Raw genomic sequence first — 57,671 nt, forward strand, 5'->3', positions numbered from 1 at the left:
CCTCACCGGGCTATTGGAAAACTTCCGCCTTTGCGCTACTATTTGGATAACTTTGTCACTAACCCCCAAAAATCCAATATGTACTGGACTCTTACAATAGCTTGAAGCCAGCACCGTTCTCGGCTATAATTAGCGTTTAGTGTATTTCTTCGAGGTGCACCGTGCTTAGAACCCATAGCTCCCCCGAACTGAACGCGCGTCTTGTCGGCCAGAAAGTGACCGTGGCCGGCTGGGTTGACCGCCGCCGCGACCACGGCGGGCTCATCTTTATTGATGTGCGCGACCGCTCCGGCCTGGTGCAGGTGGTCTTCAATCCGGAAATCAACTCCGACTGCCATAAACTGGCAGGAGACCTGCGCAGCGAATTCGTGGTGCAGGTGACGGGACAGGTCTCGCGCCGCCCGCCGGGCACCGAGAACTCAAAGCTCGCTACGGGAGAAATAGAAATCGTGGCCGAGGGCCTCAAAATACTCAACACCTCGGAAACACCGCCCTTCTATATCAACGAGGACGTGGAGGTTGACGAAAACCTGCGCCTCAAGTACCGCTACCTGGACATGCGCCGCCCGCGCGTGCGCGATATACTCATGCTGCGCCATCAGGTGGTGCGCTTCATACGCGGCTACTTCGACGAGCTGGGCTTCGTCGAGGTGGAGACGCCCATATTGGGCAAGAGTACGCCAGAGGGAGCGCGGGACTACCTGGTGCCCTCGCGCGTGCATCCGGGCAAATTTTATGCCCTGCCGCAATCGCCCCAGCAGATGAAACAGCTCCTCATGGTGGGAGGCCTGGAAAAATATTACCAGATAGCCAAGTGCTTCCGCGACGAAGATACGCGCGCCGATAGACAGCCGGAGTTCACCCAGCTCGACGTGGAGATGAGCTTCGTCACCGAAGAGGACGTCATGCGCGTCACCGAGGAGATGTTCACGCAGATGATGCGGAAGATGTGCCCTGAAAAGCGCGTACCGGTTCCCTTTCCCCGCATTACCTTCACCGAGGCCATGGAGCGCTACGGCTCGGATAAGCCTGACCTGCGCTTCGACATGCATATCGGCGACGTGTCGGACGTTGTGGCGCATACCGAGTTTGGCGTTTTCAAGAACACCGTTGAATCAGGCGGCAAGGTCAAGGCCATCGCCCTGCCCGGCTGCGGCGGCTATTCGCGCCAGGAGCTGGCGCACCTGACTGAGCTGGCGCAGAGTTTTGGGGCCAAAGGTCTTTTGAGCCTGGCGCTGTCCGGCGAACGTCCATCGATTGAAAACTTAACCATGGAAATGGTGAAGAGCGTGGCTGCTAAATACCTCAATCTGGAACAGGTGAAGCAGATCGCTGTCAAAACCGGAGCCAGACCCGGAGATCTGATTGTTTTTGTGGCTGATACCGAAGCGGTCGTCTCCAGTGCGCTGGGCAAGCTGCGCCAGGAGATGGGGCTCAGGCTCGGCCTGGCCGCTCCCGACCTGTTTGCTTTCGCCTGGGTGGTGGACTTCCCGCTGCTGGAATGGAACAAGGACATGGGACGCTGGCAGGCGACGCACCATCCTTTTACCGCGCCTCTCGAAGCCGACATTCCGCTGCTGGATACCGAACCCTCCAGGGCGGGCTCGCGCGCCTACGACATCGTGCTCAATGGCTACGAAGTGGGCGGAGGCAGCATCCGCATCCACCAGGCCTGGCTACAGCGCAAGATATTCCAGGTGATGAAGTACACAGAAGCCGAGATCGACGAGCGCTTCGGCCACCTGCTGGAGGCCTTCTCTTACGGCGCGCCGCCCCACGGCGGTATCGCGGTGGGCATCGACAGGCTGGTGATGCTGCTCTCGAATGCGGGCAACATCCGCGAGGTAATACCCTTCCCCAAGAACCAGAATGCGGCGGATATGCTGTTCAACGCCCCTGCCCCGGTAACCGAGGAGCAGTTGAAAGAGTTGCATATCCGGCTGCGTGATGAATAAGAATCAGGAGTAAAGGCAACATGAAGGTACTGGACCGCAAGAACGAGAACCACCAGGAGATTTTCAAGGTCGAGCTGGATGAAGCCGAGACCGATGCCGCTATGGAAGCGGCCTACGAGCACCTGGTGAAAGAGGTTAATATCGACGGCTTTCGCAAGGGCAAGGTGCCCCGCGATGTGCTGGAACACCGTGTCGGCAAGGACGCCATCTTCGATGAGGCTATGAAGCGTGCGCTACCCGACCTCATCGACGGCATGCTGGTGGAAAACAAGGTACGCGCCTATGCCACACCTATGGTGCGCGTCACCACCCGAGAGCCGGTTATTTTCGAAGCCACCGTGCCGCTGCCGCCTGACATTACTCTGGGCGATTACAACGCCATCAAAATGAAGCCCAACCCGGTTGTCATCGAGGACAAGGCGGTCGAAGATATTCTGGAGCGCGCCCAGCACCAGACGGCCGACTGGGAACCCACCGGCGCCCCCGCCGAGCTCAAGGATATGGCTGTTCTGGACATCGAGAGCGATGTTGAAGGGACGCCTTACGTCGTGGAGAAGGAGGCCGACTTCCAGTTATTGCCGGGCTGGCGCTTCCCCGTGCCCGGTTTCGCCGAGGAACTGGTGGGAATGAAGGCCGGCGATGAGCGCGAGTTCAGTCTCAAGATGCCGGACACTTATCCCGACAAGGCCAAGGCTGGCAAGGACGTACATTTCAAAGTGAAAGTAAGCGATATCCGCCGCGAGAAGATGCCAGAGCTTAACGATGAGTTCGCACAGAAGGTAGCCCCCGGCTGCGGGGGCATCGAGAAGCTGCGCGAGGCGCTCAAGGCCGACCTTCAGCACCGGGCGCAGGACACCGAGGACAAGGCCTTCGAGGAAAAGGTCATTGACACCCTGGTGGAAAAGAGCCAGATAGAATTTCCTCCTCTGCTGACGGAAAACGAAGCCGGGCGCATGGTGCAGGAGTATGTGGACCGCGTGCGGAGTACGACGCAGAACGAGGAGGAATTCAAGTCCGTGCTCAAAATGACCTCCGAGGAAAAGCTGCTCGAGACCTACCGCCCGCAGGCGGAGCAGCGCGTCAAGCGCAACCTGGTAATCTCCAAGCTCATCGAGTCTGAGAAACTGGAAGTCGACGATGCGGACGTGGACCTGCAGATTGCCGCCCTCACTGCTGAGGCGGGGGACAAGGTGCAGGAGCAGACCACCTACCTCAACAAGCCGGAGAACCGCGATACACTGCGCTGGTGGCTCAAGACGGGCAAGGCCAAAAAGCTGCTTGTGGAGAAAGCCCAGGCGGACTAAAATATTACCTACAGGAGGTTGCTGAATATGGATTTCAAGAATGTTGTTCCCATGGTTATCGAGAGCGGGGCGCGCGGGGAGCGGGCTTACGACATCTACTCGCTGCTGCTTAAGGAGCGCATTATAATACTGGGCACGCCCATCAACGACCAGGTGGCCAACAGCATCGTAGCCCAGTTGCTATTCCTCGACCGCGAGGACCCGGACAAGGACATCAACCTGTACATCAACTCGCCGGGCGGCGTCATCAACTCTGGACTCGCCATCTACGATACCATGCAGCTCATCCGCCCGCCTGTATCGACCATCTGCATGGGTCTGGCTGCCAGCATGGCCACCGTGCTGCTGTGCTCCGGGGCCAAGGGCAAGCGCTTCGCGCTGCCCAACTCCACCATCCATATGCACCAGGCCATCGGCGGGGCGCAGGGACAGGCGACCGATATCGAGATAGCCGCCCGCGAAATACTGCGCGTGCAGGAAATCATACGCAATATCCTAGCCAAGAATACCGGCCAGACGATGGAGAGGATAGTCCACGACACGGACCGTGACTTTTATCTGAATCCGGTATCGGCGGTGGAGTACGGCCTGATAGACGAGATTTTGACCAAGCCGGAGCCCAAAGAGGTCAAGGGCAAGAAGTAGCCGAAAGCCTGGAAATTCAATTATCAAATCTCTCTCCCCTTGCGGGAGAGATGTAAGTGAGGGGGAAAGTCTTGAATCCAAAGTCTCACCCTCACCTTAATCCTCTCCCATCAAGGGAGAGGGAATTAGGAAAAAACTCCTCTCCATTAATGGAGAGGAGTTTTTAATTTCATTGTCGAGCTCGACCTGGCAGACTCAGGTCTAAAGATTCATCGGGGCAAATGCGGGAGAGGTAAGTGAAAGGGCGTTTGGTGTTACTCGCTCTTTCCGTAGAGCTTTAAGAAATGTTGTTCGAGCTGGCGCCGGGTGGGGAGTCCCCCCCTGGCGCCGCTGCATTTAAGGCTGAGACGCGCCGCGCAGTGGCCCAGCCTGCCGCAGGTCTCATGAGGCTTGCCCTCAAGCAGGCCGAAGAGGAATCCGGCGGCAAAGGCATCACCCGCCCCCGTAGTGTCGACTACTTTTGCACGTGACGGCTTTCCCGCGTCGATGAACCATTCGTTCCGGTTATCGCGTATGTAGGCCACAACCGTCCGGCCATCGAGTTTCACACCCCTGCCAAGGGTCACAGCCACCGCCTTGCACCCGGCCTTGAGGCATGCGCCGGCAGCCTTCTGATAATCTAATCCGGTAAGCTTTTCTATTTCATCTCGATTGATGAAGATGATGTGGGTGCGCATAAAGAACGGTTTAAGGGCCTTCATGCCTCTCGCTACGTAAAGCGCGCCTGGAGAGAAACTCAATTTGACCTTCGGCGACAGCCTCTCCACAATCTTTTGAGAGAGGCCAAACTGGGCGTCGTCCACAAATGACGAGAGATGCAGATATTCAGCGTGATTGATATAGGCCAGGTCGATGTCTTGCAGGCTGAGCGAGCCATTGGCTCCGGCGAGGACATACAGGGAGCGCTTGCGAGGGGCGCTCAGACAGAAAACGGTGCCGCTGGAAACTCCTGGCAATGTTATGATGTGGCTTGTATCGGCGCCGACTTTTTTGAAGTCGGCGAGGAGCAGCCTGCCATTTGAGTCATCGCCAACCGCACCGCAGACACCCGTCGTAACGCCGAGCCTTGATAGTCCATAGATGGTATTGGCGGCGGAACCTCCGGCAAATGAGCCGCCGTCCTCGATAGCGCTTTCCCCATCGGCCAGCAGGCGCTCCACACGGAAAATGCGGTCAACGTTGAGCGCACCCAGACCGACCACGCGTGGAAATGTGTTTTTAACCATCAGCCCAGCTCTCCGGCTTTTTCGCGCACTATTTTCCTCAATCTGCGGTGCAGTGAAATGATGTCGTAGATGTCGCTACCCTTTTCCGCCAGCCAGTGGAAGTTGCGACGGTTGGAGTCGGCTTCAATCACCGTCTCCTTGACCAGCTTCTCCACCTCGCCGCGCCCGCAGCTCCTCCAGGTTCCCAGGATGGGAGCCAGGTCGCTCAGGTGTGTGGAAGCCAGCGACATGGTAGCATACGGTAAGGCATACTGGTTGGCGTTGAAGCCTATAGCCAAACCTCCCGCCTGATTCACGGCCTTGAGCATCTTGAAATCAGTGATGCTGTCGGCCACCACCACCCATCCTTCGAACGGTTGCGAGTTTTCCAGTGAGAAACGTGTCAGCGCCTCTACCTTGCGCTGGCCGCCCACGGGTTTGACGGAGCGAATGAGCTTGCCCATAGGGGTTTGCGGCAGCCTGCCCCAGAAGAAATCATCCAGCTTGCTCTTGATGAGATGATCGTCGGTGGACTGGCTGAGCTTGAGGAATTCCTCTTCAGCCCGTTGTAACAGAACTATATCCTCTTTGGAAAGTTCCTGGTTGAACTTGTCCAGCGGGAAGGGTGTGGACGCCACGTGTTCGATGGATATGCCGAGACCGCCGGCGATATGGTGGGCGTATTGTTCGTAGGTTGTAGAGATGCAGAATATCTGCCATCCCTGAGTTTTGAGGTCTCGGATAAGCTCTCCGGCGCCCTGCGTGCGGCTGGCATGGTGGGCCAGAGTAGAGATATCTGCCTCCTGGATTTTGTGCAACAGCAGGAAAGGCACGATGAGGGCCAGCGTATCGCCGGGCTCGTAGTCTTCCCGGGCATCCATAGTGAGCAGGTCGTCATAGCGGCTGATGAGCTCGAAAAGGCTGCCGCCCTGCGGGATGAGCTTCATCAGGTCGTAGGCGTTGTCCTGGGGCGAGAGCGGGCCTTCCAGGTCGAAACAGATAAAGTTGTTGATGTTCAACTCCTCGTCAGGCTTTAGAAACCAGCCTGTCAATCTCGCGCGTCAGGTCGTAACCCGGGATAATTTTACCATGAGAGTCTATCACTTTGCCTGCCTCCACTCGGACCCGGCGTTCGCTGAAGGCCTTGATGGTGGCGATTATCAGCGGGAATTCGCGCTTGAGCCCCTCGGCGCGAATAAGCCTGAAGAGAGGGTTACACTCGCCGTCCGTCTTCTTGATATCGGAGACGCTTTTGCCTTTCATCTGACTCCAGAGTGTATCGAATTCCCCGCCGCGTATCGAGAAGCGGCAGTAACTCGCCACAGGGCCGCGGTCGAGCTCCGGCGTGACCAGGTGCATCATGACGCCTGTTTCGGATGCCTTCTGCTCGATGAGCTGCCAGACAACCTCCTGCCAGGTGCCGGTGGGACCGGAGGGTAAAGCGGGGTGCAGGTTTATCATAGTATAGCGCGTGCACATCTCCGGGCCGACGATGAGCATGTAGCCCGCCAGCACGCACAGGTCGGGGCATAAATCACCGAGGCGCGACATGACCTCGCGGTCATAGGTCAGCCGCCATGATGGAAATGAGCCAGACGGCGGCGTGTCCGCTGGCGTTCTGGCTTTAAATCTCTGGTAAGAGTAGCAAACCAGAGGCAGACCATAACGCTCTACCTGTTCTATAAAAGCGTCGCTCTCGGGGGACTCGCCGGGCTCGCGGCTGCAAAAGACGAATTCAATAACAGCCTTGACCTCGCCGTTTTTAATAGCTTCGACAGCCGCTGCCAGCAGGTTGCGGGCGGCCTCGTCCCGTCCAGTAGAAAACCAGCCTATACGATACATGCTAACGCCTGCTCCGGAACAGCTTTTTGATGCGCCGTGACAGGCTCCTCACGTAAATGAAAGGACTGTGGTGTTGGGCATGGATTTGCGCCTGCGCCATGGCCTTGAGGAAATCGTCGCGCCCCTCGAAATCCGGGATAGTGACATAGGCCCGCCCGACCTCCGCCGCCGAATGCGAATCGCTGCCAGCGCCTTTAAGCAGTTTGTGGGACTCTGCAAACTTGCCCGGCAGCGAGAGGTCTTGCGCCGGTATGCTGCGGGCGTTGAAGACCTCTACAATATCTATCTGTCCGGCGATGCGCTCCAGCGTGGCTGCCTGCATGGCTGACGAGCGGTAGCGGTCGAACGGATGGGGTACGCACACCAGACCGCCCTGCTGGCGGATGCGCTTGATAGTCTCCTCCGGCGACAGGCCGCCGGGGATGCTCTCCTTGAGAAATAGCCCGATTATCTCGCCTTCTGTGGAGGCCACTTCCTCTCCCACGATGACCTTGAAGGGTAAGACCTGTCTGGCGAGCGCCAGCGCACCCTCGGCGGTGTCGTGGTCGGTTACGGCGATGGCGCCCAGTCCCATCGTTTTGCAGCGCTCCACCAGTTTTTCGAATGTAGTGTCGGAATCCCCTGAGTAACGCGTGTGGACGTGGAGGTCGGCTTTAATCAATAATCTGGTTTCCTTTCGATGCAGGGATGCCCGCTACTTTCGCGACTTGGACAGCACTCTTATTTTACCATGTTTGAGCACGACCGTATCCTCAATGCGCACGCCGCCCCATTCGGGCAGGTAGATGCCGGGCTCGACGGTGAAGACCATGCCGTCAGCCAGCACATCTTTGGAGGTGACTCCCACGTACGGCTTTTCATGTATCACCAGCCCGAGCCCGTGTCCCAGGCCGTGGCCGTACTTGTCGCCGTAGCCGGCGCTTTCGATGATGTTGCGGGCGATGGCATCGGCCTCGCTCCCGCTCATGCCTGAGCGTATTTGCTCCTCAGCCGTCGTTTGGGCTTCCAAAACGATTCCATGAATCCGGCGGAACTGTTTGTCTTCTTTTCCAAGGCCGATGGTGCGCGTCAGGTCGCTGACGTAACCTTCGCACTTTGCGCCAATGTCGATAATAATGGGTTCTCCCGCCTGGACGACATAGTAGGACGGGCGGTGGTGGGGTAAAGCGGCGTTTTTACCCGCGGCCACGATGACCTCGAAGGGCACGGTCTGGCTGCCGTGCTCGCGCATGTATTTTTCTATTTTCCAGGCCATCTGAATCTCGGTCATGCCGGGGCGGGCGGCCCGGCGTATGTGCTCGATGGCGGCGTCGCTGACGGCCACCGCCTGCTCGATGAGGGCTATTTCGCCCGGCTCTTTGACGGCGCGCATGGCCCCCACCAGGCCGCTGGAGGGCTTGAGTTTGATACCCAGAGGGGCGATTATCTTCTTGAGTTTGCTGTACCTGTCGAAGGTGATGTCCTCGGATTCGAAAAACAACTCTTTTAGACCGAGCCCGGAGATGAACGCAGGAAACCAGGCGGACATCTCGCCTTTTATCTCGAAAAGGCTGAAACCGGGCGACTGCCGCTTCACCTGCTCAATATAACGGAAATCGGTAGCCAGAATCTGTTTCTCCTGCGTGATAAGCAGATAACCGGCCGAGCCGCTGAAGCAGGAGAGATAGTAGCGGTTTTCTGGCTGCGAAATCAGTATGGCCGGAATGTTTTTTTCAGATAGAGTAGTCCTCAGTTTTTGCAGGCGCTTCTGCGTCGTTTTCATTTTCTTTATCCTTCAACCCGGCCATGGGGTGCGAGCCCATATAGACCCGGCGGGCCTGTGTCTGCGTTACATGGGTATAAATCTGAGTGGTGGATAAACTGGCGTGCCCTAAAAGGTCCTGCACCACTCTAAGGTCGGCCCCGCCGTCCAGCAGGTGCGTGGCGAAGGTGTGGCGCAGGATGTGGGGATGCACCTTTTTCAGCAGCCCGGCGTTATGCGCATATTTGATCAGCAACTTCTGCAGCCAGCGTTCGGTGAGCCGCCCGCCTTTATAATTAAGGAATACGGCGCTGCCCGACCCTTTGATGGCAAGCTTAGGCCGGGTCTGCCGCAGGTACGTCTCCAGCGCCTGCGCCGCCGGAAGTCCTATGATGACCACGCGCTCTTTATTGCCCTTGCCCACCACGCGTATCTCGCGCGAGTCCATGTCCATCTGTCTAATGTTGAGCCCAGCCATCTCGCTGACGCGCATACCCGCCGCGTAAAACAGCTCCAGGATGGCCCGGTCTCGAATGCCCAGGGGGGTACTCACATCCGGCATTCTGAGCAGTCGGTCCATCTCGTCTATTGTGAGAAACTCCGGCAGGTGGTGGTCCAGTTTGGGGGAAACCGTGAGCGCGGTAGGGTTGCGTTCTATAATGTGCTCGCGCAGCAGGTAGCGGTAGAAGGAGCGTATGGCCGAGAGCTTGCGCGCCAGGCTCACCTTGGCCACGCGCTGGTCCACCAGGTAGCCCAGGTATTCGCGCATGACGCGCTTGTCCACTGCTTCCAGCGAGGTGATGCCGCGCTGGTCGAGGAACTGGAAGAAGCCCTTTTGCGAGCCGTGCTGCAGGTTGCCCACCAGGTCGCTCTTATAGTTGCGCACAGTATAGGGCGAGGCGTGTTTTTCGGCCTCGAGGTAGTCCACGAAGCGGTCCACGTAGCTTAAAACAGCTTGCTGCATGCGGTCTACTCCGCTTTTTTGCCCCGGTATTTGCAGCTGGTGCAGCGCACTCCTTTGCCCGCTTCAATCAGCAGCTTGCCACACTCCGGGCAGGGTTCCTTCAAAGGCCTGGCATTGATGGCGAATTTGTGCTTGGGATAGGCGCTGCAGCCGTAAAAAATCTTGCCTTTTTTGTTGAAGCGGCCCACCATCTCGCCCCCCTCCGGGCAATCCGGACAGGGAACGCCGGTCTTGATGCGGAAGTTGGTGTGGTACTTGCACTCGGGATAGTTGGAGCAGGCGATGAACTTGCCGAAGCGCCCCATCTTGATGACCAGCGGCTTGCCGCAGTCGGGGCAGGATTCCCCGGTCTTCTCATCCTCGAGCTTGACCTTTTCGATGCCTTCAGAGGCTTTCTCGAGGTCCTTTTCGAGCGGGCCGTAAAAGTCTCGCACTACGCCGACCCACTCCATCTCATTGTTAGCGATTTTATCGAGCTCATCCTCCATGCGGGCGGTGTACTCCACGTTGATAATGTTGCCGAAGTTTTCCACCAGCATGTCGGTCACCACGAAGCCCAGCTCGGTGGGCTGGAAGGCCCCGGCCGTCTTGTGGACGTATTCGCGGTCCTGTATAGTGGCCAGGATGGGGGCATAGGTGGACGGGCGCCCGATGCCGTTCTGTTCCAGCATCTTGATTAGGGTGGCCTCGGTAAAACGCGGCGGCGGCTTGGTGAACTGCTGTTCGGTCTGGATGGGAGGCAGCAGCTTGAGAGCGTCGCCCTTTTCCAGCTTCGGCAGGGCAGAGGCTTTTTTCTCCTCCTCGTCCTCTTCGTCCTTCTGCTCGGTATATAAAGTGATGAAGCCGGGGAAGATGTTCACCGAGGTTTGCGTGCGCAAAAGGTAATTGGTTTTTGCGGCTTTGCTTTTAGCCTCCACGTCCAGTGTGGTGTTATCGAAAACAGCCTCGGCCATTTGTGAGGCCACCATGCGCTGCCAGATGAGCTGGTAGAGTCTGTTCTGGTCGAGGCTCAGGAATGATTTAATTGCCTGCGGCTCGCGTTTGACGGACGTGGGGCGGATGGCCTCGTGGGCCTCCTGCGCCCCCTTCACCTTGCCGGCGAAGACGCGGGGTTTGGCCGGCAGATAGTCCGCGCCGTACTTGCCGCTTATGTACTCGCGCGCCTCGGCGATGGCCTGTGTGGCCACATGCGTCGAGTCGGTGCGCATGTAGGTGATGAGGCCGACGCTGCCCTCGTCGCCCACGGAAAGCCCTTCGTAGAGCTGCTGCGCCAGCGCCATGGTCTTCTTGGCGGAATAGTGAAAGCGCCGCCAGGCCTCCTGCTGCAGCGTGCTAGTGATGAAGGGCGGGGCGGGGGCTCGTTTGACTTGCTTGGTGGCTATCTTGAAAACTGAGTACTCGGCCTTTTCCAGCTCGCCCTTGACGGCTTCTGCCGTCTTCTTGTCCGATACGGGCAGTTTCTTGCCATCCGCCAGCCCCACCAGCGTCGCCCGGAACTGGGGTTTTGTTGTGCCGTGCTTTAAAAGCTCGGCGGCGATGGTCCAATATTCCACGGGCACGAACTTTTCTATCTCGCGCTCGCGGTCCACCACGATCTTGACCGCCACCGACTGCACCCGTCCCGCCGAGAGCCCGCGGCGCACCTTACTCCACAGCAGGGGCGAGAGCTTGTAGCCCAAAAGCCGGTCGACGATGCGCCGCGCCTGCTGGGCGTCCACCAGGTGCATGTCAATGTCGCGCGGGTGTTTGAAAGCCTCCTCGATGGCATCCGAAGTAATTTCGTGGAAGACGACGCGGCGGAAGTTGGTTTTATCGACGCGCGTAGCCTCCGCCAGGTGCCAGGCGATGGCTTCTCCTTCGCGGTCGGGGTCGGTTGCCAGATAGACGGTGGAAGCGTCTTTCACCGCTTCTTTAAGCTCTTTGACCGTCTTGCTCTTGTCGCGCGACACGACGTACTTGGGTTCGAAGTCGTGCTCGATATCCACCCCGATGCGGCTCTTGGGCAGGTCGCGCACATGCCCCAGCGAGGCCTTGATGATATAGCTTTTTCCCAGCATGCGGGCCAGCGTTTTGGCCTTGGCCGGGGATTCCACGATAACCAGACTGTGTTTTGCCATAAAACTTTCTTCCTACTCTATCGTCACCGCGTAGTTCTCGCGTGATTCTCGCACTAAAGCATAATTCATGGCGCCCACCTGCTTCACCATGCCTTTGAGCTCCATCATGGCCAGCGTGCCGCTGACGGTGTGGGCGGGCAGGCAGCTCACCTGGCAAATCTCATCTATATGAATCGGGGCAGCACCCAGGTATTTAAGCAGCGCCGCCTCCGTGTCGCTGGCCGGCAATACCACTTTCATTTCCATCTGGTGGGCCGCCGCCGTCAGGTTCAACTCCTCCAGTATATCACTCACCCGCAGGACGCACTTAGCCCCGGCCTGGATGAGCTTGTTGGTGCCGCTCGAGGCGTTAGACAATATGCTGCCCGGGATGGCGAACACCTCGCGGTTCTGTTCGAGAGCCAGTTGCGCCGTGATTAGAGCGCCGCTGCCCTCGGCTGCCTCCACCACCAGCACCCCCAGGCACAGCCCCGAAAGTATGCGGTTGCGCCGTGGGAAATTCTCCGGGCGCGGGCGCGTGCCGGGCGGGTACTCGCTTATTATAGCCCCGTGCTCTATGATGCGCTTCGCCAGCTCCGTATTCTCTGACGGATAGACGCTGTCGAGACCCCCTCCCACCACTGCCAGCGTGCGCCCCCCGGCTTCGAGCGCCGCTTTGTGGCTGATGGCGTCGATGCCTTTGGCCAGGCCGCTGACTACGGTAATACGGCTGGCGGCCAGCCCGGCGGATATTTCCTCGGCCACCTGCCGCCCGTAGATGGTGGGCTGCCGGGTGCCGACGATGGACACGCACCACTCGTCCTCAGTCTTTATCTCACCTTTTATAAAGAGGAGCGCCGGCCTGTTGTATATTTCCTTAAGCCGCGCCGGATAGGCCTTGTCGTGATGGGTTATCAGGCGTATATCCAGCTTCTCCAGTTTACCCCACTCGGCGTCGAGGTCGAGCTTGGGTCTAGTCTGATTGATGCTCTTTACGGCGTTATCGTCCAGCCCCGCCTGTTTGAGTTCGGGGGGTCCGGCTTGCCAGGCAGCTTCGAGCGTCTTGAAGGCAGCCTCAAGCTGGCCGAACCTGACCGGGCCGATGCCGGGGGTCAGGCTGAAACCGAGCCAGTATTTGAGGTCGCGCTTGTCCATCGAGTTGAATATTCTAACACGGGGTGAGCATAGTGGCAATTTGAGAGTGATGAAGGGTATGATTAACCCATTATCCGACAAAAACACATTTAATGCAGTGTTATAATTCCACTAATAATTAATTCCCGTCTGAAGTTTTAGTTGAAACTGAAGTAATATGACTGAGTTTAAGTCTTGGAATGAGCCAAATTTGAGCTTTACTGAGGTTAGGCGTCAGCATTATGTGCCCCAACTCTTACTACGTGAATTTGTAGTAGATAACAAGATTCGTGTATTTGATCTTGACGAAAATACCGAATTTAGAACATCCACAGTAAATGCGGCAGTTGCGAATCAATTTTATGATGAGCATATCGCAGACTATCATCTTTCCACTGAAACTTGGCTTGCAAACCTAGAAAATGAAGCAGCACCAATTATTAAAAAGTTGTTGGACAACCCAGACACCTTATCGTCTCTATCTACTGAAAACGAAGTTTCTTTCTCTAGGTTTCTTGCCGCGCTTCGATTTCGTACCCCGGCATTTAGAGAAAGAATGGAAAAAACATTTGCTGATATGCTAACAGAAATAAAGAAGATGGGTAAAAGGCAAATTTATGCTCAATTTGATAAAGCAGAGGCAGACTATCACTGGGCGGATATTGAAAATAAACCAGATTCATGGTGGTTTCAAGAAACAGAACCTCACCAGCAGACTAACATTACTAATCATATGCTTGGGGAAATTCAAGGATATGCGAATCTTCTCCGAGCCGCTCCCTGGCGAATTGGGCGTGTACCAGATTCTTGTCGTCTCTATTCGTCAGACAATCCAATTTCGGGTTATCTTCAACCAGTTCGTCTAGTTGGTGAAGGCGGTGCTTTTTCTTCGTTTACTTATTATGTTCCTTTATCTCCTAAATTACTCTTAGAAATAATGCGTAGACCAGACAATAATGATAAAGAGAGCTTACAGCCTCGTGGTGGAAGAAAATGTAAAAATTTTTCGGAATGGGAAATAGCATTCGCAAGAAACGTAATCACGAACGACGCTCGTAGGTATCTGTTTGGAGATGGGACAATAGTGCTCAAGAATGAGGCTAATGACTTTTTGGAGAGGATAGGTAAAGTCCAAATAGAGTTCTCCATTCGGTATTTCGGCTACAACCCTTCCTCCTTTCACCAGATGGGGAACAATATTATGCGCCTATAATGCTCCTCACATTGGGCATAGAAAATCGGCTAGAAAACGCGTTTCCGTGTTATAATTCCATGAGATAGACTATTTCAACAAAAAATGAACCGTTACGATTTTCTGGTGGTGGGCGGTGGCCCTATCGGCTGCCGGGCGGCGTATAAACTGTCCAAAGCCGGGTACCAGGTGGCTGTCCTGGAGAAGAACCCCTCCGTGGGAGGTCCCGTCTGCTGCACGGGCATCGTCAGCCGCGAGTGCCTCAGGCGTTTCAGCATACCACCTGAACTGGTCTTGAAAGAGCTTAACAGTGCCTCTGTATTCTCTCCATCCGGTAAATCGCTCAGGCTCGAACGTTCCGAAGTACAGGCCGCCGTCATCGACCGCGGCGCATTTAACGCCTGGATGGCGCGTCAGGCTCAGGACGAGGGGGTTGATTATAAACTGGCACATAACGTCACGGATGTCATGATTAATCCCGATGGAGTGATGCTTAAGGCCGACCGCCGAGGCAAAGAGGAGCATTTCGAAGCTCACGCGCTGGTGTTAGCCTGTGGCTTCGGCTCGCGGCTCCCCGAGAAACTGGGCTTTGACCGGGCGCGGGACTGGACGGTCGGCGCGCAGGCGGAGGTGGAGGCCCCTGACCTCGCTGAGGTCGAGGGGTATCTCGGCCGGGATGTCGCGCCGGGTTTCTTCGGCTGGCTGGTGCCGTCGGGCGGCTCCACGGCGCTGGCCGGGCTGATGGCTGGAAAAGAGGCCGGCACCCGCCTGGAAGCCTTCCTGGCTTTGCTCAAAAAGCAAGGGAGGATAAAGGCCGTCACGGGAAAACCAGCGTATCGTGGTATAACGCTCACGACTCCCCGACAGACATATGCCAATCGGATACTCCTCGCGGGCGACGCCGCCGGGCAGGTCAAGCCTCTGACGGGCGGGGGCCTTTTCTTCGGCCTGCTGTGCGCCGACATAGCCGCCGACACGCTGCACTCCGCACTGGAAAAAGGGGACTTCTCCGCTTCACGTTTATCCTCGTACCAGAAAGAGTGGAAACGTCTGCTGGGGTGGGAACTGCGCCTGGGTGGCTGGGCGCACCGGCTCTACGGGAGGCTATCGGATGCGCGCCTGGAATGGCTCGTGGCTCTGGCCGAGCGCAAAGGGCTGGCCGCCCGGCTGTCCGCATCAAGCGGGATTGGCTTCGACTGGCATGGAAGTGCTATGCTTCATATCGTGAAACAGGTGGTGTGGCCGTCCGCTAGAAGGCCCTCCCCGGGCACTCCCGCTAATAATCCGCAAGAAGAGAGGTCTCATGTCTGAAAATACCCCGGGGATGACTTTGAATGACGCCGCCGGCAAGTTTTTGAGAGGACTGCCGCCCGATATCGCCAGGGCTTCCGCGCCTGAAGTGAGGCACTTCGTGAGCTGGTTTCGCGGCGAGAAGCTTATTGAAAGCCTGACGCCACTGGACGTCGCCGGATATTCGGAACGCTTTTCCGCCTCCGATACCGACCACGCGCGCAAGCTCGAGATACTGCGCAAGTTTCTGACCTGCGCCAAAAAAGAGGGCTGGACGGAGAGCAACCTGTCGGTACATCTCAAGGCCAGAAAAGATAAGACGCTGCCCGCAGCCCGCACGCCACAGACGCAAACCGATATGGGCGTGGTGACTCAGCAGGGATACGACGACATTCAAAAAGAACTGATTTTGCTCAGGAGCCAGCGCCCGACGGTGCTGGAGGACATCCGCCGCGCCGCCGCCGATAAAGACTTCCGCGAGAACGCTCCGCTGCATGCCGCGCGCGAACAGCTGGGGCACATCGACGGGCGTATCAAGGAACTCGAAGCCATCGTTAAAACGGCCACTATCATCGACCAGTCCGACAAATCCAGGTCGCGTGTGGCAGTGGGCAATACGGTGGTGCTGGTGGCGATGAACACGGGCAAGACGCAGACATACAAAATCGTCGGCCCCAAAGAGTCCGACCCGTCTAAGGGAAAAATTTCCCACGTTTCACCCATCGGCAAGGCCATCATCGGGAAGAAACAGGGCGAGACCGTCGAGGTGGTCGTGCCTTCTGGCAAAATCCATTACCGCATAGACAAAGTGGAAAATTAACCCCTTCTTAACGCAAAATCTATTGACACGCGCTTGCGGTGGGTATATCTTAAGCAATATCTTAAGAGGAGGGAATATTTGATGGCCGACAATTCTAATGGTCTGCAAGAAAACGTAGCGGGTTTATTATGCTATTTGTTTAGCTGGGTTTCAGGCCTTATCTTCTTCCTTATCGATAAGAGACCTACCGTACGATTCAACGCCATGCAATCGATCATACTGGGCGCGGCGTACTTTATCATTATTCTTATTTTAACTTTCACAGGTGTTGGGCTATTCGTAATACCGATATTCTGGATTCTGTTTATAGTTCTATCGATAATATTGATGGTAAGGGCTTACCAAGGAAATTCATGGAAATTACCCTTGCTTGGCAATCTCGCGGAGAAATGGGCCAAGTAAGCAGACACTCAATATTCTGACTGGTAAACTGATAAACAGAGCACCCAGCGTCCGCCCAAAATGGCGTGACGCTGGGTGCTCTGTTTTAGTCAGGAATACTTTAGACCCCTGGAGGCATGTCAGCTATGTGGGATTGCATCCGGCATCAACGATAGAGATATTTCGCTACAGCCGCTCGTGAAGCGCAAGAAATCTTTAGCTGAACCAACCACTGTAAGAGGCTGGCCAAACTCATCGAAATGCACCTGTAACGAAGGGTGTTAGACAGTGCGGTAGTGGATATTCCACTTGAGGCATAGCATATCCACGTAGTGTTTGACATCCGGGTTTGGTGCCTTGTACAGGTCGGATAGGAACCCGTGAAGCAGTTCGCCTCCGGTCATGCCGGGCGAGGGTTCATCTGGCCCGGGAAGGTTGACGAACACTATCTCCGTGAGGACTTTTTCGTAATCAATAGCAACGCCCATTAAATCCCTCCCTCTAAGTTTTTAACGGATTCTTCTTTATTCAAATATACTCGCATCAGAGGATATTGTCTACGGAGGAAGCGGATTTCAGACAGTGTATTACGTTTCTATCGTTCCAGGCTAAAAGAGTTTGCCCGCCCTCTTGCTGTGTCTTCTCCTGCGAACAGTTCCAAAGTTGGTTCTCAAAAGATTTCCAGGCACAGGCTCTTGCCCCGTGGTGTATCAGAAGTTATACTCCTGCTAGCATCAAAGGCAGCCGAGCATGTAATGAAAAAAATCAGAAAGCTTTTCCTTAAGATGGCTAAGGATATAACCGAGGAACTCAAGGAGATTGAAAAGTAAGCTTTGAGCTCCTGCCAGGCTTCTACAAAGAGACAGACACCCGGATAATCTAAAGCCTTGGTAATGAGTAAAGCCGTTCCTGTCTTTGACAAGAGCTATAAGTATTAGCCAACAATATCCCAATGTTCGTTCAATGGCAATGAGCGTAACTGAGATGGTTCATCGTACCTGTAAACGATAAAACCTGCCAATAAGCGGGTATTGACATTGGTGATAAAATACTATAGGGGTAGTATTCGTATTCGACTATCAACTGGCAGGTAATAGTCAAGTAAATAAGGAGAAATAATGAACATAACAATCGACCTGGTTCTGCTAATCTGTGGGTTTATCTGTTTTCTCCTGGCCACTTTTGGTGTAGGTGCCAAAATCAAAAATATCAACCTTGTTGCCTTAGGGCTAGCATTCTGGATTTTGACAGCCATAATTTAAGGTATCAACTGGCGGGTAAAAAGGCTTTCATGTGCCGTAGCCACTGATGAGAAATTAGTTCCTTTTTCATATATTCAGAGGCCATGTTATTTATCGGCTAGCGTACGCGTGGAATGGCAAATATCCCGACGTTTGCCCAATGGTATGACCATAGACCCCGCTTTCGCCCGAATGACACTCTGTAGGAAGTCAGGGGTGGCATCGGGATGACCGTGAGGGCCTTTACCGGATAGGGCGCTTTCAAACCCTCTCCCCCACCATCATTATTCATCGCTAAATAGTCTTGACTATCGTTTAATCAATCCGTTATACTATTAACCTAACCTGACCTCCTGATAACCTCAAAACCGGGTTAGCCAGTTTTCCAAGCTCTGATTTCAGTTAGCGGGAGAACTATTTTTATGCTCCCGTCGGTGAGGAACTTATTGAAGCTGGCAATTAGCGGCAAAGGCGGGGTAGGCAAAACTCTTCTCTCAGCCATGCTGGCCAAAACAATGGCGCAGGCAGGCTACTCCGTCACGGCTATAGACGCCGACCCCGACGCCAATCTGGCCCTCGCCCTGGGCTTCCCCGACGCGGATAAAATCACCCCTATTTCCGAGATGAAAGAACTCATCCAGGAGCGCACCGGCACGCAGCCCGGCGCAAGCTCCCCCTACTTCAAGATTAATCCCCGCGTGGACGACATCCCCGAGAAGTATTCCGTCAAGCATCAGGGCATCCGCCTGCTGGTGATGGGGCGTCCCAAGGCCGGCGGTGCCGGCTGCTACTGCCCGGAGAACGCCGTGCTGGCCGCTCTCATGGCACACCTGCTGCTGGCGCGTAACGAGATGGTGGTCATGGACATGGCGGCAGGCATAGAGCACCTCAGCCGGGGCACGGCCAGAGCAGTGGATAAGCTGATTATCGTGGTAGAGCCGGGACGCGCCAGCATAGACACCGCCGGGCGCATAGCTCAGCTCGCTAAGGACCTGGGTATCACGAGCCTCGCCGTGGTGGGCAACAAGGTGCATAACGCCGCCGAGAGAGATTTCATCGCCTCATCCCTGCCCGGTTTCGACATTCTGGGCTTCATCCCTTACGACGCTTCCATAATTCAAGCCGACCTGCAGAATAGCCCCGGGTTAGATGCGAGCCCGCAGATGATGCTGGCCGTCAAAGAAATTTTCAACAGGCTGACGCGGCAATCTATCCCTCACAGGGCGTAGATAATAAAGAATCGAGAAGGAGAAAGCCAAGCATGCCCAAATTCGACATCACCACCCTCGATCCCACCAAGCTGGCCGACTGGCAGGTAGCCGAAGAAGTCGAAAAGCACATGACGCCGGTTACGGAACTGGCCGATAAATGGGGCATCCTCAAAGAGGAACTGCTGCCCTACGGCCACTACATCGGCAAAATAGACTTCGCCGCCGTGCTCAAAAGGCTTGAGAAGCGGCCCAACGGTAAATACATAGACGTCACCGCCATCACCCCCACGCCCCTGGGCGAGGGCAAGAGCACCACCACCATGGGGCTGGTGCAGGGGTTGGGCAAACTGGGCAAGAACGTCTCCGGTGCTATCCGCCAGCCTTCAGGCGGACCTACTTTCAACATCAAGGGCAGCGCCGCCGGGGGCGGTCTCTCGCAATGCATCCCGCTGACTCCTTTCTCACTCGGCCTTACAGGAGACATAGATAACGTCACCAACGCCCATAACCTGGCCATGGTGGCCCTCACCGCCAGAATCCAGCACGAGTTCATCAATACCGACGAGTTTCTGGCCAAACGCAAGCTTAAGCGGCTCGACATCGACCCGCGCAACGTGCAGATGAAGTGGATAATGGACTTCTGCGCCCAGGCGCTGCGCGACATGGTCATAGGCCTCGGCGGCGAGATGGACGGCTTCATGATGCGCTCGGGATTCGCCATCTCGGTGAGTTCCGAAGTGATGGCCATACTGGCCGTCTTCAAAGACCTCAAGGATATGCGGGCGCGCATGGGCCGCATCGTGGTGGCCTACGACAAGCAGGGCAATCCCGTCACCACGCGCGACCTCGAGGTGGATGGAGCCATGACCGCCTGGATGGTGCGCGCCGCCAACCCCAACCTGATGCAGTCGCTGGAAGGCCAGCCTGTAATGGTGCACGCCGGGCCTTTCGCCAACATCGCCGTAGGGCAGTCCTCTATCGTGGCCGACCAGGTGGCCCTCAAGCTCTCGGACTACCACGTTACGGAGAGCGGTTTCGGCGCCGATATCGGCTTCGAGAAGTTCTGGGACATCAAGAGCCGCCTTTCCGGCCTGACACCCAACTGCGCCGTGGTGGTAGCCACCGTACGCGCCCTCAAAATGCACGGCGGCGGGCCGAAAGTGGTGCCCGGCAAACCGCTGGACGATGCCTATACCAAGCCCAATCCCGGCCTTGTCGAGAAAGGCGTGGCGAACCTGGTGGCGCACATCGAGACGGTCAAAAAGAGCGGCATCAAGCCGGTGGTGTGCATCAACAGCTTCTATACCGACGGCAAGGACGAGACCGAGGTCATCCGCCGTGCCGCCGAGACAGCCGGCGCGCGCGTGGCTGTATCTCAACACTGGCTGAAGGGAGGGGCGGGAGCCACCGAGCTCGCCGAGGCCGTCATGGATGCCTGCAAGGAGAAGGTGGACTTCAAGCTGCTTTACCCCAACACCATGCCGCTCAGGCAGCGCATCGAAACCATTGCCAGAGAGGTTTACGGCGCCGACGGCGTGAGTTATTCATCCGAAGCGCTGGCCAAGGCCGAGAGACTGGAAAAAGAACCCAACGCCAACGATATGTGCACCTGCATGGTAAAGACGCATTTAAGCCTGTCACACGACCCCACGTTAAAGAACCGTCCGAAAGGCTGGACGCTGCCCATCCGCGATATCCTCACCTATGCCGGTGCCGGCTTTGTCGTACCGGTGGCCGGAGACATCAAGCTCATGCCGGGAACGTCTTCCGACCCGGCTTTCAGGCGAGTTGACGTGGACACTGAGACAGGTAAAGTCAAAGGATTGTTCTAAGGATGGGAAATACTAAATTCTAATATCTAAATACTAAATAAGTTCAAATCAACAACATCAAAAAATCGTTTCGAATTTGGGATTTAGTGCTTATTTAGTATTTGGTGCTTGGTGCTTAGGATTTATATGTCTGCTGATTGCAAATTGAAATATAAGGTGCATTTTGAGCCCGACAACGTGGATGTTGTTGTGGATGAGGGCGCGAATTTGATGCAGTCCGCCATTGCGGCGGGCGTGCATATCAACGCCAATTGCGGTGGAACCGGCACCTGCGGCACGTGCAACGTACTGGTGAAAGAGGGGCATGTCGAAAGTCACCAGACCAGCAAAGTCTCCGCCGCCGACTATAAGAGAGGCATGAGACAATCCTGTCAAACTAAAGTAATGTCGGACATGGTGGTTGAAGTACCTGTTGAGTCGCGCCTTGAAACTTCGGTGTTGACCCAGGAGAAACTGACCACCGCCGCCATAGGGCAGACGCTGGCTACGGGATGGCGCTTTGCCCCGCCCGTTGAAAAACGACTGCTTGAGCTCACGCCGCCCAGTCTGGAAGACAACGCCAGCGACCTCAGCCGCCTTTTACGCTGCATAGAAAAAAGCTGCGGCCCGACAAACATCGAGGTTGATTTTGGAGCAGTCAACAAGCTTGCCAAGGTTGTGCGGGCCGCTGACTGGAAAGTGACCGCCACTTTCCTGGATAACAACGGCCTGCGCAGGCTCATAAATATCGAACCGGGGGATACCCGCGGAACCAATTATTCTCTGGCTTTCGATATCGGCACCACCGCCGTGCGCGGGCAATTGCTCGACCTTGCGCGCGGAAGCGTGCTGGCGCAGGCCATCGACTATAACGGACAGATAAGCTACGGGGCGGACGTCATTTCCCGTATCGCCCAGCGCGGCAAACCCGGCGGCCGGGAGAAGCTGCAGAAGGCCGTGGTGGAAACCCTTAACAAGCTGATTAAGGAGATGGTCGGGCAGGCTGAAGTCGGCATCGATAACGTCAACCACGTGGTGGTGGCTGCCAATACGGTCATGGTGCACCTGCTGCTCGGGCTCGACCCGCAGTATCTCAGGCTCTCGCCCTACGTGCCGACGGTCAGCAATCCGCCGCTGGTCAAGGCACAAGAGTTGGGAATTGATGTCGCGCAGCATGTTTATCTCTATGCCGTGCCTTCTGTAGCCAGCTATGTGGGCGGCGATATCGTGGCCGGCATACTCGGCAGCGGCATCTACCAGCGTCCCAAAGTTACCCTGTACATAGACATCGGCACCAACGGTGAGATAGTCGTGGGCAACCGCGACTGGATGGTCACTTCAGCCGCCTCCGCCGGGCCAACCTTCGAGGGGGGTGGCATAAAATGCGGCATGCTGGCCACCACCGGCGCTATTGAAGATTTCGAGCTGAAGGCCAAAAACGGAGAGCCGGGACTGAGCGTCATCGGCGGGGGAAAGCCGAAAGGCATCTGCGGCTCAGGCATAATCAACATGGCTGCCGTTATGCTGAGGACCGGGCTGGTAAGCCAGGACGGCAAGTTCAACACCGCCGCGACCCATCGTATCAGACAGGGCGACGACGGCTACGAGTACCTGCTTGTGCCTGCCGGAGAGAGCGCTACCGGCAAGGACATAGTTTTTACCGAGATAGACATGACCAACCTCATCCGCGCCAAGGCGGCCCTCTACGCCGGTTATCAAACACTGGTGAAGAGCGTGGGGAGCAGGATGGACAGCATCGACGAGGTAGTCATCGCCGGCACCTTCGGCAGCCGCCTCAATATCGAAAACGCTATCACCATCGGGCTGTTGCCGGACATGCCGCGAGATAAATTTATCTTCATCGGCAACGGCTCGCTGCTGGGGGCGCGGCTAATCTCGTACTCCGCCGACCTGCTGCGCGAAAGCCGCCGGGTGGCCGCCATGATGACCAACCTGGAGCTTTCCGAGAGAGCCGACTTCATGACCAATTACACCGCCGCCATGTTCCTGCCACACACCGAGGCCGGCCTCTTCCCGTCTGTAAAAATAGGGGGCGTCAGATGACGTTTTCCATCGCCATCGCCGGCAAAGGTGGCAGCGGGAAGACCACCACCTGCAGCCTGATGATTCGAGAGCTGAAAAACCGCGGCCTTACCCCTATCCTGGCCGTGGACGCCGACGGCAACGCCAATCTTCACGAGAGTCTGGGGCTCAAACTGGGGACCACCATCGGTTCCATACTGGCCGAATTTAATTCGGATAAGGTCAGCATCCCCTCGGGCATGAACAAGGGGGCCTTCCTGCAGGTGCGCCTTAACCAGGCAATCGTCGAAAGCAGGGGCATTGACCTGATACCCATGGGGAGGGGAGAGGGTACCGGCTGTTACTGCTACCCCAACAGCGTTCTCAAGGAATTCATAGACAGGCTCAAGGGCAACTATAAGTACATGGTGATGGACAACGAGGCCGGCATGGAACACCTCAGCCGCCGCACCACCGAAAACATCGACGAGCTTCTGATTGCCTCGGACTATTCGGTAAAAGGTATCCGCACGGCGGACCGCATCCGTGAACTCGTAAACGAATTGAAGTTAGACGTCAAGCGTGTTTCTTTCATCCTCACTCGCGTTCCCGGCAAATTAGATGAACGTATCACTGGAGAGCTCGCAGAACTCCACATCGAGCCCATAGCGCTCATCCCGCTGGATGCCGAAATCCAGCGCTTCGACCTGGAGCAGCGCTCTCTACTGGACCTGCCCGATACATCACCGGCAGTCCATGCGGTAAAAAAGCTGATGGACGAAGTATTAAAACCAAATCCGGTTGGGGGTGCGAGATGACAGCCAGAATTATCAGCGGCACCGAGATTGCCCGTCAGATTATGGAGGAGGTACGCCAGGAGGTAGCCGAACTCAAGGCAAAACACGGCCTGACACCCGGCCTGGCAACAGTACTGGTGGGTTTGGACCCTGCCTCGCAGGTGTATGTCGGCAGCAAAGTTAAAATGTGCCAGAGTCTGGGTATATATTCCGAGAGGCATGATATGCCGGCCGACACTCCGGAAGCCAAGCTGCTGGAGCTTGTTGACAAACTCAACCGCGACCCGCGCATTCACGGCATACTGGTTCAGGTGCCCCTCCCCAAACATATCAACGAGGGGAAAATTATCTTCGCCATCGACCCGGCCAAAGACGTGGACGGCTTCCACCCTGTAAGCGTGGGGCGCATGGTAATAGGCGAGCCGGGATTCCTGCCCTGCACCCCGCACGGCATACAGGTGCTGCTGGAGCGCAGCGGCGTCAAGACCGATGGAGTCGAGGTGGTGGTCGTAGGCCGCAGCAACATCGTGGGCAAGCCCATCGCCAATATCATGCTTCAGAAAGCCAGAGGCGCTAACGCCACGGTCACCATCTGCCACAGCGCCACGAGGGATATCGCCAGCCACACGCGGCGGGCGGATATACTAATCGCCGCTATCGGCAAGCCCAGATTTATCACCGCCGACATGGTCAAAGAAGGAGTGGTGGTCATAGACGTGGGCACTAACGAGGTCGGCAAAACAGCCGAGGGTAAGCGCATCCTGGCCGGCGATGTGGATTTCGAGGCGGTCAAGGAAAAGGCTGGCGCCATCACCCCGGTGCCGGGCGGCGTAGGCCCCATGACTATTATTATGCTTATGTCAAACACAGTCAAAGCCGCCAGGATGGCTTGCGGACTGGATTGAAGGTAGAGGTAATTATGAGCGATACATCCGAAACAAAATGCGCCGCGAACGGCGCGCCTGTGCTGGGCGAAACATTTGAGCCGGGCAAACCGGAGGGGAAGGACGACGGTCGCTGGCGACAAAAGCTAGGCACGCGCGCCGAGGAATTGAAATACCTGGAAACCGGCGAACGTTACTGGTACGGCAAGGACTGGCATGGAAGCGAGAAGCGCAAAATACCAGCTTAATAACAAAAATCCTAAATTCTAATATCTAAATCCTAAAGGATTTTGTGCTTAGGATTCTATTTAGTATTTGATGCTTAGTGCTTGGAATTTTCCATCAATAGGAGGCAGATGTGGCTCTGGAACTACCCAAACAAAACTATAGCGGACAGATAAAAACAGTCACGTTAGGTACAGGTACAAAAGCCGCCATCGTAGGCGGCGAGACCTGTTACCCTTTCTTTACATTTGAAGGTTCTATGCCCAACCTGCCGAAAATCGCCATGGAGGTCTACGACATTCAGCCTGATGACTGGCCGCCGGCAGCGTTGGAACCATTCTCCGGCGTGACGCACGACCCGCTGGCCTGGGCGCAGAAATGCGTGGCGGACTACGGCGCCGAGATGCTGTGCCTTCAACTTGCCAGCACCGACCCCAACGGAGCCAACGCCGGGGCGGAGGCGGCAGCGGCAACAGTCAAAAGAGTGGCAGACGGCGTAAACGTACCCCTGATTGTCTGGGGCACAGCCAACCACGAAAAAGATACCGAGGTGCTGAAGCGCGTCTGCGAGGTATGCCAGGACAAGAAGCTCATCGTCGGCCCCGTGGAAGAGGGGGACTATAAAAAAATCGCCGCCGTAGCGCTGGGCTACGGTCATACTATTGCCGCCTCTTCGCCTATCGACATCAACCTGGCCAAGCAGCTTAACATTCTATTGGGAAACCTGGGCGTGCCCGACAGCCAGATTGTGCTCGACCCCACAGTTTCCAGCATCGGCTACGGCATCGAGTACTGTTATTCGGTGATAGAGCGCATCCGCATGGCGGCGCTCACCCAGCAGGACGAAAAGCTGGCCTCACCCATCATCGTGAACATTGCCCGCGAGACCTGGAAAAGCAAAGAGGCCAAGCTGCCGACAGAGCAGGACCCGAAACTGGGCGACGTCCGTGGGCGCGGCATCCTGCTGGAGGCCATGTCCGCCTGGGTGCTGCTTCTAGCCGGTGGCGATGTAGCCGTCATGCGCCATCCGGAGGCCATCAGGCTGGTCAAAGGCATGATAGCCGAAATATCTCAGGCCTAAAAAGGACCATCGTATTTGACTATGTATAAATATTTATAATATAATCAGTAACTATTATCATTAAAGAAAAGCTATGAGCAGCCGCAACACCAAACAGAAAGAGGCCATCCTCAGAGTACTGAGGAAAACGCCGGACCACGCAGACGCGCGCTGGATACACCTGCAGGTGCGCCGCTCGCTGCCTCACATCAGTCTGGGAACGGTTTATCGTAATCTCAAGGCACTGACGGAGGAAGGACACATATCCGCCCTTGACATGGGCAGCGGCAGCCGTTTCGACGGCAAACCGGGCAATCATGCCCACTTTCACTGCCAGAAATGCGGCGCGATTATCAACCTGGAGGAGACTTCAGACGCATCCATGGATAAAAATGTCTCGGATAAACACCGCCTGTCGGTGGCATTCCACCGGCTGGATTTTTTCGGTTTATGCCCCGCCTGCCAGCGGGCTTCCACACCCCCCGTGAATAAAAAGAGTGGAGTACAACATGGCTGAAGAAGAACGCCAGCATAGCATTGACCCTGCGACTGTCGAGATGATAGCCAAAGCCAAAGCCGATGGCGCGTCTATCGTCTTCGAGCGCGCCGACAAGATGAAACCCTGCCCCATCGGACAGGAAGGCAGTTGCTGCCGCCAGTGCAGCATGGGGCCTTGCCGCGTGCCCATGGGTAAAAATAAAGAGGAAACAGCGGAGGAAAAAGCCAAACGCAAGGGTGTTTGCGGTGCCACCGCCGAGACCATCGCCGCGCGCCATTTCGCGCGTATGGTAGCCGCCGGTTCCGCCGCCCATAGCGACCATGCCCGCAAGTCGGTCGAGGCGTTTCTGCTGACAGCTGAAGGCAAAGCCCCCGGTTTCAGTATTAAAGACGAGCAGAAGTTGCTGGCGCTGGCCCTCGATTTCGGTGTTGAGATAGGCGAGCGCACCAATGAGGCCATCGCCGCTGACATCGGGAAGCTGGCTTTGCAGGAATTCGGGCAGCAAAACGGAGAACTGCGGCTGATGCGCAGAGCGCCGCTCAAGCGCCAGGAGTTGTGGCGCAAGCAGGAAGTAGCTCCGCGCGGCATAGACCGCGAAGTGGTGGAGAGCATGCACCGCACCCACATGGGCGTGGACCAGGACTATCACAGCCTGCTGGCCCAGAGCATGCGGACGGCTCTGGCCGACGGCTGGGGCGGCAGCATGATAGCCACCGAGCTGCAGGACGTCATGTTCGGCACGCCCGCGCCCGTGTTCAGCCAGATTAACCTGGGCGTACTAAAAGCGGATGAGGTCAATATCATCATCCACGGCCACGAGCCGCAGCTGGCCGAAATACTGGCGGTGATGGCCCAGGACCCCGAGCTGATTGCTTACGCCAGAAGCAAGGGTGCTAACGGCATCAACCTGGCGGGCATGTGCTGCACCGCCAACGAGATACTGATGCGCCACGGAATGCCAATAGCGGGCAACTTCCTGCAGCAGGAGCTGGCTATCGTGACTGGAGCGCTGGAAGCCCTGGTTGTTGATGTGCAGTGCATCATGCAGGGCATCCAGGGCGTGGCCCAGTGCTACCACACCAAGATTATCACCACTGACCCGCGCGCCCACATCGCGGAGGCCATGCACATCGAGTTCGACGAGCATAATGCCATCGAGACGGCTAAGAACATCTTGCGCACAGCCATCGACAACTTCCCCAATAGAGGAAAGAATATACATATCCCACAGGAGAAGACCGACCTCATCGCCGGTTTCAGCCACGAGACCATCAACTACCTGCAGGGAGGCTTGTTCCGCGCTTCTTACCGCCCGCTAAATGAGAATATCATCAACGGGCGTATACGCGGCGTTGCCGGGGTGGTAGGCTGCAACAACGCCCGTGTCACCCACGACGACATGCACGTGCGGCTGGTTAAAGAACTTATCAAGAACGATGTGCTGGTGCTGCAGACGGGCTGCGCCGCCATGGCCTGCGCCAAGGTCGGGCTGATGCTGCCCGAAGCCGCCGCCGAAGCCGGACCGGGGTTACGTTCGGTATGTGAGGCGCTGGGCATCCCACCGGTGCTGCACCTGGGCTCCTGCGTGGACAACGCGCGTATCCTCATCGCCGCCACCGCCATGGTCAAGGACGGCGGCCTGGGCGACGACCTCTCCGACCTGCCGGTGGCCGGCGCCGCCCCCGAGTGGATGAGCGAGAAGGCACTCTCCATCGGGCAGTACTTCGTGGGTTCCGGCATCTTCACCGTCTTCGGCGTCAACTGGCCCACTATCGGCAGCAAAGAGGTGACCGATTTCCTCTTCAAAGACTATGAAAATTTGTACGGCGGTATGTGGGCCTTTGAGGCCGACCCCATTCAGATGGCGAAGCTGATGATCGACCACATCGATAAAAAACGCAAAGCCCTGGGTATCGACAAGGCCCGCGAGCGCGTCCTCTTCGACATGGATATGCGCCGCTCTATGGAGGCAGTCTAGATGTCTAAAATCATCGCTTCCGCCGCCATCCGGGGGGCCTATAAAATCATCGAGCGCGCCGAGGGCAAATATCAGGAAGCTCTAAAAAAATGGGGGCCGGACCAGGGGGTGGGTTTCCCCAACACGGCCTACTATCTCCCTATCATTTACGCCATTCTCGGTCTAAAGGTGGAGAAACTGGGGGACATGAAAGCCGTTCTCGAGCGCTGTCGCCGCTTGCTGCCTCCACTGGTGCGCGAGATTCATCCGCTGCCCTACCTGGCCCCGGCGCTGGATGCCGGCATGGCGACCCTGTTCGCCGAGGAGATTATCGAGGCCATCCGTTATCTTGAGACGCCTGACTTTTATACCAAAATGGAGGACCCCTCGGACGACAACCTCTGGCTGGGCGCCGCTGATGATGTCATCCTGCGCAAACGCGGCGTGGAGTTTGTGGACGGAACCGCGCCAGGATTCGCCGCCATACTGGGAGCAGCGCCCACCAAAGAAATCGCCGCCAAAATCGCCGGCGAACTTCAGCAAAAAAACCTCTACGTCTTTATGTGCGCCGAAAACTGCGGCCAGCGTTTCTCCGAGCAACTGGTAAGCGCAGGCGTGCAGATAGGATGGCCGACGCGGCTCGTTCCGTTCGGGCCGGATGTGTCGGCCACCGTTTTCGCCATTGGTTTCGCCGCCCGCGTGGCCATGTCTTTCGGTAGTGTCAAGCCCGGCGATTACAGGGCCAACCTGATATACAACAAGGACCGCACCTTCGCCTTCGCCATGCCCCTGGGCTATGTCAGCGACGAGTGGTACGCCAATGCCGCCGGGGCTATTAATTTCGGCTTCCCCACTATCGCCGACACTCCTATTCCCGAGGTGCTTCCCAGCGGTATCTGCAGCTACGAGCATGTGGTATCCAATGTTCCGCATGACAAAATAGTGACGCGGGCGCTGGAAGTACGCGGCCTCAAGGTTAACGTGGCCGAGGTGCCCGTCCCGGTGGCTTACGGCCCGGCTTATGAAGGAGAGCGCGTCAGGGGAGACGACATTTACCTGGAATGCGGCGGAGGCCGCACCCAGATGGTTGAATGGATCACCTCCAGGCGCATGGACGAGGTGGAAGACGGCCGGATTGAGGTCATAGGCCCGGAAATCACCGACGTGCCGGCAGGCTCCAAGCTGCCGATGGCTATCGCAGTGGAGGTGGCCGGACGACAGATGCAGGAGGACTACGAACCCATACTGGAGCGTCAGGTGCATCACCTGATCAATTACGCCCAGGGCGTGATGCACATCGGCCAACGCGACATCGCCTGGATCAGGATAAGCAAGTCCGCCGTAGAAAAGGGCTTCCGCCTGCGTGACATCGGGGTCATACTGCACTCCAAGCTGCACCAGGATTTCGGGCGCATCTTCGACAAGCTTCAGGTAAAAATCTACACCACCGATGACAAAGTCAAAGAGGTCGCGGCCACGGCCAAGGCCATTTATGCAGTGCGCGACGCCCGCATCGAGGGCATGACAGACGAGACCACCGATACTTATTATTCTTGCCTGCTGTGCCAGTCCTTCGCCCCCAGCCACGTGTGCGTGGTCTCGCCGGAGCGCACCGGCTTGTGCGGCTCCTACAACTGGATGGACTGCAAGGCCTCTTTCGAAATCAATCCCACCGGCCCCAACCAGCCCGTTCCCAAGGGCGAGCCTATCGATGCCCGCCTGGGGCAGTGGAAGGGGGTCAACGAGTTTATCTTCAAAGCCTCGCGCGGCAAGATGCCCTCATATAACTTCTACAGCATCATCGTCGACCCGGCCACCGCCTGCGGCTGCATGGAGTGCATCGCCGCCATACTGCCCATGTGCAACGGCGTCATGACGGTCAACCGCGAGTTCGCCGGCATGACCCCATCGGGCATGAAATTCACCACCCTGGCAGGTACGGTAGGCGGGGGCATCAGTACGCCGGGCTTCGTGGGCCACAGCAAATACAATATCGCCCAGCGCAAGTTCCTGGCTGCCGAAGGCGGTATCAAGCGCCTGGTGTGGATGCCGAAGATGCTCAAGGAGGAATTAAGGGACAGATTTAACGCCCGGGCTCAGGAGATAGGCATACCCAACCTGCTGGACATGATAGCCGACGAATCGGTAGGCGACACCGAAGAGGCTATCCTGACATTCCTCACGGAAAAAGGCCATCCCGCGCTGACTATGGAACCAATAATGTAGAAGGAGATAAAATCCTAAATTCTAATATCTAAATACTAAACGGATTTTGGATTTGTATTTTTGGTATTATTTAGGATTTAGTACTTAGTGCTTAGTATTTGGTGCTCAGGATTTATCATTAAGGGAGATATACCATGCCATTATCCGGGATAGAGATATTCAAGCTGCTGCCCAAGACCAACTGCGGCAAGTGCGGCGTGCCCACCTGCCTGGCTTTCGCCATGAGCCTGGCTGCCGGCAAGGCTGAGCTGGCTGCCTGCCCGTTCGTGACCGCCGAAGCCAAGACAAAACTGGAGGAAGCCTCGGCTCCTCCCATCCGCCCCATCGTTATTGGCAGCGGCGAGCGCATGCTCAAGGTCGGCGGCGAAACAGTGCTCTTCCGCCACGAGAAGCGCTTCGAGAATCCGCCCGGTTTGGCCATCCTCATCAGCGACAATATGGAAGATGCCGAGGTCGGGGCAAGGCTGAAGCGCTTCAAAGAGCTTTCGTACGTCAGGGTCGGCCTCAAGCTGAGACCGGAGCTGATAGCGCTAAGGTGCGATTCAAACGACGCCGCGAAGTTCACCGCCCTGGTATCGAGAGTCAAAGCGGGGAGCGACGGCGGCATTATCCTCATGACATTAAACCCTGATGTTATGGCATCGGCGCTGAAGGTTTGCGCAGAACGAAAGCCGCTACTCTATGCGGCCAACATGGACAATGCGGATAAGATGGCCAACCTGGCGAAAGAAGCCGGTTGCCCCCTTGTAGCCAAGTCGTCCGGACTGGATGAACTGGCTGCCCTCACTGAAAAGCTGACACAACTCGGAGTAAAGGACATCGTTATCGACTCCGGCGCGCGCAAGATCAAACAGGCCTTGCAGGACCAGGTGATGATACGCCGTCTGGCGCTCAATAAAAAATTCCGCCCGCTGGGCTTCCCCACCATCATACTGGCAAACGAGATGACGAACGACCCCATGCAGGAGGCGCTGGTGGCCGCCACCTTCATCGCCAAGTACGGCGGCATCATCGTGCTGTCGGATTTCCAGGGCGAGACTCTTTTCCCGCTGCTCGTGCTGCGCATGAACCTGTATTCCGACCCGCAGCGCCCGCTGGCCACCACCGAGGGCATATACGACATCGGCGGGCCCGGCGAAAATTCACCGGTGCTGGTCACCTCCAACTTTTCGCTGACCTATTTCATCGTTTCCGGCGAGATTGAAAACTCGCGCGTGCCCACATACCTTATAGTCAAAGATACCGAAGGCCTTTCAGTCATGACCGCCTGGGCCGCCGGCAAGTTCGCCGCCGACAACATCGCGGCGCTGGTGAAAAAGAGCGGCATCGCCGACAAGGTCAAGCACCGCAAGATAGTAATCCCCGGCTACATCGCTTCCGAGAGCGGCGGCCTGGAAGAAGAATTGCCCGGTTGGCAGGTGCTGGTAGGTCCACGCGAGGGGGCGCACATACCTCCATATCTAAAGAATTGGAAAGTATAGGAGGATACAAAATCCTAAGCACTAAATGCTAAATACTAAACAAGCACGAATTTCAAAGCACTAATGCTCAAAACATTTGGTTCATTGACATTTGGATTTTGGTATTTTTTAGGATTTAGATATTAGAATTTAGGATTTGCTTAGAGTTTAAATAGTCGAATTTTGAATCTTGTTCCAGGAGAAGATGATGATACTGCTTGGCGAAAACATTAATATTATGTCCCAGACTATCGGCCCGGCCATGAAGGAGCGCCAGGGAGAGCCTATCCTCAAGATGGCCGCCGAAGAAAATAAGGCCGACATAGACTATCTGGAGCTCAACATAGGCCCGGCTAAAAAGACGGGGGCTGAACTTATGCCCTGGCTGGTCCAGACAGTACAGGCGGTTACGGACAAACCCCTGTCGCTGGATACCACCAATCCCGAGGCTATCGAAGCCGGGCTTAAATTGTGCAAAAAACGCGCTCTTATCAATTCCATATCGTTACAGCCGGAACGGCTGGAGAAAACCCTGCCGCTGGTAACCAGATATCACGCCGAGATGATAGGCCTGCTGTGGGGCGTGGAGGGCATGCCGCGCGACGTCAACGAACGCTGCATGCACACCGTAGACCTGGTGTACAAAGCCAGCGAGTGCGGCATCCCCAACGAGGACATCTGGATCGACCCCATCGCCACTCCTGTAAGCGGCGAAATCAGCCAGGTAAAGGCCTGTCTGGAGTTTTTGCAGATGCTGCCGGAGATTGCCCCGGGCTGCAAGTCAATCGTCGGCCTGTCCAATGTCTCTAACGGGACGCCGTCCCACCTCAGGCCATACCTCAACCGCACCTACCTGACGATGCTGGCGCGCTACGGCCTGTATTCAGCCATAGTCGATGCCCTGGATGCCGAACTGATTCAGATGGCGCGCGGTCGGAAGCCGGAAATAGTCTCTCTAATCTACAAGGCCATGGACGGAGAGCCGATAGACATGGCTGCCCTCGGCGCGGAGGAAGCCAAATACGTCAAGACTGTGCGCGTGCTCACGGGAGAGGCGCTGTATTCCAACGCATGGCTTGAAGCGTAAAGCACAAAATATTAAACAATATCAAAAGTTCTAAATTTTTTGTAAGGAGGCTCAAATGAAAGGGATAACTTTTCTTTTAGCCCTCTGTGCGGTATTTTTATTCTCTTGTTCGGTTCCACAGACTGTCACCATATCCAAGGTTATGACGACTACGGCTGTAAATACCGCCAAGCCACCAAAAACTTATAGTAGCTTCCTGCTTGAAAGCAGTTTAACATTCACGGCGGCTTCGGGCGATAGAGTGGTTTGCGAGATACAGGATAGTCAAATCAATAAAACAGCCTTATTTTTCATAAAAGACCCGTACGGGAATACAGTGGTTGAATCTGCTAGGAAAACAGTCAAATATTATTATTCTAATGACATGATGACCACCAGTACTCAGCAATACCCTTGGACTTATTCCTTTTTTGCTACAAGCGATGGACAATACACATTGGGAATATCTAATTCGGAGAATGGGTGGAGATTCACGAGCGTCACAATTACGGTGTACCCAAAATGAGCCATCGCCAAATTTTTGTATTTTTAAATTTGGAATTATTTAGGATTTAGATATTAGAATTTTGAATTTGTTTCGTTTTTCGATATTCGAATTTCGAGTTTATATCGTATGGATAGACAAGAATCTCCCCAACCAGCCAGGCGCGGTTTCGATGAGGCTTACCAGCAAGCCTACCAACTGGCAAGCCGAAGGCTGAAGGACACCGCCGACCTCCATGCCCTGTGCCGCCGGAGCGACGCCACGCTGGCAGAAGAAGCGGGAGAAAAGATTATCTCGTTGGATTACCTTGGCCGGTCCTGCCGTGTCATTCTGCCGGATGTAGAGGCCTCCGTTACGAACGGAGAGCCGCTCTCTCCCCGCGACAAGCTCATAATCCTGCATTACCTCAACACGGCTGACGGCAGCCCCCTTACGGACAGGCTTATCACCTTCAAGGAATTGCCGGAGGGCGCTGTTTATTACCCGACTTATGTCAAGCGCACCATCAAGCCGCTGCTGGATAAATTCGCCGACAGGCCGGAAGCTCTGATGGTCGCCGCCGGGGATATTGGCGGGATTAAGGCCGAAACGGGCGATTTCTCTTTCCGCCTGAATCCCCTGCCCCGCGTGCCGCTTACCTTCACCTTGTGGCTGGGCGACGAGGAACTGCCTCCCGAAGGGAATATCCTTTTCGACAGCTCCATCACGGGCTACCTGCCTACCGAAGACATCACCGTCCTGTGCGAAATACTGGCCTGGAAGCTGGTCAGATTGGGTTGACGCGCGTCATTAAGCCTTGCGAGGTTGCGGCTTTGGTCGGAAACATTCGTAGTTGATAGTGATAATTTTAAGCACAAAAGTTGACACCCAAAATGCAATTCTATACCATAGAATCAAAGACGGATTAAAGGAGAAGACAAGTGTTAATAGACGTTACCGACCAGAGTTTCGACGCTGAAGTATTAAAGGCCAACCTGCCTGTTTTGATAGATATGTGGGCGCCGTGGTGCGGCCCTTGCCGCATGGTCGAGCCCATTCTAAAAAAGCTTTCCGACAAGTACCAGGGCAAGGTCAAGTTCTGCCGCATGAACGTGGACGAGAACCAGAAAACACCCTCCCAGTACCGCGTCATGTCCATCCCCAATATGCTGTTCATCAAGAGCGGCAAGGTGATAGATACCGCCGTAGGCGCCATGCCGGAAGCCGCCTTGCAGAGCAAAGTGGATGCCCTGCTGGCCGCCAAGTAAAACCATACCTCATAATATCAAACGAGGAGGAGACCGCGGTCTCCTCCTCGTTTTAGTTTCCCCAGATTGATTGCAGATTCTCAATGAGCGTTCAGGCTGGCGCCAGCCCTGGGCAGGATGGCCGGCAGGCCGTCGATGCTGTAAACAGCGCTCCCCGCCCCGTACACCTCGCTGATGTTCTCCTGGGTGACCACCTGCGCCGGTGTCCCTTCGGCCTTGATGACGCCGTCATGCAGCAGGATAAGCCGGTCGCAGTACTGCACCGCCAGGTTGAGGTCGTGCAGCGCCACACCCACCGTCAGACCCTGTTTGCGGCACATCTCTTTCATCAGGTCGAGCACCTCTATCTGCCGCCCGATGTCCAAGTTGGAAGTGGGCTCATCCAGCAGTATGCCCTCGGTCTGCTGCGCCAGCACACGCGCTATGACGACGCTCTGTATCTCACCACCGGAAAGCTCACCTATCCTGCGATTTGAAAGATGATGCGTGCGCGTCTTCTCCATGGCCTGCCGCGCGATTTCCATATCGCGCCCACCCTCGTACTGAAAAAGACCCAGGTGCGGGTTGCGCCCCATCAGCACCACCTCGAAGGCGGTGAAATTGCTGGGCAGCAGCGGTATCTGCGGCACCACACCCACCAGGCGCGCCATCTCCATGTGCGGGATATGCGACACGTCCCTCCCATTGAGGGTAACGCTGCCGGAGGCGGGAGCCATGACGCGACTGATAGCCTTGACGATAGTGGATTTGCCGCAGCCGTTAGGCCCCACCAGCCCGGTCATACGCCCCGGTTCAAGCGTGAAACTGATGTCGCGCACCACCACATTGTGACCGTAACTCAGTGTCAGATTATTGACTTCGATTTTCAGCATAGCGGCCTCAGAAGAGCATCCTGGCCTTGCGCCTGAGAAGATATAGAAAGAAGGGCGCCCCAGCCAGTGCGGTTATCACGCCTATGGGTATCTCGGAAGGCGCCAGCATGGTGCGCGCCAGCAGGTCTCCCAGGATTAAGAAGATGGCGCCGCAGAGCATGGCAAGCGGCAGCAGGAAGCGGTAGTCCGGACCCCATACGAGGCGCACGGCGTGCGGTATGATGATGCCTACGAAACCGATAATGCCGACGAAAGAAACAGCCGCCGCCGTAATGAGCGTGGCAACTATGAGCAGCACCAGTTTGAGCCGTTCCACGTTGACGCCGAGTTGCTTGGCCTGCTCTTCATCCAGTTGCATGATGTTGAGCGGCCGTCCGAACAGCAGTATGAAACACGAACCGATGAGAGTGATAGGCAAAACCAACTGCAGCTCCGACCACTGGCTGAGCGAGAAGCTGCCCGACAGCCAGAACATGATGCTGCGCATCACCTGCCCGCTGGTGATGGTAAGGTAGGCCACCACCGCCCCCAGCAAAGCCCCCAGAGCTACGCCCGCCAGTATGAGGGTGGACATGGGCAGCGTTTTACCCACCCGCGCCAGGCTGTAGACCATCATGACGCTAGCGAGCGCCCCGGCGAAAGCCAGGGCGGGAATCAGCCCGTAGGTGACCCCCAAGCCCGTCACCGGCAGCAAAAAGCCGATGACCGCCCCCAGCGCAGCGCCCTGCGCCACGCCTATGAGGTAAGGGTCGGCCAGCGGGTTACGGAACAACCCCTGGTAAGTGGCTCCGGCCACCGAGAGCGCCATGCCGACGGTCCCCGCCAGCAATACGCGCGGCAGCCGGATGTCCCAGACTATGGTCTGAGTGCCAATGCTCCAGTCAGGAGTAATACTGATAAACGGCAGCCTGTCGATGAGTATGCGCCATGTATCCCCCAGCGGAATTTTGACGCTTCCGATGGAAGTGGCCAGAACTATAACCAGAGTGAGAAGGAGAAACAGTCCAGCCAGAGAGAGCAGGCGGCTGCGCCAGTGAGCCGGGCCCGTCACCTGCTCCTGACCTGTCCTCGATTTCAAAACTCGTTGATGAGTCAATCAGGTCTCTCTTCTGGATTATTTAGATGTGGTGGTCGTTCCCATGTATTTGGTGACAAACTGCGGGAACAGCTCCGGATGAATCATGGCCGCCATCCACTCAAAACCCTGTATGATGCGCGGCACAGGCCGGTTGGTGAGCGAGGCGTTGATGCCGAAGACCTTGCCGGACACCCGCGCGGCTATCGTTTTCAGGCGCGGCTCGGTCTGTACGAAAACGAGCGGAGCGTCGCCGCCGGGAAAGGCGTAGTCCACGTTGCAGATGACCACCTGCGGATTGGCATCGATCACCGACTCCAGCGAAAGGGTAGGGAAGCCGGTCTGGGTCTGCACGATGCTGTTGCCCCCCGCCTTGGTGATCATCTCATAGATGGGCGTATCTGTGCCTGATGACATCAGCGGCTCCTGCCAGAGGACGTAGAGCACGCGCGGTTTCTGAGCATCCGTCAGATTGAGAGTCTTGTCCGTGATGGCCTTGATGCGTTTCTGCATATCGGCTACGATAGATTTAGCCTCTTTGCTCGTGCCGGTGAGCCGTCCGATGGTTGAAACAGAGTCCGTTATCTCAGTCAGGTTGTGCGGCACCAGCGCATAAACCTTGAACCCCAGTCTCTCCAGCGCTGGAATGACCTCCGCCTTGTGGATGTCCTCCGCCAGGATGAGGTCGGGGGTCAGGCTGACCACTTTTTCGATGTCGATATCCGAATAGCCACCTATCTTTGGTTTGGATTTGGCGGCTTCAGGATAGTCGCAGTAGAGGGTGTCACCCACTACCCTGTCGCCCAGACCCAGGTCGAAAAGGATTTCCGTGTTGCTGGGCGCCAGTGAGACGATACGCTGCGGAGCCTTATCGATGGTAATGGTGCGCCCCAGGTCATCGCTGACGGTCATGGGGAAGGTAGTGCTGAGCGGAGCAACACCGGTGGTGTCTGCGGTTTTGGCGCAGCCGATGCCCAGCACGCTAGAGGCTGTCAAAACAAGAATCAGCAGCAAGCCTAACGTCTTTGAAATGACACCAAGTCCAAAAAAATTACGTAATTGCCTGAATTTAGGCACAATATTCTCTCCTCACTTATTTTTCAAGCGGCTTAAAATGAAAATCCCCTGCTTCGTGGGCAGGGGATTGCTCGTCATGTGGACATGCCTGTACCTCCTGGTCCCGCGGAGACGACACCCAAGGCTCTGGCGTTCTGACTTGCCCGGTCGCTACCGGGATTACAGCAGGCGGTACTGTGTCGGGATTTCACCGACTTGCCTTCCAGACCTACCCGCCCACGCTTGCAACTTGCGAAGCGCATGCGGCGGGCCTCGGGGTTGCCTATTAAATTAGAACTAGACTACTACAACAGGGAGAAGCGTGTCAAGCTTTTTGGCTTTCAGCTTCGAGAGACAGCCTTTAGCCTTTCCTGATATAATAATCCATACATGGAAAACGTCACTGTCTGGTACGCCTTTGGCGCTGGTGTCGCTTCATTTGTAACCCCCTGCGTCTTGCCGATGGTGCCTATCTATCTTGCCAGTCTGGCTGGTCCAGAGATACTTGAAAGCGGCTATTCTCACCGTTGGCTGTTGTTCCTGCACTCCTTGAGTTTCGTGGTTGGCATGGGACTGGTTTTTACCCTCGCCGGAGCGCTGGCAGGACTGGCAGGCATAAACATCAATCCCAATTCCCCGTTGGCCCGTAACATTTCGGGCGGGCTGCTTATCTTTTTTGGGCTCTTCATGTTAGGGTCGGCCTTCATTCCCTGGCTTAATTTCGAGAAACATCTCTCGCCAAAAGCCAGTCTCAGAAGCGGCTACGCGCGTTCTTTTCTTGTCGGGGCAGCCTTCACTGTGGCATGGACTCCATGTGTCGGCCCGGTACTTGGCAGCGTGTTGACTTTGGCAGTTAACGCGGAGACAGTGGGGCGCGGGGCATTCCTCCTTGCAGTATATTCGCTTGGCCTGGGGCTGCCGTTTTTATTGATAGGCGCTTTCTTCAGCACGCTAATGCCACTTCTCAAGCGCATCGGACGATTCAGCCGCTGGATATATTTGGCCAGTGGAGCGCTGCTGGTGATTGCTGGTATACTGATACTGCTGGGCAAGCTCAGCTTCCTTTATCTTAATAGTTGGTAAGGATGAAAATGTTATGTTAAATAAAATGATGGCTGTTGCGCTGGCAGTCTTTCTTATGCTGACGCTTGTAGCGGGATGCGCCAAATCGGATGGCAATGCGAACTTCGGTAACGCCGTCGGTAGTCGCGCTTACGATTTCTCGATGCCTGATTTGAAGGGCAATACGGTTACCTTATCCGACCTGAGCGGACGCCCGGTATTCCTCAACTTCTGGTATGCCGGCTGACCCTACTGCGTAGAGGAGTTTCCTCTCATAGAGTCTATTTACAAACAGGAAGCAGCCAAAGCCGATGGCGCTGTAATTCTGACGGTCGACATCCGGGATTCCCTCGAAGGGGCAACGGCCTTTATGAATTCTCGCGGTTATACCGTGCCGGTGCTTCTCGATGCGCATTACGGCAATTCGATGCTGTATGGAGTGTCCGGGGTTCCTATGACGGTCTTTATCGACAGGAAAGGCATTATCAGATACATCAAGTTGGGTCCGTTTAAAAGCCTGTCCGAGATTCAGAACGGCCTTGGCAAGATAACCTGAGCGAAGCGAGATTAAGAAGGATTTCAGGATAAACGGATTACAGGTTTTTTGTCATATATCCTGAATTGAATTCATACCCCAGCTCGGCGTAATACTGCCGCGCCCCCACCCCACTGAGCACCGCCACGAGCGATGCGCCGAACTCCTCGACGGCTATGCGCTCGGCTTCAGCCAGCAGAGCCCTGCCCAGACCGTGATGCTGTGCGGCTTTATCCTCACGCTTACCCAGCGCCAGCTCGGAGCCGAATACGTGCAACTCGCGAACGAGCGCCAACGGAGATTTAACTCCTAGTGATTTTATAGGTTCAGGTTCAATCCTCAGTCTCAGCAGGCCGAAGAGCGTCTCGTGCTCGTCCTCGAAGGAGAGGAATATCTCACGGCCATGCGCCGCTTCATAATCCAATCTGGACAATCGCGGCTGGCCCACTTTCCAGCCGGTCTTTATGCGGTGCCCGTACTCGCGGCAGCGGATGCAGCGGCAGTCGTCGCCCCGCGCCGCCATCACCTCTTTGACGGTGGAACGCACGGATTCTTTCAGCCCTCCCACGATGTACCGGGCCGGTATGTCGCGCAGCACGCGCGAGATGCGCACATATTCGGGAACAATAGACTTTATATCAGCCATGAGATTTACCATGACATCGTTGGCATATGGCTGGTAGCGGCCTTCCTTGAACCACTGTTCGAGTATTGTCCCCTCTACCACCATCGTAGGATAAAGCTTGAGGCCGTCGGGGCGGTAATCCGGATTGTCGAACAGCTCGCGCGACATTTCGAGGTCGTGCTCAGGGGATGAACCTGGGAGGCCAGGCATCCAGTGGTAGTGCACCTTAAGGCCGCTGCGTTTGAGGATGGCCGTGGCACGCGCTACATCGGCCACAGAGTGCCCGCGCTGCACCTCGGCGTAGATTCGGTCGTCCAGCGCCTGCACGCCCAGCTCAACGCGCGTGGTGCCGAACTCTATCATGCGCGACACCTCAGCTTCGCCGCAGACGTCCGGGCGCGTCTCCACGCACAGCCCCACGCAGTGCCGTGCCGCCGTCTCGTTCAATTTTTGAGCCTCGACCAGAGAGGATGAAATAACGCCGTTCATGGCGTCGTAGCAGTCCTTGACGAACTGGTACTGATATTCGATGGGAATGGCTAAAAAGGTGCCGCCCATAATGATAAGCTCGACCTTGTCGGTAGGATGCCCCATGTCGGCCAGCACGTTGAGCCGGCGTTGCACCTGGCGGAACGCATCATAATCACACCCCCTGGCGCGGATGACAGCCGGGGATTCAGGCGTGTAGCTCTGCGGAGTGGCGCCATAGGTGGGACAATAGACGCAGCGGCCGGGACAGCCAGAGGGTCTGGTCATGACGGCCACCGGCGTTACGCCCGATATTGTGCGCGACAGTTTTCTCATGTAAGGACTCAACGAATACACTTTCAGGATTGCGGAGTGTCTAAAACAATTATAACATTGTCCAGGCTATTTGACCTTGATCTCCCTAGTTAAACCTCTTACCCTTCTAACAGAATGTTGCAAAAGCCATTGCAAGGGACAATAATTGCTTTATATAATAAGTGCAGCCATAAAAGATAATAATAGACCGGAGAATAATTATAATTGATGGAACTCTGTTTAAAGGAACCTTTATGAACTTTAAAAATCCTATCACGCTAATTTGTGTTCTTTTCTCAGTCGTAGGCGCATTACTAATAGCTCTTAAACTCTTTCTCCATATTGAATGGATGTTGGAAATAGGCGCAATACTTTTCGGTGCAGGTATGGTTGAAATTGTGATTCGTTACTATGCTTCAGACGAATTAGTAAACAAAACTACCCAACGAGTACTTAAAGGCATAAATATGCCCATAAGTGAATTCTATATAAGCAGGAAGGATTTACCAAATCTGAATGATGAGTTAAGCGCTGTTGATGAGCTGTGGGTTGCTTGGCATGTGGGGAGCTATGCTCAACTCTATGATTTTTTCCCTGGTATTCGCAAAGGTCGGGTCATAATAACAAACTTCAAGAGTCCACAAATCGAAATGCTGGGAAAAATAAGCACTAAGAGTGCTTCATCAATGATATCGGATATCAAAGAATTGAAGAAAACTTATTCAAAAGAAATTAAGAAGAATGTCGAACTGAAGATGTTTGATGGCTCAATATGTAATAGCATACTTATAGCCAACCCAACTAAACCTACTGCCTGGGCGAGAGTTGAAATTATTATTCCTAACAAAGAAACCCCAGATATAAGGCCTAACTTTGTTGTTAGGAAAAAAGATTCGGAGGAACTTTTCAATAATTTGTTTAATAGTTATGAGTGGCTCTGGCAAAATTCAAAAGAACCTGAAGGTATAGAATAGTCTTTCATTCATCCTGTTTTGAAATGATGAATAAAGGAGCCAAGCGCCTCCGCCTTTTGCAGGCTTCCTTTACACATATGAGCAACACGTCATGAGCAATCAAAACAATAGTCCCGAATCCCCGCCCTCGGCCTTCGACGCCATCGCGCCCGCATGGTACAACATCCGCCATCACACCATTTTCAAGGTTGAGCTTGAAGCGCTGTCGCAGCGCTGGGGAAAAGGCGACCTTTTAAACCTGGGCTGCGGGCACGGCGCGGATTTCCTGCCCTTTAAAAGCGAGTTCAAGCTCTTCGGCGTGGACTATTCGGCGGGCATGCTGCAGCTGGCCAGGAAGTTCGCCCAGAAACACGGCTTCGAGGTTAAACTCTCCCAAGCCGACCTGAGACAGCTTCCCTACCCCAACGCCTGCTTCGACTGGGCCATTGCTGTAGCGAGCCTCCACCATCTGAAAGGACATTCCGCACAACTCAAGGCACTCGTAGAACTAAGGCGCGTCCTCAATCCCGGTGGCGAGGCTTTCGTCACCGTCTGGAACAAATGGCAGCCGCGTTTCTGGTTCAAACCCAAAGAGGCGCTTATTCCATTCAAAATCGGAGACGAGATTATCCAGCGCTATTATTATCTATTCTCTTATGGCGAAATTGAGCGCCTGGCGCGCCAAGCCGGTTTCGAGATTCTGAAGTCGTCTCCTGAGAGCCGTTACCATTTCCCTGTGCGCTCTTTCTCGCGCAATATCTGCCTCTTGCTAAAAAAAACAAACTAGAGTAGTCTATTTGAAAACTTATGTTTTTCCATAGTCAAATATCATTTTGACATGAGATAAACTGAAGAAGTATGGAGGCGCCCCGGCTATGAGCATGGTTAAGATTACCTGCCCCAAGTGCAATATTGACGGCATGATGTCCCTGCTGGACTCAAGATACGAGGGACCTTACCGCTGCTGGAAATGCCATGAGAATTTCCTGCTCATTATGAATAATAACGCCGTTCAAAGCTGCACACCCATGAGCCAGGAAGAGTTCGACAGGCAGCGCGAGCTCAAAAAGCAGCGCGACCGCATGAGGGGCGGCGCTGACTAGTTACACACCTTCAAGGAGGAGCTATGCCCGTCGTTACCGTTGAGATGTGGCAGGGACGCACCATCGAGCAGAAGAAACAGCTTGTCGAAGGCATCGCCGAAGCCTTCGTAAAGATAGGCACGCCCAGAGAGAAAGTGACCGTCATCCTCAAGGATAACGCAAAACACAACTGGGGAGAAGGCGGTAAGCTGGCCTCGGAAGAGGCTTAGTCCGCGAGCTTTTCGACCGTCCCCCGCTCCCGCGCATACTCGTCTTTGAGCCTCTGAAAAACCTCTTGATAAGACGATGATGCCATTTCATCCAGCGTCATGATGACCGCATCCTCGCGGTTGTCCAGATAGTAGGCGCGGCGGACACCCCTCTCCGAAAAGCCGTACTTGGAGTACAGTTCCTGCGCTGCCAGGTTGGAGACGCGCACCTCAAGCGTGATGAGGATGGCCTTAAGCTCTACCGACAGCTCAATGGCATGTATCAGTAATATCTCGCCGATGCCTTTGTGCCTGTAATCCGGATGCACCGCCAGGTTGATTACATGCATCTCGCTGGCCATATACCACAGCCCGATAAACCCCACAACCAACTGATTCTGGTTTCCCGGGTCGTTCATGACCGCGAGCTGTGAATCGTCATAAGCCACCAGGTAGTGCGCCATGGGGTTGATGAACTCGGTCTTGTAATTGGTGGGAGGCAGCATGGTGGGAAAACAGGTGAGGTCGATGCCACGCACCTGCTCCACATCCTCCCAGCGCATCTTGCGCACGCGATAAGTCATAATATCATCTCTTTTAATATCTCATCCTGAGCGTAGCGAAGGATCTCACTCGAATTGTCAGACGGGGAAACATTCAATTTATTCCTTGTGCTCTGAACCCTGCTCCGCATATCTCTCGTACTCGCTGTATATGCAGCCGCAGTACTGCTGGCGGTAAAGCTCCATGGGCTTGGTGATATGCCGGCTGTCGGAGTAACGCTTGCGCAGGTCGGCATACAAGAAACTGATTCCAGCCTCCAGCGCGACTTTTTCCCCGATTTCTTTAGCCAGTTCATGCTTCTGGTGCGGGCTGATGAGCAGGCTGGAGGTAAAGGACTCGATGCCCAGCTCTTTAGCCTTCTTCGCCACTCTGTCGAGACGCAACTCGAAACAATATCCGCAGCGCTCGTCCTCATGCCCTGCGACCCGACGGAAATACTCTTTGAAATCGTACCCGTCAACCACCACCAGCGGGAAATTCATGTTCCGCGACAGGTTTTTCATGGCTTCCAGGCGCAGGTTGTGTTCCGTAAAAGGGTGGATGTTGGGATTGTACCACAAGGCCGTGACATCGTAACCTTCCCTGCGCCAGTGCTCGATGGTATAAGCGGTGCAGTGGGCGCAGCAGGCATGAATTAGAACCCTCATATGGTGCTACTGTGTTAAGATTGCCAGTTTTTCCTGTCCGGAGCCGTCGGGCAGGGTAATCAGGTTAAGGTTGTCAGGATAGATATAATAGGTAGCTGTTCCGAGTCCTTTTGGCCATGCTTGAGCAGTAAAGCCAATAGCTCTTGTCTGCAACGTTTTGGCTATGGGCTGCCCCCGATTAACACTGACAAGGAGAGAGTCTTCATTAAGATTTATCTGACCGGTCAGGAAAGGCTTTTCATCGATTAAGGCTTGGAAGGGACCGCCAATCAAAAGTTGATGAACTGCGCCGTCCGGGGCAAAATAGAAAAGATTAGCCATTTCACACACTCCCGCGGCGTCAGAGGGATTTGCATAAAATTCAATTTGCCCGTCAAAAGGAGCAATAATCACCGTGTCTTTCGGCACATTCTCAAAAATTATATTATTTTTTATATTCTGGTCTTTGGCATTGCTAAGTTCGCCGGGGTTAAAATCTCCCCCAAAATTTTTATTATAAGCAATATTGACACCGGACGGAATATTCTGGAAGGGCGTCAGCAAATAGATGTCATGCTTTGGGGTCGCAACAGAGGGGAGAGTGGGAACTTTGTCCAGTGTGGCCGCATCAATTTTTATCTCGTTATTACTTCCTATCGCGCCACTCACCTGTGCGTTGTCAAATGTAGGGGGAACTACAATCTCCTTGCGTAGAAAGGGGATACGGTCACGGTTCTGGTATGTCCCAAAACCCAGCGCTCCCAAAGCAGCTGCTCCCACAGCGCCTCCGGCCAATTTAAGGAACGTTCTTCGGGTCATGCCCATTCGGTCATATCCTTCTTCTCTCATGTTGTGCAATGCTTCCAGAAGCCCGACAATGAGAGAATGGAAACTTTCACGGCTAGAACAGCCCGGGCTGGCTCTTCTTGTCGTAGGGGATGCCGAGGTGCTTGTAGGCCAGCGGCATCACCGTGCGTCCCCGCGGCGTTCGGTCGAGAAAACCGAGTTGCAACAGATACGGCTCGTAGACGTCCATAATGGTATCGGCTTCCTCGCTTATGGAAGCGGCGATGGTCTCCAGCCCTACCGGCCCGCCGCCAAATTTCTCGATGATGCTGCGCAGCAGGCGGTGGTCTATCTCATCCAGCCCGATGGGATCCACCTCCAGCCGCCCCAGCGCAGTCAGAGCAATCTCGCGCGTTATAGCGCCGTCGGCTTTCACCTGGGCATAATCGCGCACGCGCTTGAGCAGGCGGTTAGCCACACGTGGTGTTCCCCTGGCGCGGCAGGCAATCTCATGCAACCCCTCAGCCTCCGCCTGTACTCCGAGGAGATGGGCGGAGCGCTTGACGATGGATTCCATGGACGGCACGTCGTAGAAGTCCATGCGGTAAACCGAGCCGAAGCGGTCGCGCAATGGCGCGCTGAGCTGGGCGAAGCGCGTGGTGGCGCCGATGAGAGTGAAGGCCGGCAGCTTGAGGCGCAGGCTCTTGGCGGTCGGCCCCTTGCCGATGACAATGTCCAGTGCCCGTTCTTCCATAGCCGGGTAAAGCACCTCTTCGACAGGACGCCCCAGGCGGTGTATCTCGTCTATAAACAGTATGTCCTGCGCGTGGAGGTTGGTGAGGATGGCCGCCAGGTCGCCGCTCCTCTCGATGGCCGGGCCCGAGGTGATGCGGATGCTGACGCCCATCTCGATGGCGATGATGTTGGCGAGGGTCGTTTTGCCCAGGCCAGGCGGGCCGTAGAGCAGCACATGGTCGAGGGCTTCGCCGCGCGCTCTGGCCGCCGAGATGGCGATACCCAGGTTATCTTTTATCTTGGCCTGCCCTATGAACTCCGCCAGGCTTTTAGGGCGCAGGTTGGAGTCCAGCGAGACGTCTTCAGCCAGCGGCTTGCCCGTAATTATGCGCGCTATGGTACTCTCCTCTTCGGATGATTTGAGGCTATTATAGCACAAGCGTTCAGAGATATTAGTGTCATTGCGGGCTTGACCCGCAATCCAGGACAGCTTAAGATTTGCTTGCCATGCATCGAAACGACAAACAATATTATGTCTACATCATGGCCAACAAGCGCAACGGCACTCTGTATACTGGTGTAACAAACAATCTCGCGCGCAGAGTCTATGAACATCGTAACGACCTATTCGAATGTTTCACAAGACGCTACAAAACTCATTTGCTCGTCTATTATGAACAGACCGGCGACGTCAATGAAGCGTTGAATCGCGAGAAGCAGCTCAAAAATTGGCACAGAAAGTGGAAGCTAGAACTAATCGAGAGTATGAATCCTGACTGGAAAGACCTATGGGATGAAATCTTGGGATAATGGAGTCTCTGGATTCCGGCTTTCGCCGGAATGACACTATCACACTGTCATTGCGGCTTGACCAGCTTGAGAGGGCATCAGTTAGGCTCATAAGTCCCCACTCCCCATCTTCAATACGCCCCCTTCGGCCAGTATAAAACTCTACTATAATACCGTTGACGCTCCGACGTATATAATCTAAAGTAATAGCAGAACGGGTCGTGGATAACAAAAAGGAGAAACGAGATGTACTGCAACAATTGCGGCGTACCAAACCCGGATGAAAGTTCATTTTGTAATAAGTGCGGCAGCAGGCTCGTGCCACAGCAGAGCATGACTCAGCAGCCTCAAGTGGCGGCAACGCCCGCCCGTAAAACAAGCGGCCTGGCCATTGCCGCTCTCGTCCTGGGTATTGCCGGATTCATCCCTCCCCTCGCCATCTGTTCCATCCCGGCGATAATCCTGGGCGCTATCGCCCTCAACCAGATAAAGAAAGAGCCTGCCATTGAAGGCAGGGGCATGGCTCTGGCCGGTATCATCTGCGGGTCCATCGCGCTGTTCCTGTGGATATGCCTGATAATCTTCTGGACGGTTTTAGTTATCACAAATACTTCAACCTCGTACGACTTCTGGGTCTCCGCCGTCACGATTTCAACACTGGCCTAAGCGGCCTGGTGTTCGCCATAAGAAAAAGGGAGCGACCTAAAAGTCGCTCCCTTTGATTTCCTGGGTTTCTCCCTATACGGTGGCTGGAGTCGAAGGCTCTCCGTTTCCGCCGTCACCTGAGGGTTCGACGGCGAAGAAGGGTAGCGCGTTCTCTTTCTTGGCCGCCTCTTTTTGAGCCGCCAGGGCGTGGGCTTCTTCATCGGCTTCCAGGCAGGCATGGCAGCGCGCCGGGATGAGCTTGCCGATGATGACGTTCTCCTTGAGGCCTACCAGGCGGTCTACCTTGCCGTGGATAGCGGCCTCGGTGAGCACGCGGGTGGTCTCCTGGAAGGAGGCCGCCGCCAGCCAGCTCTCGGTAGAAAGCGAAGCACGAGTTATGCCCATCAGCACCGTCTGCGCCGTGGCGGGTTCGCCACCCTCGGCCAGCACCTTGGCATTATCCTCCTCGAAGCGGTAGCGGTCCACCAGCTCGCGCGGGATGAAGTCCGTGTCTCCGGTCGAATCGATGCGGACCCTCGAAAGCATCTGGCGCACGATAACCTCGATGTGCTTGTCGTTGATGTGCACGCCCTGCGAGCAATACACCTTCTGCACCTCATCCACCAGGTAGCGCTGCACGGCATCCTTGCCCAGCACGGACAGGATGTCCTGCGGGTTGATGGAGCCGTCGGTGAGCTGCTGCCCGGCCTTTACCAGGTCGCCGGTCACCAGACGTATATGCGTGGCAGCCGGGACGACATACTTGCGCTCATCCGCCTCTTCGTAGCGGATAGCCAGCTTGCCGCCCTCTATCTGCACCTCGCCGGCCACGCGGGCCACAACAGGCTCGGCTGTGATGTCGGTTTTGCCCTTCTTGTCCGCCTTGGGGGCGGCCAGCACCGCGCCGACCTCCACCATAGCGCCGTCCTTCACCTGGGCATGCCAGCCCTTGGGCAAAGGATACTCGTCGCGGAACATCTCGGAACTGGAGATGGTTATCCAGCGTCCGTCTTCGTTTTCGATAATCTCGGCCACGCCGTCTATCTCGGATATGATGGCCTGCGCCTTGGGCGGGCGGGCTTCGAAAAGCTCCTCCACGCGGGGCAGACCGGATGTGATATCAAGCCCAACTACGCCCCCGGTATGGAAGGTGCGCAGGGTGAGCTGCGTGCCGGGTTCGCCGATACTCTGGGCGGCCACGATACCGACGGCAGTGAACATATCGATAGGCCTGCCGCGTCCCAGGTCGCGGCCATAGCACTTCTGGCAGACGCCCCGGCGCGACTGGCAGGAAAGCGGAGCGCGTACGTGCACCCGCTTGATGCCGGCTTCCATTATCCTGGCAGCCCTGGCCTCATCTATCTCTTCGTCGCGGTCGACGATGACCTCACCCGTGCGAGGATCAGCGATGGATCTGGCAGCCAGGCGGCCTATAATGCGGTCGCTGAAAACCGGCAGAACGCCTTTTTCGGCGGGCTCGTCGATCCAGGTGCCGATGGTATCGCCGCAGTCGGCCTCGCGCACGATAACATCCTGCGTGACATCCACCAGGCGGCGCGTGAGGTAACCGGAGCCGGAGGTACGCAGAGCTGTGTCTGCCAGACCCTTGCGCGCGCCGTGCGTCGAGATGAAGTACTCCAGCGTGGAGAGGCCCTCGCGCAGCGAGGACTTGATAGGAAAGTCGATGATTTTGCCCGAGGGGTTGGTCATCAGGCCGCGCATGCCGGCCATCTGGGTAATCTGAGAGATGTTACCCTTGGCGCCGGAGGTAGCCATCATGTATACCGAACCCTGGCGGTTCATGGATCCAGAGATAGCCTGCTTGATGCGGTCGGTGGTCTGCATCCATATGTCGACGACGCCCTTGTAGCGTTCGTCGTCGGTGATAAGCCCCTCGGCATGCTGGCTATCGAGGAGCGTGGAACGTTCCTCCGCCTGTGCCAGCAGCTTGGGTTTGTCAGCGGGGACCTCGACGTCGCTCATGGAGATGCTGATACCGGAGCGCATGGCGTATTTGAATCCCAGCTCCTTCAGGCCGTCGAGCATTTCTGCCATGCCCTCGTCGGAGGCCAGCATCTTGTAACAGCGGGCGATGAGGCTCTTGAGGGCGCCCTTGTCGATATTCTGGTTGATAAAGCCCAGTTCTTTGGGCAGTATGTCATTGAAAATAATGCGACCCACGGTGGTGCGGATGCGCTTGCCGCTGGCGTCGCGCACTTCTATCTCCGCGCGCAGGTCCACCTCGTCCAGATCGCAGGCCAGCTTGGCCTCTTCGAAGCTGCCGAAGCGCATGTTCTCGCCTTTGCCCTTGGGCCGGGTGGTGGTCAGGTAATAGCAGCCGAACACCATGTCCAGCGTGGGCGCCACAACGGGGTCGCCGCAACTGGGCAGCAGCATGTTACGTATGGAAAGCATCATCTCGCGCGCCTCTTTGATAGAGGCTTTTGAAAGCGGAACGTGCACGGCCATCTGGTCGCCGTCGAAGTCGGCGTTAAAAGCGGTGCACACCAGCGGGTGAATCTGAATGGCGCTGCCATCGATGAGCACCGGTTCGAAGGCCTGTATGCTCAGGCGGTGCAGCGTCGGGGCGCGGTTGAGCATGACGGGGCGCTCCTTGACCACCTGTTCCAGTACGTCGTAAACCTCCGGCTTGGCGCGTTCCACCAGGCGGCGGGCGCTCTTGATGTTGGAGGCCAGCCCGTCAACCACCAGGCGGTGCATGACAAAAGGTTTGAAAAGCTCAAGCGCCATGCGCCGCGGCAGTCCGCACTGGTGGAGTTTGAGGCTCGGGCCGACCACGATAACGGAACGGCCGGAGTAGTCCACGCGCTTGCCCAGCAGGTTCTGGCGGAAGCGTCCCTGCTTGCCGCGCAGCATGTCTGAGAGCGATTTGGCCTTGTGGTCGCCGCTGACCGAGACGGCGCGCCCGCGGCGTCCGTTGTCGATGAGCGAGTCCACAGCTTCCTGCAGCATGCGCTTCTCGTTGCGCACAATAATCTCCGGAGCGCCTATTTCCATGAGGTGGCGCAGGCGGTTGTTGCGGTTGATGACACGTCGATAGAGGTCGTTCAGGTCGCTGGTAGCGAAACGACCGCCGTCGAGCTGCACCATGGGGCGCAGGTCAGGGGGCAGTACGGGCAGCACGGTTATCACCATCCAGGAGGGCTTGTTGGACGAGCGGCGGAAAGCCTCCACCAGTTGTAATTGCTTGGCAGCCTTGCGGCGGCGTTGTCCGGATGAAGAATGCGTTTCCTGTATCAGCTGGCTGCGCACGTCGTCCAGTTCGAGAGCGCCGAGGAGTTTGAGAATCGCCTCAGCCCCCATGCCGGCTTCGAAAACCTGGCCGTAATTCGTTTTGATCTCTTGGTACTGGTTCTCGGTGAGGAGAGTCCCCTTGCGCAGGTCTTTGAGCTGTTCGATTTTCGTGGGAAGTTCGTCCTCCATGCGGGCGCGCTCGGTATCGAAGCCCCGCCTTAGCTGGTTGACCTCTTCCACGGTAGCCTTGTTCTTCTCCAGGTCGGCCACTTTACCCTCGATCTTGTCCTTGCGCTCCGCCATGTCGGAGTCGAACTGCGTCTCGATGAGGCGGATGGCTTCGGTCCTGGCTTCCTCGTCGACCGAGGTCACTATATAATGCGAAAAATAGATGACGCGCTCAAGGCTGCGCGCCGAAAGGTCTAAAAGCAGTCCGACGCGGCTGGGTATGCCGCGGGCGAACCAGATATGGCTCACCGGGCAGGCCAGTTCGATGTGCCCCATGCGCTCGCGGCGCACCTTGGCGCGGGCGATTTCCACGCCGCATTTGTCGCAGATGATGCCTTTGAATCTTACGCGCTTGTATTTGCCGCAGGCGCATTCGAAGTCCTTGATGGGACCGAAAATGCGCTCGCAGAAAAGCCCGTCGCGTTCGGGCTTGAGAGTGCGATAGTTGATGGTCTCCGGCTTGGTAACCTCGCCGTAGGACCAGCTCAATATCTGTTCCGGTGAAGCCAGCGAAACGCGGACCGCATCGAAATCATTAACTTCCAACATTATCTTTTTCTCCCTCGTGAGCTTCCGCCGTATGATCGACCAGCAGGGATGCCGCGCTGTCCAGAGTGGGGAGCTCCCTCTCAGGTTCGCCGGCCTCTTTGACCTTGTCGGCCGATACGGCCTTTTCTTCTTCGTTGAGGACCTCGACGGAAAGGCCTAGACTCTGAAGTTCCTTTACCAGGACCTTGAAAGATTCCGGCACGCCCGGCGGCAGAATGTCGTCGCCCTTGACGATAGCCTCGTAGGTCTTGGAACGGCCGGTGACGTCGTCGGACTTGGTGGTGAGCATCTCTTGAAGATTATGGGCCGCGCCGTAAGCCTCGAGCGACCAGACTTCCATTTCGCCGAAACGCTGGCCGCCGAACTGTGCCTTGCCGCCCAGCGGTTGCTGCGAGATGAGCGAATAGGGGCCGGTGGCGCGGGCGTGGACCTTATCCTCCACCAGATGGATGAGTTTCATCATATAGATGTTACCTACCGTCACAGGCTGGTCGAACATTTCGCCGGTGCGCCCGTCGCGCAACTGGACCTTGCCTCCGATGGGCGAGGGCAGATTCTTTTCTTCGCTTAGCTGGCGCACCTGTTTTTCCACTTCTTTAATGCCCAGCTTGTGGCTGGCGACACCCTGGTCTTCAAGCCACAGCTTGAGGCAGATTAAGCGCGCTTCGCCGCGGTGTTCGCGGTCGAAGGCCTTTTCGGCATCATAGCCTCGGCCATTTATCCAGGCCTTGGTTTTTACCAGATCAAAAGAGGAGAGCTGGTTATCCGGGTCCATTGCCAGCGCCTTAGCTTGCTGGGCCATCCAGACGCGAGCCAGGCCGTCCTCAATATCGATATCAGTAGCGCCGTCAAACACCGGCGTAACCGCTTTGAAACCCAGTAATTGGCCAACCCATCCCAGGTGAGTCTCCAGAATCTGCCCCAGGTTCATGCGGGAGGGCACGCCGATGGGGTTGAGCACGATGTCGACAGGTGTGCCGTCGGGCAGGTAGGGCATATCCTCGACAGGGGCTACGATGGAGATGACTCCCTTGTTGCCGTGGCGTCCTGCCAGCTTGTCGCCCACCGATATCTTGCGTTTCTGCGCCACCCACACCTGAACCCACTTATTGACGCGCACTGGCAGCTCGTCGCCGTCCTCGCGCGAGAAGATGCGCACATTGATGACCTTGCCAGACTCCCCATGCGGCACGCGCAGTGAGGTGTCTTTTACCTCACGGGCTTTTTCGCCGAAGATGGCGCGCAGCAGTTTTTCTTCGGCGGAGAGTTCGGTCTCGCCCTTGGGTGTAATCTTGCCCACCAGTATATCGCCGGGTTCCACCTCGGCCCCCACGCGGATGATGCCGAACTCGTCGAGCTCACGCAGGTTCTCCTCGCCCACGTTGGGTATATCGCGCGTTATCTCTTCAGGGCCCAGTTTAGTGTCCCGCGCTTCCACTTCGTGCTTGGAAATATGGATGGAGGTGAATTTGTCGCGTTCCACCAGCCGGTCGCTGACGATGATGGCGTCTTCATAGTTGTAGCCGCCCCAGCTCATGAAAGCCGCTACTACGTTCTGTCCCAACGCCAGTTCGCCGCGCTCGGTGGCCGAGCTGTCGGCCAGCACCTGCCCGTACTTTACCTTCTCGCCCTTGCTGACGATGGGACGCTGGTTGATGCAGGTGCCCTGGTTGGTGCGCACGAACTTCTTAAGCTGGTACACCTCATCGCGGCCATCACCGGTGGCGACAGTGATTTCGGAACTCGTGACGGAGGCTATCGTGCCGTCCGCCTTACTGAAGAGCACCTGCCCGCTGTAACGGGCGGCCTCGGTCTCCATGCCCGTAGCCACCAGTGGCGACTCGGGTAGCACCAGGGGAACACCCTGGCGCTGCATGTTGGCGCCCATCAGCGCGCGGTTGGCATCGTCGTGTTCCAGGAAGGGGATGAGGGAGGCGGCCACGCTGAATATCTGCTTGGGCGAAACGTCCATGTATTCTATCTTCGAGGGCGGCAGGAAGAGGTACTGGTCGGCAAAACGCGCCTCCACACGCTCTTCGGTGAACTCGCCCAGTTCATCGAGTTTGGCGTTGGCCTGCGCGATGGTGTATTTATCCTCGGTATCGGCCTGCATATACTCCGCCTCAACTGAGACGAAGGGCGTGACCTTGACCGAACGGGCGGCTAGCTTGGCCAGCTTGGCTAAAGCCTCCTTAGTGACCGTAACGCCCGCTTCAAGCAACACCTTGCCTTTGCTGTCTTTGACTTCTTCCAGCGGTTTGCGCCCCACCAGCTCGGCACTGCGAGTATCCAGCTCGCTTTTCACCTTACGGTAGGGTGTTTCAATAAAACCATAGCGGTTGATGCGGCCGTAGGTGGCCAAGCTACCGATGAGTCCGATGTTGGGGCCTTCAGGCGTCTCGATGGGACAGATGCGGCCGTAGTGCGAGAAATGAACGTCGCGCACATCGAATCCGGCGCGTTCGCGTGACAGACCGCCGGGGCCCATGGCCGACAGGCGGCGCTTGTGCGTCAGCTCGGCCAGCGGGTTGGTCTGGTCCATGAACTGTGAAAGCTGCGAACCCCCGAAAAACTCGCGCACCGCCGATACCACCGGGCGGATATTGACCAGGGCGCCTGGAGTCAGGGCTTCGGCTGAAAGGATGCTCATGCGCTCGCGCGCCACCCTCTCCAGCCTCATCAGGCCCAGGCGGAACTGGTTCTGTATCAGCTCGCCGACGGTGCGGATGCGGCGGTTGCCCAGGTGGTCTATATCGTCCGAGTGATCCTGGCCGTTATTCACCATGATGATATGGCGCACAATCTCGGCCATGTCCTCGCGGGTGAGGGCGCGGCCTTCGCCCTCGGCCTGGGGGGGCAGTCCCAGCCGGCGGTTGAGCTTGTAGCGCCCCACCAGTCCCAGGTCATAATGTTCGGGGTTGAAGAACATATTCTGCAGGAGCTTCCTGGCATTTTCCAGGTTCGGCGGGTCGCCCGGGCGCACCTTGCGGTATATATCCATCAGGGCGGCGTTTTCGTCGCGGATAGACGGGTCGCGGTCAATGGTGGACTTGATGAACTGATGGTCGGGAGAGTCGTCCTCTGCGGCAAACATGGAGAGCAGCTCCTCGTCCGAGGCAAATCCGATGGCGCGCAGCAGCGTGGTAATGGGTATCTTGCGTTTGCCGTCTATCTTGACGGAGATGACGTCGCGCGTGCTGGTCTCGAAATCAAGCCAAGCTCCCCTGCTGGGGATGAGATTGGCATTGCACATACGCCGCCCGCTGACGGCATCCTCGGCCAGGGTGAAATAGACGCCAGGCGAGCGCAGCAGTTGGCTTACGATAACACGCTCCGTGCCGCTGGTGATAAACGTTCCCTGGGCGGTCATCATGGGCATGTCGCCGAAAAACAGGTCGAACGGCTCTTTGATTTCACCCGTGCCCTTCACCAGAAGGCGCGCCTTAACGTACAGTGTTATGGAATAGGTCTGGTCGCGCTGGGTGCACTCCTGTTCGGAGAGACGCGGTTCCCTGAACTCGAAATCCACGAAGCTGAGCTCCAGGCGGTTGCCGGTGAAGTCCTTGATGGGCGAGAGCTCTTCCAGGAGTTGCTTGATGCCGTCCTCCTGAAGCCACTGGAAAGAGGCTAGCTGGAGGTCGATGAGATTGGGCACTTCGACCACTTGTGAGATGTGGGCATAGGACTGTTGCGGCATGGGTGCTCTAGTTCCGACGGGGAAAATTGCTTGTTCCAAAGACGCTCACTCCTTAATAAAAACCTGAGGAAAAGGGGCAAAATTTGGCCGTAGTTCTACAACCAAAAGTCTGTGTGCGGGAAATGGAAATAAAAGGACGAATAGACGGAAGTCATAAGCAAGCTAGAATCATACCATATCTATATGAGGCCTGTCAACAATATTTCCCGTCCAGGCACAACAAAGTCTCTCCAAGTTCGATACTTCATGCCTGATTGCCTGAAAGATATGGGAGGAAAATGCGTTTGAGATATATAATATTATAGCATGGGTGGCCTATGGCTGGCAATTCCATGTATGCGGCTCCGCGAGACAGTCTTGGATTTGCCCAGCACTTGTCACAGGCATGTTTCTTTACACAATGCTGTAGCGGGGCTATAATAAGCGCCATTTACTAAAAAGGGCCCTATTTGGACGAGTATATTGACGACAGGCATGGCTACCATCGAAACCGGTAAACTCACCAGTAATATGGCAATGTACGCCGCGACCTAAGCGTATAATCCTTAGACATATGTTTAGAACGATAGGAAAAGAACTGAGCGGCCTTACCCCGACACGGGACACGCTGGTCTCCATCGGAGTCTTCGACGGCTTGCATCTCGGACATCAGACACTCATAAAAGAACTGGTGGACCAGGCCAGGGTAAAAAAAATGCTCAGCGCCGTCATCACCTTCAGACAGCACCCCATGGCGCTGCTCGCGCCCGGCGAGACCGTGCCGTCGCTCACCAGCCTGACCGAGCGCATCCGATTGATAAAGGAGATGGGCGTCGATATCGTCATCACCCTTACTTTTTCCCACGAGCTGGCGGAGCTGGGGGCGCAGCCCTTCGTGCTGTTGCTGCAACAGTACCTCAAGATGCAGGGCATGATACTGGGCTGGGACTTCGCCCTGGGACGCCACCGCGAGGGCTCGCTGGAAGCCCTGCACGAGATGGGTAAAAAGCTGGGGTTCAGCACCGAGGTGGTCGGTCCGGTCAAATACATGGGCGAGATTATCTCCAGCACAGCTATACGCCAGGCTTTATCGGACGGAGACATGGCCAAGGCCAACGCCATGCTGAGGCGTCCCTTCAGCCTGGAGGGCAGCGTCATCGCCGGCGAGGGGCGCGGAACGGAGCTGGGCTTCCCCACCGCCAATCTCGACCTCGACCCGCATCAGGCGCTGCCATTAGACGGAGTTTATGCCGCCGTGGCTCATTTCGATGGCAAGGCACATCCCGCCGCCACCTTCATCGGCCACCGCCCCACCTTTAGCGGCGTGGAGCGCATCGTGGAGGCGCACGTGCTGGACTTCACCGGCGACCTATACCGCAAGAGCCTCAAAATTGATATAATAGAGCGACTGCGCGGCGAGCAGAAGTTCCCTGACGCCGAAGCGCTCAAGACGCAGATGGAAAAAGACGTCTTGACGATAAGAAAGAAGCTGGCGCATAGCTGAGTATTGATAAGTGCATGTCATCGGGTAAGTGAGCTTTTGCTCACTTTACCCGATACTACACCGTCATTGCGAGGAGTCCCGCCGTGAGCGGGACGACGAAGCAATCTCTACAGAATAGTCTTACGGGGATAGGAGAGACTGGACGCAATCCAGAAGTAACATGGAAAAGAACATCGATTTCAACCGCCTGCTCAAGCGCGGCGTGGCCGAGATAATCGTCGAGGAGGAGCTGGTATCTCGCCTCAAAAAGGGCGACCGGCTGCGCCTCAAGGAAGGCTTCGACCCCTCCTCCCCCGATATCCACCTGGGGCACATGGTGGGCCTGCGCAAGCTGCGCCAGTTCCAGGAGATGGGGCACCAGGTCGTGCTTATCGTGGGCGACTGGACGGCGCAAATCGGCGACCCCAGCGGCGTGAGCGTCACCCGCCCCATGCTCACCTACGAGCAGGTGAAGGCCAACGCCGAGACCTACATGCAGCAGTTCTTCAAGATAGTTGACCGCAGCCGCACCGAGGTAAGATGGCAAAGCGAGTGGTTCGGCAAGTTCAGCCTGGCGGACGTGCTGAAACTCACCAGCCGCTTCACCATCGCCCAGTTCCTGGCGCGCGAGGACTTCAACAAGCGCTTCACGGCAGGCAAGCCCATAACGCTCACCGAGTTCATGTATCCCCTTTTGCAGGCCTACGACTCAGTCAAGATAGAGTCCGACATGGAGTTCGGCGGAACCGACCAGAAGTTCAACCTGCTGGTGGGGCGCGAGCTGCAGGGCATGGTGGGACAGCGCCCGCAGCAGGTGTTCCTGACGCCGCTGCTGGTCGGCACCGACGGCACGCACAAGATGAGCAAGAGCCTGGGCAACTATATTGGCGTGGCCGAACCCCCGGAGCAGATATTCGGCAAGGTTATGTCAATCCCCGACCAGTTAATCATGGACTATTTTACGTTAGTGACCGATGTTTCTGACACCGAGCTTGTAGAGTTCCGCAAAGAGATAGAATGCGGCGCCAACCCCATGCAGCTTAAAAAGCGCCTGGCGAGAGAGATTATCACGCAGCTTTACGACAACGCCGCCGCGAATACCGCGGAAGATGCCTTCGTGCGCGTGGTGCAGAACAAGGAAGCCCCGGACGAGATAGCCGAGTTCCGCATCGCCGGGGGCGTCGTGTCCATCCCGCAGGTTATGGTGGACGCGGGGCTGGCCAAGAGCAAGAGCGAGGCGTCGCGCCTCATCGCGCAGGGCGGGGTGGAGCTGGACGGGGTGAAGGTGGAAGCGCCCAGCTGC

52 protein-coding genes (1 of these 52 running past the window's edge) are annotated in these 57,671 nt (G+C 56.2%); 33 read left to right on the forward strand and 19 right to left on the reverse strand.

Annotated features, from left to right (window positions below):
• Positions 1 to 161 precede the first annotated feature (161 nt).
• Genes aspS through C4542_04460 form a run of 3 tightly spaced genes read left to right on the forward strand, consistent with a single transcriptional unit; the run spans position 162 to position 3,904 of the window.
• Complete coding sequence (aspS, locus tag C4542_04450) at positions 162 to 1,955, forward strand: aspartate--tRNA ligase (GenBank protein ID RJO62173.1); 1,794 nt, start codon at positions 162 to 164, stop codon at positions 1,953 to 1,955.
• A 20-nt stretch (positions 1,956 to 1,975) separates the two neighbouring features.
• Positions 1,976 to 3,259 carry a trigger factor gene (tig, locus tag C4542_04455; GenBank protein ID RJO62174.1) on the forward strand — a complete coding sequence of 428 codons (1,284 nt, stop codon included), beginning with the start codon at positions 1,976 to 1,978 and terminating at the stop codon, positions 3,257 to 3,259.
• Between the two features lie 27 nt (positions 3,260 to 3,286).
• Positions 3,287 to 3,904 carry an ATP-dependent Clp protease proteolytic subunit gene (locus C4542_04460; protein ID RJO62175.1) on the forward strand — a complete coding sequence of 206 codons (618 nt, stop codon included), beginning with the start codon at positions 3,287 to 3,289 and terminating at the stop codon, positions 3,902 to 3,904.
• A 254-nt stretch (positions 3,905 to 4,158) separates the two neighbouring features.
• Here C4542_04460 and C4542_04465 read toward each other — a convergent pair whose 3' ends face one another.
• The 8 genes from C4542_04465 to dprA are packed head-to-tail and all read right to left on the reverse strand — an operon-like array spanning position 4,159 to position 12,907.
• Positions 4,159 to 5,130, reverse strand: coding sequence for a carbohydrate kinase family protein (locus tag C4542_04465; protein RJO62176.1), 972 nt, complete (start codon positions 5,128 to 5,130; stop codon positions 4,159 to 4,161).
• Complete coding sequence (locus tag C4542_04470) at positions 5,130 to 6,128, reverse strand: hypothetical protein (GenBank protein RJO62177.1); 999 nt, start codon at positions 6,126 to 6,128, stop codon at positions 5,130 to 5,132. The genes C4542_04465 and C4542_04470 overlap by 1 nt, the downstream gene beginning before the upstream one ends.
• A gap of 7 nt (positions 6,129 to 6,135) precedes the next feature.
• Positions 6,136 to 6,951, reverse strand: coding sequence for a phosphoglycerate transporter (locus tag C4542_04475; GenBank protein ID RJO62178.1), 816 nt, complete (start codon positions 6,949 to 6,951; stop codon positions 6,136 to 6,138).
• Between the two features lies 1 nt (position 6,952).
• On the reverse strand, positions 6,953 to 7,636 hold the full coding sequence (locus C4542_04480; GenBank protein ID RJO62179.1) for a PHP domain-containing protein: 684 nt from the start codon (positions 7,634 to 7,636) through the stop codon (positions 6,953 to 6,955).
• A gap of 9 nt (positions 7,637 to 7,645) precedes the next feature.
• Positions 7,646 to 8,713, reverse strand: a complete 1,068-nt coding sequence (locus tag C4542_04485; protein ID RJO62180.1) for a M24 family metallopeptidase — start codon at positions 8,711 to 8,713, stop codon at positions 7,646 to 7,648.
• Entirely contained in the window at positions 8,664 to 9,656 is a 993-nt protein-coding gene (locus C4542_04490) for a tyrosine recombinase XerC (GenBank protein RJO62181.1), read from the reverse strand. The genes C4542_04485 and C4542_04490 overlap by 50 nt, the downstream gene beginning before the upstream one ends.
• A 5-nt stretch (positions 9,657 to 9,661) precedes the next feature.
• A complete protein-coding gene (topA, locus tag C4542_04495; protein RJO62182.1) occupies positions 9,662 to 11,773 on the reverse strand; it encodes a type I DNA topoisomerase in 2,112 nt (703 codons plus the stop codon).
• A 12-nt stretch (positions 11,774 to 11,785) separates the two neighbouring features.
• Complete coding sequence (dprA, locus tag C4542_04500; protein RJO62183.1) at positions 11,786 to 12,907, reverse strand: DNA-protecting protein DprA; 1,122 nt, start codon at positions 12,905 to 12,907, stop codon at positions 11,786 to 11,788.
• A 157-nt stretch (positions 12,908 to 13,064) separates the two neighbouring features.
• Here dprA and C4542_04505 point away from each other — a divergent pair, with 157 nt between their 5' ends.
• The 4 genes from C4542_04505 (at position 13,065) to C4542_04520 (ending at position 16,590) form a co-directional block, all read left to right on the forward strand.
• Complete coding sequence (locus C4542_04505) at positions 13,065 to 14,099, forward strand: DUF4238 domain-containing protein (GenBank protein ID RJO62184.1); 1,035 nt, start codon at positions 13,065 to 13,067, stop codon at positions 14,097 to 14,099.
• A gap of 84 nt (positions 14,100 to 14,183) precedes the next feature.
• Complete coding sequence (locus tag C4542_04510; GenBank protein RJO62185.1) at positions 14,184 to 15,389, forward strand: NAD(P)/FAD-dependent oxidoreductase; 1,206 nt, start codon at positions 14,184 to 14,186, stop codon at positions 15,387 to 15,389.
• Positions 15,382 to 16,188: a transcription elongation factor GreA gene (greA, locus tag C4542_04515; GenBank protein RJO62186.1), complete on the forward strand. Its 807-nt coding sequence runs from the start codon at positions 15,382 to 15,384 to the stop codon at positions 16,186 to 16,188. Before C4542_04510 ends, greA begins: the two co-directional genes overlap by 8 nt.
• 81 nt (positions 16,189 to 16,269) lie before the next feature.
• The gene (locus tag C4542_04520) at positions 16,270 to 16,590 is read left to right on the forward strand and encodes a DUF4870 domain-containing protein (protein RJO62187.1); all 321 of its coding nucleotides are present in this window, start codon (positions 16,270 to 16,272) and stop codon (positions 16,588 to 16,590) included.
• Positions 16,591 to 16,850: 260 nt separating this feature from the next.
• On the opposite strand, the gene C4542_04525 is transcribed toward C4542_04520, so the two are convergent.
• Positions 16,851 to 17,057 carry a hypothetical protein gene (locus C4542_04525; GenBank protein RJO62188.1) on the reverse strand — a complete coding sequence of 69 codons (207 nt, stop codon included), beginning with the start codon at positions 17,055 to 17,057 and terminating at the stop codon, positions 16,851 to 16,853.
• A gap of 1,199 nt (positions 17,058 to 18,256) precedes the next feature.
• On the opposite strand from C4542_04525, the gene C4542_04530 reads away from it, so the two are divergent.
• From C4542_04530 to trxA, 15 genes are all read left to right on the forward strand, one after another.
• Positions 18,257 to 19,039, forward strand: a complete 783-nt coding sequence (locus C4542_04530) for a carbon monoxide dehydrogenase (protein ID RJO62230.1) — start codon at positions 18,257 to 18,259, stop codon at positions 19,037 to 19,039.
• 32 nt (positions 19,040 to 19,071) lie between these two features.
• Positions 19,072 to 20,853 (forward strand): formate--tetrahydrofolate ligase, encoded by a 1,782-nt coding sequence (locus C4542_04535; GenBank protein ID RJO62189.1) that lies wholly within the window; start codon positions 19,072 to 19,074, stop codon positions 20,851 to 20,853.
• Positions 20,854 to 20,979: 126 nt separating this feature from the next.
• On the forward strand, positions 20,980 to 22,896 hold the full coding sequence (locus C4542_04540) for a DUF4445 domain-containing protein (GenBank protein RJO62190.1): 1,917 nt from the start codon (positions 20,980 to 20,982) through the stop codon (positions 22,894 to 22,896).
• Complete coding sequence (locus C4542_04545) at positions 22,893 to 23,672, forward strand: carbon monoxide dehydrogenase (GenBank protein ID RJO62191.1); 780 nt, start codon at positions 22,893 to 22,895, stop codon at positions 23,670 to 23,672. The genes C4542_04540 and C4542_04545 overlap by 4 nt, the downstream gene beginning before the upstream one ends.
• Positions 23,669 to 24,556, forward strand: coding sequence for a bifunctional 5,10-methylene-tetrahydrofolate dehydrogenase/5,10-methylene-tetrahydrofolate cyclohydrolase (locus C4542_04550; protein ID RJO62192.1), 888 nt, complete (start codon positions 23,669 to 23,671; stop codon positions 24,554 to 24,556). Before C4542_04545 ends, C4542_04550 begins: the two co-directional genes overlap by 4 nt.
• Positions 24,553 to 24,783, forward strand: a complete 231-nt coding sequence (locus tag C4542_04555; GenBank protein RJO62193.1) for a hypothetical protein — start codon at positions 24,553 to 24,555, stop codon at positions 24,781 to 24,783. The genes C4542_04550 and C4542_04555 overlap by 4 nt, the downstream gene beginning before the upstream one ends.
• A gap of 110 nt (positions 24,784 to 24,893) precedes the next feature.
• Positions 24,894 to 25,841 carry an acetyl-CoA decarbonylase/synthase complex subunit delta gene (locus C4542_04560; GenBank protein ID RJO62194.1) on the forward strand — a complete coding sequence of 316 codons (948 nt, stop codon included), beginning with the start codon at positions 24,894 to 24,896 and terminating at the stop codon, positions 25,839 to 25,841.
• 73 nt (positions 25,842 to 25,914) lie between these two features.
• Positions 25,915 to 26,337 carry a transcriptional repressor gene (locus C4542_04565; protein ID RJO62195.1) on the forward strand — a complete coding sequence of 141 codons (423 nt, stop codon included), beginning with the start codon at positions 25,915 to 25,917 and terminating at the stop codon, positions 26,335 to 26,337.
• Complete coding sequence (gene cooS / locus C4542_04570) at positions 26,330 to 28,297, forward strand: anaerobic carbon-monoxide dehydrogenase catalytic subunit (protein ID RJO62196.1); 1,968 nt, start codon at positions 26,330 to 26,332, stop codon at positions 28,295 to 28,297. Before C4542_04565 ends, cooS begins: the two co-directional genes overlap by 8 nt.
• Entirely contained in the window at positions 28,298 to 30,502 is a 2,205-nt protein-coding gene (cdhC, locus tag C4542_04575) for a CO dehydrogenase/CO-methylating acetyl-CoA synthase complex subunit beta (GenBank protein ID RJO62197.1), read from the forward strand.
• 134 nt (positions 30,503 to 30,636) lie between these two features.
• Entirely contained in the window at positions 30,637 to 31,983 is a 1,347-nt protein-coding gene (locus C4542_04580; protein RJO62198.1) for an acetyl-CoA decarbonylase/synthase complex subunit gamma, read from the forward strand.
• 184 nt (positions 31,984 to 32,167) lie between these two features.
• A complete protein-coding gene (locus tag C4542_04585; GenBank protein RJO62199.1) occupies positions 32,168 to 33,049 on the forward strand; it encodes a dihydropteroate synthase in 882 nt (293 codons plus the stop codon).
• A gap of 55 nt (positions 33,050 to 33,104) precedes the next feature.
• Positions 33,105 to 33,554 carry a hypothetical protein gene (locus C4542_04590; GenBank protein RJO62200.1) on the forward strand — a complete coding sequence of 150 codons (450 nt, stop codon included), beginning with the start codon at positions 33,105 to 33,107 and terminating at the stop codon, positions 33,552 to 33,554.
• 108 nt (positions 33,555 to 33,662) lie between these two features.
• Complete coding sequence (locus C4542_04595) at positions 33,663 to 34,313, forward strand: DUF3786 domain-containing protein (protein RJO62201.1); 651 nt, start codon at positions 33,663 to 33,665, stop codon at positions 34,311 to 34,313.
• 140 nt (positions 34,314 to 34,453) lie between these two features.
• The gene (gene trxA / locus C4542_04600) at positions 34,454 to 34,780 is read left to right on the forward strand and encodes a thioredoxin (GenBank protein ID RJO62202.1); all 327 of its coding nucleotides are present in this window, start codon (positions 34,454 to 34,456) and stop codon (positions 34,778 to 34,780) included.
• 80 nt (positions 34,781 to 34,860) lie between these two features.
• On the opposite strand, the gene C4542_04605 is transcribed toward trxA, so the two are convergent.
• The 3 genes from C4542_04605 to C4542_04615 form a co-directional block, all read right to left on the reverse strand.
• Complete coding sequence (locus tag C4542_04605; GenBank protein RJO62203.1) at positions 34,861 to 35,652, reverse strand: ABC transporter ATP-binding protein; 792 nt, start codon at positions 35,650 to 35,652, stop codon at positions 34,861 to 34,863.
• Between the two features lie 7 nt (positions 35,653 to 35,659).
• Positions 35,660 to 36,664: an iron ABC transporter permease gene (locus C4542_04610; protein ID RJO62231.1), complete on the reverse strand. Its 1,005-nt coding sequence runs from the start codon at positions 36,662 to 36,664 to the stop codon at positions 35,660 to 35,662.
• Between the two features lie 102 nt (positions 36,665 to 36,766).
• Entirely contained in the window at positions 36,767 to 37,804 is a 1,038-nt protein-coding gene (locus C4542_04615; GenBank protein ID RJO62204.1) for a cobalamin-binding protein, read from the reverse strand.
• 369 nt (positions 37,805 to 38,173) lie between these two features.
• Between C4542_04615 and C4542_04620 the strand changes: the two genes are divergently transcribed.
• Genes C4542_04620 through C4542_04630 form a run of 3 tightly spaced genes read left to right on the forward strand, consistent with a single transcriptional unit; the run spans position 38,174 to position 39,401 of the window.
• Entirely contained in the window at positions 38,174 to 38,866 is a 693-nt protein-coding gene (locus C4542_04620) for a cytochrome c biogenesis protein CcdA (protein RJO62205.1), read from the forward strand.
• 13 nt (positions 38,867 to 38,879) lie between these two features.
• Positions 38,880 to 39,092, forward strand: a complete 213-nt coding sequence (locus C4542_04625; protein RJO62206.1) for a hypothetical protein — start codon at positions 38,880 to 38,882, stop codon at positions 39,090 to 39,092.
• 27 nt (positions 39,093 to 39,119) lie between these two features.
• Entirely contained in the window at positions 39,120 to 39,401 is a 282-nt protein-coding gene (locus tag C4542_04630; GenBank protein ID RJO62207.1) for a TlpA family protein disulfide reductase, read from the forward strand.
• Between the two features lie 37 nt (positions 39,402 to 39,438).
• On the opposite strand, the gene C4542_04635 is transcribed toward C4542_04630, so the two are convergent.
• Entirely contained in the window at positions 39,439 to 40,809 is a 1,371-nt protein-coding gene (locus tag C4542_04635) for a tRNA uridine(34) 5-carboxymethylaminomethyl modification radical SAM/GNAT enzyme Elp3 (protein ID RJO62208.1), read from the reverse strand.
• 233 nt (positions 40,810 to 41,042) lie between these two features.
• Between C4542_04635 and C4542_04640 the strand changes: the two genes are divergently transcribed.
• From C4542_04640 to C4542_04655, 4 genes are all read left to right on the forward strand, one after another.
• Positions 41,043 to 41,762: a hypothetical protein gene (locus C4542_04640; protein RJO62209.1), complete on the forward strand. Its 720-nt coding sequence runs from the start codon at positions 41,043 to 41,045 to the stop codon at positions 41,760 to 41,762.
• 91 nt (positions 41,763 to 41,853) lie between these two features.
• Positions 41,854 to 42,528 (forward strand): class I SAM-dependent methyltransferase, encoded by a 675-nt coding sequence (locus C4542_04645; protein ID RJO62210.1) that lies wholly within the window; start codon positions 41,854 to 41,856, stop codon positions 42,526 to 42,528.
• Positions 42,529 to 42,616: 88 nt separating this feature from the next.
• Complete coding sequence (locus C4542_04650; GenBank protein RJO62211.1) at positions 42,617 to 42,844, forward strand: hypothetical protein; 228 nt, start codon at positions 42,617 to 42,619, stop codon at positions 42,842 to 42,844.
• 23 nt (positions 42,845 to 42,867) lie between these two features.
• Positions 42,868 to 43,053 carry a 4-oxalocrotonate tautomerase gene (locus C4542_04655; protein RJO62212.1) on the forward strand — a complete coding sequence of 62 codons (186 nt, stop codon included), beginning with the start codon at positions 42,868 to 42,870 and terminating at the stop codon, positions 43,051 to 43,053.
• Here the strand turns inward: C4542_04655 and rimI are convergent.
• The 4 genes from rimI to ruvB form a co-directional block, all read right to left on the reverse strand.
• Positions 43,050 to 43,616 (reverse strand): ribosomal-protein-alanine N-acetyltransferase, encoded by a 567-nt coding sequence (gene rimI / locus C4542_04660; GenBank protein ID RJO62213.1) that lies wholly within the window; start codon positions 43,614 to 43,616, stop codon positions 43,050 to 43,052. The genes C4542_04655 and rimI overlap by 4 nt on opposite strands.
• Before the next feature lie 78 nt (positions 43,617 to 43,694).
• On the reverse strand, positions 43,695 to 44,243 hold the full coding sequence (locus tag C4542_04665) for a hypothetical protein (protein ID RJO62214.1): 549 nt from the start codon (positions 44,241 to 44,243) through the stop codon (positions 43,695 to 43,697).
• Between the two features lie 6 nt (positions 44,244 to 44,249).
• Positions 44,250 to 45,071 carry a twin-arginine translocation signal domain-containing protein gene (locus C4542_04670; protein RJO62215.1) on the reverse strand — a complete coding sequence of 274 codons (822 nt, stop codon included), beginning with the start codon at positions 45,069 to 45,071 and terminating at the stop codon, positions 44,250 to 44,252.
• A 52-nt stretch (positions 45,072 to 45,123) separates the two neighbouring features.
• A complete protein-coding gene (gene ruvB / locus C4542_04675; GenBank protein RJO62216.1) occupies positions 45,124 to 46,182 on the reverse strand; it encodes a Holliday junction branch migration DNA helicase RuvB in 1,059 nt (352 codons plus the stop codon).
• A gap of 68 nt (positions 46,183 to 46,250) precedes the next feature.
• On the opposite strand from ruvB, the gene C4542_04680 reads away from it, so the two are divergent.
• Both C4542_04680 and C4542_04685 read left to right on the forward strand, forming a co-directional pair.
• A complete protein-coding gene (locus tag C4542_04680) occupies positions 46,251 to 46,553 on the forward strand; it encodes a GIY-YIG nuclease family protein (GenBank protein ID RJO62232.1) in 303 nt (100 codons plus the stop codon).
• A 225-nt stretch (positions 46,554 to 46,778) separates the two neighbouring features.
• The gene (locus C4542_04685) at positions 46,779 to 47,198 is read left to right on the forward strand and encodes a DUF4190 domain-containing protein (GenBank protein RJO62233.1); all 420 of its coding nucleotides are present in this window, start codon (positions 46,779 to 46,781) and stop codon (positions 47,196 to 47,198) included.
• 72 nt (positions 47,199 to 47,270) lie between these two features.
• On the opposite strand, the gene rpoC is transcribed toward C4542_04685, so the two are convergent.
• Positions 47,271 to 51,209, reverse strand: coding sequence for a DNA-directed RNA polymerase subunit beta' (gene rpoC / locus C4542_04690; GenBank protein ID RJO62217.1), 3,939 nt, complete (start codon positions 51,207 to 51,209; stop codon positions 47,271 to 47,273).
• A complete protein-coding gene (locus tag C4542_04695; protein RJO62234.1) occupies positions 51,196 to 54,906 on the reverse strand; it encodes a DNA-directed RNA polymerase subunit beta in 3,711 nt (1,236 codons plus the stop codon). The genes rpoC and C4542_04695 overlap by 14 nt, the downstream gene beginning before the upstream one ends.
• A gap of 553 nt (positions 54,907 to 55,459) precedes the next feature.
• On the opposite strand from C4542_04695, the gene C4542_04700 reads away from it, so the two are divergent.
• Together C4542_04700 and C4542_04705 are read left to right on the forward strand one after the other, a co-directional pair.
• Positions 55,460 to 56,389, forward strand: coding sequence for a bifunctional riboflavin kinase/FAD synthetase (locus C4542_04700; GenBank protein RJO62218.1), 930 nt, complete (start codon positions 55,460 to 55,462; stop codon positions 56,387 to 56,389).
• Positions 56,390 to 56,549: 160 nt separating this feature from the next.
• A protein-coding gene (locus C4542_04705) for a tyrosine--tRNA ligase (GenBank protein ID RJO62219.1) crosses the window boundary here: on the forward strand, positions 56,550 to 57,671 show its 5' portion. The gene runs 66 nt beyond the window's last position; only the first 1,122 of its 1,188 coding nucleotides appear in the window; the start codon lies at positions 56,550 to 56,552; its stop codon lies off the right edge, out of view.

The organism is Dehalococcoidia bacterium, from assembly GCA_003597995.1.
In the GTDB taxonomy this organism is placed as follows: domain Bacteria; phylum Chloroflexota; class Dehalococcoidia; order Dehalococcoidales; family UBA1222; genus SURF-27.

Excerpts from the sequence above, each read along its gene's own strand:
- tig (RJO62174.1), top strand. The coding sequence starts at position 1,976 with ATGAAGGTACTGGACCGCAAGAACGAGAACCACCAGGAGATTTTCAAG.
- C4542_04460 (RJO62175.1), top strand. The coding sequence starts at position 3,287 with ATGGATTTCAAGAATGTTGTTCCCATGGTTATCGAGAGCGGGGCGCGC.
- C4542_04465 (RJO62176.1), bottom strand. The coding sequence starts at position 5,130 with ATGGTTAAAAACACATTTCCACGCGTGGTCGGTCTGGGTGCGCTCAAC.
- C4542_04475 (RJO62178.1), bottom strand. The coding sequence starts at position 6,951 with ATGTATCGTATAGGCTGGTTTTCTACTGGACGGGACGAGGCCGCCCGC.
- C4542_04485 (RJO62180.1), bottom strand. The coding sequence starts at position 8,713 with ATGAAAACGACGCAGAAGCGCCTGCAAAAACTGAGGACTACTCTATCT.
- C4542_04490 (RJO62181.1), bottom strand. The coding sequence starts at position 9,656 with ATGCAGCAAGCTGTTTTAAGCTACGTGGACCGCTTCGTGGACTACCTC.
- topA (RJO62182.1), bottom strand. The coding sequence starts at position 11,773 with ATGGCAAAACACAGTCTGGTTATCGTGGAATCCCCGGCCAAGGCCAAA.
- dprA (RJO62183.1), bottom strand. The coding sequence starts at position 12,907 with ATGGACAAGCGCGACCTCAAATACTGGCTCGGTTTCAGCCTGACCCCC.
- C4542_04505 (RJO62184.1), top strand. The coding sequence starts at position 13,065 with ATGACTGAGTTTAAGTCTTGGAATGAGCCAAATTTGAGCTTTACTGAG.
- C4542_04510 (RJO62185.1), top strand. The coding sequence starts at position 14,184 with ATGAACCGTTACGATTTTCTGGTGGTGGGCGGTGGCCCTATCGGCTGC.
- greA (RJO62186.1), top strand. The coding sequence starts at position 15,382 with ATGTCTGAAAATACCCCGGGGATGACTTTGAATGACGCCGCCGGCAAG.
- C4542_04520 (RJO62187.1), top strand. The coding sequence starts at position 16,270 with ATGGCCGACAATTCTAATGGTCTGCAAGAAAACGTAGCGGGTTTATTA.
- C4542_04525 (RJO62188.1), bottom strand. The coding sequence starts at position 17,057 with ATGGGCGTTGCTATTGATTACGAAAAAGTCCTCACGGAGATAGTGTTC.
- C4542_04535 (RJO62189.1), top strand. The coding sequence starts at position 19,072 with ATGCCCAAATTCGACATCACCACCCTCGATCCCACCAAGCTGGCCGAC.
- C4542_04540 (RJO62190.1), top strand. The coding sequence starts at position 20,980 with ATGTCTGCTGATTGCAAATTGAAATATAAGGTGCATTTTGAGCCCGAC.
- C4542_04545 (RJO62191.1), top strand. The coding sequence starts at position 22,893 with ATGACGTTTTCCATCGCCATCGCCGGCAAAGGTGGCAGCGGGAAGACC.
- C4542_04550 (RJO62192.1), top strand. The coding sequence starts at position 23,669 with ATGACAGCCAGAATTATCAGCGGCACCGAGATTGCCCGTCAGATTATG.
- C4542_04565 (RJO62195.1), top strand. The coding sequence starts at position 25,915 with ATGAGCAGCCGCAACACCAAACAGAAAGAGGCCATCCTCAGAGTACTG.
- cooS (RJO62196.1), top strand. The coding sequence starts at position 26,330 with ATGGCTGAAGAAGAACGCCAGCATAGCATTGACCCTGCGACTGTCGAG.
- cdhC (RJO62197.1), top strand. The coding sequence starts at position 28,298 with ATGTCTAAAATCATCGCTTCCGCCGCCATCCGGGGGGCCTATAAAATC.
- C4542_04580 (RJO62198.1), top strand. The coding sequence starts at position 30,637 with ATGCCATTATCCGGGATAGAGATATTCAAGCTGCTGCCCAAGACCAAC.
- C4542_04585 (RJO62199.1), top strand. The coding sequence starts at position 32,168 with ATGATGATACTGCTTGGCGAAAACATTAATATTATGTCCCAGACTATC.
- C4542_04590 (RJO62200.1), top strand. The coding sequence starts at position 33,105 with ATGAAAGGGATAACTTTTCTTTTAGCCCTCTGTGCGGTATTTTTATTC.
- C4542_04595 (RJO62201.1), top strand. The coding sequence starts at position 33,663 with ATGGATAGACAAGAATCTCCCCAACCAGCCAGGCGCGGTTTCGATGAG.
- C4542_04605 (RJO62203.1), bottom strand. The coding sequence starts at position 35,652 with ATGCTGAAAATCGAAGTCAATAATCTGACACTGAGTTACGGTCACAAT.
- C4542_04620 (RJO62205.1), top strand. The coding sequence starts at position 38,174 with ATGGAAAACGTCACTGTCTGGTACGCCTTTGGCGCTGGTGTCGCTTCA.
- C4542_04625 (RJO62206.1), top strand. The coding sequence starts at position 38,880 with ATGTTAAATAAAATGATGGCTGTTGCGCTGGCAGTCTTTCTTATGCTG.
- C4542_04635 (RJO62208.1), bottom strand. The coding sequence starts at position 40,809 with ATGAGAAAACTGTCGCGCACAATATCGGGCGTAACGCCGGTGGCCGTC.
- C4542_04640 (RJO62209.1), top strand. The coding sequence starts at position 41,043 with ATGAACTTTAAAAATCCTATCACGCTAATTTGTGTTCTTTTCTCAGTC.
- C4542_04645 (RJO62210.1), top strand. The coding sequence starts at position 41,854 with ATGAGCAATCAAAACAATAGTCCCGAATCCCCGCCCTCGGCCTTCGAC.
- C4542_04650 (RJO62211.1), top strand. The coding sequence starts at position 42,617 with ATGAGCATGGTTAAGATTACCTGCCCCAAGTGCAATATTGACGGCATG.
- C4542_04655 (RJO62212.1), top strand. The coding sequence starts at position 42,868 with ATGCCCGTCGTTACCGTTGAGATGTGGCAGGGACGCACCATCGAGCAG.
- rimI (RJO62213.1), bottom strand. The coding sequence starts at position 43,616 with ATGACTTATCGCGTGCGCAAGATGCGCTGGGAGGATGTGGAGCAGGTG.
- C4542_04665 (RJO62214.1), bottom strand. The coding sequence starts at position 44,243 with ATGAGGGTTCTAATTCATGCCTGCTGCGCCCACTGCACCGCTTATACC.
- C4542_04670 (RJO62215.1), bottom strand. The coding sequence starts at position 45,071 with ATGAGAGAAGAAGGATATGACCGAATGGGCATGACCCGAAGAACGTTC.
- C4542_04680 (RJO62232.1), top strand. The coding sequence starts at position 46,251 with ATGCATCGAAACGACAAACAATATTATGTCTACATCATGGCCAACAAG.
- C4542_04685 (RJO62233.1), top strand. The coding sequence starts at position 46,779 with ATGTACTGCAACAATTGCGGCGTACCAAACCCGGATGAAAGTTCATTT.
- rpoC (RJO62217.1), bottom strand. The coding sequence starts at position 51,209 with ATGTTGGAAGTTAATGATTTCGATGCGGTCCGCGTTTCGCTGGCTTCA.
- C4542_04695 (RJO62234.1), bottom strand. The coding sequence starts at position 54,906 with ATGCCGCAACAGTCCTATGCCCACATCTCACAAGTGGTCGAAGTGCCC.
- C4542_04700 (RJO62218.1), top strand. The coding sequence starts at position 55,460 with ATGTTTAGAACGATAGGAAAAGAACTGAGCGGCCTTACCCCGACACGG.